Origin of the sequence: Roseibium sediminicola (assembly GCF_023156505.1) — a bacterium.
Classification (GTDB): Bacteria; Pseudomonadota; Alphaproteobacteria; order Rhizobiales; family Stappiaceae; genus Roseibium; species Roseibium sediminicola.
Map to the genome: position 1 here is coordinate 1 of NZ_JALNMJ010000006.1, position 54860 is coordinate 54860.

General features: G+C 61.8%; 60 protein-coding genes (1 of these 60 running past the window's edge). 18 read left to right on the forward strand and 42 right to left on the reverse strand.

The genetic code is table 11. The features are described 5' to 3' along the window. The first annotated feature begins 359 nt into the window (after positions 1-359). Positions 360-1382, forward strand: a complete 1023-nt coding sequence (locus tag M0H32_RS10235) for a methyltransferase (RefSeq protein WP_282449315.1) — start codon at positions 360-362, stop codon at positions 1380-1382. Positions 1383-1385: 3 nt separating this feature from the next. On the opposite strand, the gene M0H32_RS10240 is transcribed toward M0H32_RS10235, so the two are convergent. The 4 genes from M0H32_RS10240 to M0H32_RS10255 form a co-directional block, all read right to left on the reverse strand. Continuing rightward, the gene (locus M0H32_RS10240; RefSeq protein ID WP_248153561.1) at positions 1386-1865 is read right to left on the reverse strand and encodes a MaoC family dehydratase; all 480 of its coding nucleotides are present in this window, start codon (positions 1863-1865) and stop codon (positions 1386-1388) included. Then, positions 1862-2320, reverse strand: coding sequence for a MaoC family dehydratase (locus tag M0H32_RS10245; protein WP_248153563.1), 459 nt, complete (start codon positions 2318-2320; stop codon positions 1862-1864). Before M0H32_RS10245 ends, M0H32_RS10240 begins: the two co-directional genes overlap by 4 nt. A 74-nt stretch (positions 2321-2394) precedes the next feature. Then, entirely contained in the window at positions 2395-2757 is a 363-nt protein-coding gene (locus tag M0H32_RS10250; RefSeq protein WP_248153564.1) for a hypothetical protein, read from the reverse strand. Between the two features lie 122 nt (positions 2758-2879). Continuing rightward, on the reverse strand, positions 2880-3779 hold the full coding sequence (locus tag M0H32_RS10255; protein WP_248153566.1) for an NAD-dependent epimerase/dehydratase family protein: 900 nt from the start codon (positions 3777-3779) through the stop codon (positions 2880-2882). Positions 3780-3964: 185 nt separating this feature from the next. Here M0H32_RS10255 and M0H32_RS10260 point away from each other — a divergent pair, with 185 nt between their 5' ends. After that, a complete protein-coding gene (locus M0H32_RS10260) occupies positions 3965-4864 on the forward strand; it encodes an AraC family transcriptional regulator (RefSeq protein ID WP_248153567.1) in 900 nt (299 codons plus the stop codon). A 228-nt stretch (positions 4865-5092) separates the two neighbouring features. Here M0H32_RS10260 and M0H32_RS10265 read toward each other — a convergent pair whose 3' ends face one another. The 5 genes from M0H32_RS10265 to ychF form a co-directional block, all read right to left on the reverse strand. Beyond that, entirely contained in the window at positions 5093-6868 is a 1776-nt protein-coding gene (locus M0H32_RS10265) for an SLC13 family permease (protein WP_248153568.1), read from the reverse strand. A gap of 95 nt (positions 6869-6963) precedes the next feature. Then, positions 6964-7647, reverse strand: a complete 684-nt coding sequence (locus M0H32_RS10270) for a fumarylacetoacetate hydrolase family protein (RefSeq protein WP_248154037.1) — start codon at positions 7645-7647, stop codon at positions 6964-6966. Between the two features lie 256 nt (positions 7648-7903). Further along, a complete protein-coding gene (gene pcp / locus M0H32_RS10275; protein WP_248153570.1) occupies positions 7904-8572 on the reverse strand; it encodes a pyroglutamyl-peptidase I in 669 nt (222 codons plus the stop codon). Positions 8573-8614: 42 nt separating this feature from the next. Continuing rightward, positions 8615-9883 carry an MFS transporter gene (locus M0H32_RS10280; protein ID WP_248153571.1) on the reverse strand — a complete coding sequence of 423 codons (1269 nt, stop codon included), beginning with the start codon at positions 9881-9883 and terminating at the stop codon, positions 8615-8617. 129 nt (positions 9884-10012) lie between these two features. Further along, positions 10013-11113, reverse strand: a complete 1101-nt coding sequence (gene ychF, locus M0H32_RS10285) for a redox-regulated ATPase YchF (RefSeq protein WP_248153573.1) — start codon at positions 11111-11113, stop codon at positions 10013-10015. Here ychF and M0H32_RS10290 point away from each other — a divergent pair, their 5' ends adjacent. The 3 genes from M0H32_RS10290 to M0H32_RS10300 are packed head-to-tail and all read left to right on the forward strand — an operon-like array spanning position 11114 to position 13616. Next, a complete protein-coding gene (locus M0H32_RS10290; protein WP_248153574.1) occupies positions 11114-11287 on the forward strand; it encodes a hypothetical protein in 174 nt (57 codons plus the stop codon). Between the two features lie 57 nt (positions 11288-11344). Next, positions 11345-13039 carry a DUF4384 domain-containing protein gene (locus tag M0H32_RS10295; RefSeq protein WP_248153575.1) on the forward strand — a complete coding sequence of 565 codons (1695 nt, stop codon included), beginning with the start codon at positions 11345-11347 and terminating at the stop codon, positions 13037-13039. Between the two features lie 10 nt (positions 13040-13049). Then, positions 13050-13616: an OmpA family protein gene (locus tag M0H32_RS10300; protein ID WP_248153577.1), complete on the forward strand. Its 567-nt coding sequence runs from the start codon at positions 13050-13052 to the stop codon at positions 13614-13616. A gap of 276 nt (positions 13617-13892) precedes the next feature. Here the strand turns inward: M0H32_RS10300 and pth are convergent, their stop codons facing one another. Then, a complete protein-coding gene (gene pth / locus M0H32_RS10305; RefSeq protein WP_248153579.1) occupies positions 13893-14651 on the reverse strand; it encodes an aminoacyl-tRNA hydrolase in 759 nt (252 codons plus the stop codon). 123 nt (positions 14652-14774) lie between these two features. Beyond that, entirely contained in the window at positions 14775-15407 is a 633-nt protein-coding gene (locus M0H32_RS10310; RefSeq protein WP_248153580.1) for a 50S ribosomal protein L25/general stress protein Ctc, read from the reverse strand. A gap of 300 nt (positions 15408-15707) precedes the next feature. Here M0H32_RS10310 and M0H32_RS10315 point away from each other — a divergent pair, with 300 nt between their 5' ends. After that, a complete protein-coding gene (locus tag M0H32_RS10315) occupies positions 15708-16049 on the forward strand; it encodes a TfoX/Sxy family protein (RefSeq protein WP_248153582.1) in 342 nt (113 codons plus the stop codon). A gap of 10 nt (positions 16050-16059) precedes the next feature. On the opposite strand, the gene M0H32_RS10320 is transcribed toward M0H32_RS10315, so the two are convergent. Both M0H32_RS10320 and M0H32_RS10325 read right to left on the reverse strand, forming a co-directional pair. Beyond that, on the reverse strand, positions 16060-16746 hold the full coding sequence (locus M0H32_RS10320) for an MOSC domain-containing protein (protein ID WP_248153583.1): 687 nt from the start codon (positions 16744-16746) through the stop codon (positions 16060-16062). Beyond that, positions 16743-17309, reverse strand: a complete 567-nt coding sequence (locus tag M0H32_RS10325; RefSeq protein ID WP_248153585.1) for a MarR family winged helix-turn-helix transcriptional regulator — start codon at positions 17307-17309, stop codon at positions 16743-16745. The genes M0H32_RS10320 and M0H32_RS10325 overlap by 4 nt, the downstream gene beginning before the upstream one ends. 87 nt (positions 17310-17396) lie before the next feature. Here M0H32_RS10325 and M0H32_RS10330 point away from each other — a divergent pair, with 87 nt between their 5' ends. Further along, complete coding sequence (locus tag M0H32_RS10330; protein WP_248153586.1) at positions 17397-18167, forward strand: hypothetical protein; 771 nt, start codon at positions 17397-17399, stop codon at positions 18165-18167. 177 nt (positions 18168-18344) lie between these two features. On the opposite strand, the gene M0H32_RS10335 is transcribed toward M0H32_RS10330, so the two are convergent. The 12 genes from M0H32_RS10335 to lgt all read right to left on the reverse strand — a co-directional run bounded on the left by M0H32_RS10335 (position 18345) and on the right by lgt (position 32498). Further along, on the reverse strand, positions 18345-19637 hold the full coding sequence (locus M0H32_RS10335) for an amidohydrolase family protein (protein ID WP_248153588.1): 1293 nt from the start codon (positions 19635-19637) through the stop codon (positions 18345-18347). 10 nt (positions 19638-19647) lie between these two features. Next, positions 19648-20592, reverse strand: a complete 945-nt coding sequence (locus M0H32_RS10340; protein WP_248153590.1) for an ABC transporter permease — start codon at positions 20590-20592, stop codon at positions 19648-19650. Then, positions 20589-21671, reverse strand: coding sequence for an ABC transporter permease (locus M0H32_RS10345; protein ID WP_248153591.1), 1083 nt, complete (start codon positions 21669-21671; stop codon positions 20589-20591). The genes M0H32_RS10340 and M0H32_RS10345 overlap by 4 nt, the downstream gene beginning before the upstream one ends. Further along, positions 21668-23215, reverse strand: a complete 1548-nt coding sequence (locus M0H32_RS10350) for an ABC transporter ATP-binding protein (RefSeq protein WP_248153593.1) — start codon at positions 23213-23215, stop codon at positions 21668-21670. Before M0H32_RS10350 ends, M0H32_RS10345 begins: the two co-directional genes overlap by 4 nt. A gap of 98 nt (positions 23216-23313) precedes the next feature. Then, positions 23314-24321, reverse strand: a complete 1008-nt coding sequence (locus tag M0H32_RS10355) for a BMP family protein (RefSeq protein WP_248153594.1) — start codon at positions 24319-24321, stop codon at positions 23314-23316. 382 nt (positions 24322-24703) lie between these two features. Next, complete coding sequence (locus tag M0H32_RS10360) at positions 24704-26227, reverse strand: M20 family peptidase (protein ID WP_248153596.1); 1524 nt, start codon at positions 26225-26227, stop codon at positions 24704-24706. A 578-nt stretch (positions 26228-26805) separates the two neighbouring features. Then, entirely contained in the window at positions 26806-27738 is a 933-nt protein-coding gene (locus M0H32_RS10365; protein ID WP_282449316.1) for a ribose-phosphate pyrophosphokinase, read from the reverse strand. Positions 27739-27980: 242 nt separating this feature from the next. Next, the gene (locus M0H32_RS10370; protein WP_248153600.1) at positions 27981-28502 is read right to left on the reverse strand and encodes a hypothetical protein; all 522 of its coding nucleotides are present in this window, start codon (positions 28500-28502) and stop codon (positions 27981-27983) included. 91 nt (positions 28503-28593) lie between these two features. Continuing rightward, positions 28594-29751 carry a M24 family metallopeptidase gene (locus tag M0H32_RS10375; protein ID WP_248153602.1) on the reverse strand — a complete coding sequence of 386 codons (1158 nt, stop codon included), beginning with the start codon at positions 29749-29751 and terminating at the stop codon, positions 28594-28596. Positions 29752-29760: 9 nt separating this feature from the next. Further along, on the reverse strand, positions 29761-30525 hold the full coding sequence (gene pgeF / locus M0H32_RS10380) for a peptidoglycan editing factor PgeF (RefSeq protein WP_248153604.1): 765 nt from the start codon (positions 30523-30525) through the stop codon (positions 29761-29763). A 54-nt stretch (positions 30526-30579) separates the two neighbouring features. Then, positions 30580-31668, reverse strand: coding sequence for a class I SAM-dependent methyltransferase (locus M0H32_RS10385; RefSeq protein WP_248153606.1), 1089 nt, complete (start codon positions 31666-31668; stop codon positions 30580-30582). Then, complete coding sequence (gene lgt / locus M0H32_RS10390) at positions 31665-32498, reverse strand: prolipoprotein diacylglyceryl transferase (protein ID WP_248153608.1); 834 nt, start codon at positions 32496-32498, stop codon at positions 31665-31667. Before lgt ends, M0H32_RS10385 begins: the two co-directional genes overlap by 4 nt. 185 nt (positions 32499-32683) lie before the next feature. Between lgt and M0H32_RS10395 the strand changes: the two genes are divergently transcribed. The 5 genes from M0H32_RS10395 to M0H32_RS10415 all read left to right on the forward strand — a co-directional run bounded on the left by M0H32_RS10395 (position 32684) and on the right by M0H32_RS10415 (position 35839). Next, positions 32684-32950 (forward strand): accessory factor UbiK family protein, encoded by a 267-nt coding sequence (locus M0H32_RS10395; protein WP_248153610.1) that lies wholly within the window; start codon positions 32684-32686, stop codon positions 32948-32950. A 342-nt stretch (positions 32951-33292) separates the two neighbouring features. After that, a complete protein-coding gene (locus tag M0H32_RS10400; RefSeq protein WP_248153613.1) occupies positions 33293-33793 on the forward strand; it encodes a type III secretion system chaperone family protein in 501 nt (166 codons plus the stop codon). Next, positions 33790-34608: a pyrroline-5-carboxylate reductase gene (gene proC, locus M0H32_RS10405; protein ID WP_248153615.1), complete on the forward strand. Its 819-nt coding sequence runs from the start codon at positions 33790-33792 to the stop codon at positions 34606-34608. The genes M0H32_RS10400 and proC overlap by 4 nt, the downstream gene beginning before the upstream one ends. A gap of 94 nt (positions 34609-34702) precedes the next feature. Next, complete coding sequence (locus M0H32_RS10410; RefSeq protein WP_248153617.1) at positions 34703-35395, forward strand: TetR/AcrR family transcriptional regulator; 693 nt, start codon at positions 34703-34705, stop codon at positions 35393-35395. Positions 35396-35497: 102 nt separating this feature from the next. Further along, positions 35498-35839: a tRNA-binding protein gene (locus M0H32_RS10415; RefSeq protein ID WP_248153619.1), complete on the forward strand. Its 342-nt coding sequence runs from the start codon at positions 35498-35500 to the stop codon at positions 35837-35839. Positions 35840-35855: 16 nt separating this feature from the next. On the opposite strand, the gene M0H32_RS10420 is transcribed toward M0H32_RS10415, so the two are convergent. Continuing rightward, positions 35856-36392 carry a winged helix-turn-helix transcriptional regulator gene (locus M0H32_RS10420; RefSeq protein WP_248153621.1) on the reverse strand — a complete coding sequence of 179 codons (537 nt, stop codon included), beginning with the start codon at positions 36390-36392 and terminating at the stop codon, positions 35856-35858. Between the two features lie 40 nt (positions 36393-36432). On the opposite strand from M0H32_RS10420, the gene M0H32_RS10425 reads away from it, so the two are divergent. Beyond that, positions 36433-36804 carry a VOC family protein gene (locus M0H32_RS10425; RefSeq protein ID WP_248153623.1) on the forward strand — a complete coding sequence of 124 codons (372 nt, stop codon included), beginning with the start codon at positions 36433-36435 and terminating at the stop codon, positions 36802-36804. Between the two features lie 74 nt (positions 36805-36878). Continuing rightward, positions 36879-37622 carry a DUF1194 domain-containing protein gene (locus M0H32_RS10430; RefSeq protein ID WP_248153625.1) on the forward strand — a complete coding sequence of 248 codons (744 nt, stop codon included), beginning with the start codon at positions 36879-36881 and terminating at the stop codon, positions 37620-37622. Here M0H32_RS10430 and M0H32_RS10435 read toward each other — a convergent pair. From M0H32_RS10435 to M0H32_RS10445, 3 genes are read right to left on the reverse strand one after another with little or no spacing between them, the layout of a single operon-like run. Next, the gene (locus tag M0H32_RS10435; protein ID WP_425607309.1) at positions 37619-39055 is read right to left on the reverse strand and encodes an ATP-binding protein; all 1437 of its coding nucleotides are present in this window, start codon (positions 39053-39055) and stop codon (positions 37619-37621) included. The genes M0H32_RS10430 and M0H32_RS10435 overlap by 4 nt on opposite strands. Continuing rightward, complete coding sequence (locus tag M0H32_RS10440; protein ID WP_248153627.1) at positions 39046-39744, reverse strand: response regulator; 699 nt, start codon at positions 39742-39744, stop codon at positions 39046-39048. Before M0H32_RS10440 ends, M0H32_RS10435 begins: the two co-directional genes overlap by 10 nt. Positions 39745-39777: 33 nt before the next feature. Further along, the gene (locus M0H32_RS10445) at positions 39778-40335 is read right to left on the reverse strand and encodes a MarR family winged helix-turn-helix transcriptional regulator (protein WP_248153629.1); all 558 of its coding nucleotides are present in this window, start codon (positions 40333-40335) and stop codon (positions 39778-39780) included. Between the two features lie 243 nt (positions 40336-40578). Between M0H32_RS10445 and M0H32_RS10450 the strand changes: the two genes are divergently transcribed. Continuing rightward, complete coding sequence (locus M0H32_RS10450) at positions 40579-41481, forward strand: branched-chain amino acid aminotransferase (RefSeq protein WP_248153631.1); 903 nt, start codon at positions 40579-40581, stop codon at positions 41479-41481. 221 nt (positions 41482-41702) lie between these two features. Here the strand turns inward: M0H32_RS10450 and M0H32_RS10455 are convergent, their stop codons facing one another. After that, complete coding sequence (locus M0H32_RS10455; RefSeq protein ID WP_248153633.1) at positions 41703-42248, reverse strand: TetR/AcrR family transcriptional regulator; 546 nt, start codon at positions 42246-42248, stop codon at positions 41703-41705. 65 nt (positions 42249-42313) lie between these two features. Between M0H32_RS10455 and M0H32_RS10460 the strand changes: the two genes are divergently transcribed. From M0H32_RS10460 to M0H32_RS10470, 3 genes are all read left to right on the forward strand, one after another. Continuing rightward, positions 42314-43387, forward strand: coding sequence for an alcohol dehydrogenase family protein (locus M0H32_RS10460; RefSeq protein WP_248153635.1), 1074 nt, complete (start codon positions 42314-42316; stop codon positions 43385-43387). A 181-nt stretch (positions 43388-43568) separates the two neighbouring features. Further along, positions 43569-43982, forward strand: coding sequence for a hypothetical protein (locus M0H32_RS10465; protein ID WP_248153636.1), 414 nt, complete (start codon positions 43569-43571; stop codon positions 43980-43982). A 3-nt stretch (positions 43983-43985) separates the two neighbouring features. Further along, positions 43986-44639, forward strand: a complete 654-nt coding sequence (locus tag M0H32_RS10470; protein WP_248153638.1) for a hypothetical protein — start codon at positions 43986-43988, stop codon at positions 44637-44639. Positions 44640-44947: 308 nt separating this feature from the next. Here the strand turns inward: M0H32_RS10470 and M0H32_RS10475 are convergent, their stop codons facing one another. The 12 genes from M0H32_RS10475 to uvrC all read right to left on the reverse strand — a co-directional run. Then, positions 44948-46252: a multidrug effflux MFS transporter gene (locus tag M0H32_RS10475; RefSeq protein WP_425607310.1), complete on the reverse strand. Its 1305-nt coding sequence runs from the start codon at positions 46250-46252 to the stop codon at positions 44948-44950. A gap of 114 nt (positions 46253-46366) precedes the next feature. Beyond that, entirely contained in the window at positions 46367-46828 is a 462-nt protein-coding gene (locus M0H32_RS10480; protein WP_248153639.1) for a molybdenum cofactor biosynthesis protein MoaE, read from the reverse strand. A gap of 3 nt (positions 46829-46831) precedes the next feature. Further along, positions 46832-47083 (reverse strand): molybdopterin converting factor subunit 1, encoded by a 252-nt coding sequence (gene moaD, locus M0H32_RS10485; protein ID WP_248153641.1) that lies wholly within the window; start codon positions 47081-47083, stop codon positions 46832-46834. A gap of 37 nt (positions 47084-47120) precedes the next feature. Beyond that, positions 47121-47693 carry a CDP-diacylglycerol--glycerol-3-phosphate 3-phosphatidyltransferase gene (gene pgsA / locus M0H32_RS10490; RefSeq protein WP_248153642.1) on the reverse strand — a complete coding sequence of 191 codons (573 nt, stop codon included), beginning with the start codon at positions 47691-47693 and terminating at the stop codon, positions 47121-47123. A 103-nt stretch (positions 47694-47796) separates the two neighbouring features. Then, positions 47797-48087 carry an HlyU family transcriptional regulator gene (locus tag M0H32_RS10495; RefSeq protein WP_248153643.1) on the reverse strand — a complete coding sequence of 97 codons (291 nt, stop codon included), beginning with the start codon at positions 48085-48087 and terminating at the stop codon, positions 47797-47799. 248 nt (positions 48088-48335) lie between these two features. Next, on the reverse strand, positions 48336-49073 hold the full coding sequence (locus M0H32_RS10500) for a dienelactone hydrolase family protein (protein ID WP_248153645.1): 738 nt from the start codon (positions 49071-49073) through the stop codon (positions 48336-48338). 115 nt (positions 49074-49188) lie between these two features. Further along, a complete protein-coding gene (locus tag M0H32_RS29460) occupies positions 49189-49323 on the reverse strand; it encodes a hypothetical protein (protein ID WP_282449317.1) in 135 nt (44 codons plus the stop codon). A gap of 67 nt (positions 49324-49390) precedes the next feature. Then, entirely contained in the window at positions 49391-49969 is a 579-nt protein-coding gene (locus tag M0H32_RS10505; RefSeq protein WP_248153646.1) for a thymidine kinase, read from the reverse strand. Between the two features lie 97 nt (positions 49970-50066). Beyond that, on the reverse strand, positions 50067-51176 hold the full coding sequence (locus M0H32_RS10510) for an endonuclease/exonuclease/phosphatase family protein (protein WP_248153648.1): 1110 nt from the start codon (positions 51174-51176) through the stop codon (positions 50067-50069). An 80-nt stretch (positions 51177-51256) separates the two neighbouring features. Further along, on the reverse strand, positions 51257-52810 hold the full coding sequence (locus M0H32_RS10515; RefSeq protein ID WP_248153649.1) for a tetratricopeptide repeat-containing sulfotransferase family protein: 1554 nt from the start codon (positions 52808-52810) through the stop codon (positions 51257-51259). Positions 52811-52907: 97 nt separating this feature from the next. Continuing rightward, entirely contained in the window at positions 52908-54470 is a 1563-nt protein-coding gene (locus M0H32_RS10520) for a tetratricopeptide repeat-containing sulfotransferase family protein (protein ID WP_248153650.1), read from the reverse strand. Between the two features lie 53 nt (positions 54471-54523). After that, positions 54524-54860 carry the 3' portion of an excinuclease ABC subunit UvrC gene (gene uvrC, locus M0H32_RS10525; protein ID WP_248153652.1) on the reverse strand. The gene runs 1640 nt beyond the window's last position, so only the last 337 of its 1977 coding nucleotides appear in the window; the start codon falls outside the window, past its right edge; the stop codon is at positions 54524-54526.

The window sequence follows — 54860 nt, forward strand, 5'->3', positions numbered from 1 at the left end:
GGGAGCCTTGCTTCGAACGGACTGCCACGTACCGCGGATCGTACGGTCTCCGGCCCACTTGGGAGGGCAGCAACCGGCCCTCCCAAAACCAATCTACAAAAATTCAAACAGATAAGGATCTGTCGCTCGGTTCTCACACCCGTGGCCGATCCTTCGAGACGGGCCTTCGGCCCTCCTCAGGATGACGTTTTTTGTGAGGAACACCCTTGCCATTGATTTGACTTAAGGGAACGCCACTCAGCCTTTCGCTCATTTGCATTGCGCTGCACAATAGTTATAATTGCTTCTTCCCAAGAACATTTTCCGGCTGTGGAATTTCAGTATCTGTCTGTGTTCAGAATATTTCAGGAGGACAATTTATGACCGAAGCCAAGTCTCTGGAAACGGCTGAGGAAATTTCTGATATTGCATTTGGTTTTATGGGGTCGAAGGCGCTTTTTTCTGCGCTTCATGTCGATCTATTTTCAGTATTGTCTGAGAAGACTTTGTCCCCCGCAGAAGTTTCCGAGAAAAGCGATCTGGATCTCGACCGGGCGACAACGCTGCTGACGGCGTTGACCAGCCTCGGACTGGTGCGAAAGGAAGGCGAGGGTTTCACGAATTCGGCGGCGGCCGAAGCCTTTCTGGTCAAGGGCCGGAAATATGATTTCGGCGACTATCTGCGTTTCCAGATCGACAAGCAGATGTATCCGTTCCTGACCCAGCTGAACGAGGCACTGACAGACACGCTCGACGAGGACCAGGTGGCCTCCTACGAGGACTGGTTCAGCGACCCGAAGGAAGCGCGGCTTTATTCGCGTTCCCAGCATGCCGGCTCACTCGGGCCGGGCAGGGGACTGGCCAAGCTGGTCGACCTTTCGGCGGCCCAAACATTGCTCGATGTCGGCGGCGGCACGGGCGCCTTCTCAATTTCTCTGTGCAAGGCCTATCCGGGCCTGCGCTCGACGATCCTGGATTTTCCGAATGTCGCCCGGGTGGGTGAGGAGTTCATCGCCGAGGAAGAGCTGGAAAGCCGGATCTCCTATCGGCCGGGCAACGCCCTGAAGGATCCCTGGCCGGAAAGTGTCGACGCGGTGTTGATGTCCTATCTCTTTTCCGGGGTGCCGGGAACGTCCCTTCCGGGGCTCGTGCGCAAGGCCTACGAGGTGCTGACGCCCGGCGGCGATTTCATGGTGCACGACTTCATGGTGGACGAAAACCGGGAAGGACCGAAGCTGGCCGCTCTTTGGCAGTTGCAGCATACCGCTTTCAATCCGGAAGCCCGTTCGATCACCAGCTCTTACGTGTCCGGACTGATGGAAGCCGCCGGGTTCACGAAGATCGCGGTCGAGCCCATGATCCCGGGCATGACCATGCTGGTCCACGGTCACAAGCCCGAATAGGTATCAGGACGGCTTTCGCTCCACGAACACCGTGCCCTTGAAGGAGAACACCAGTTTGCCGTCCTGGTTGACGGCGAGCATGTCGGAATGGACGAGACCCCAGTCCGGACGGCTGCGGCTTTCGGTCTTGCCGGTGATCACGCGCCGATAGGTGAGGGTGTCGCCGACATAGACCGGCTTGATCCATTTCAGGTCTTCAAAACCCGGTGAGGGCCCGATCCGGGCCGGTGTCCGTCCCTCTGCCAGAGCCGTCTTTTCAAGCGCCTGGTGGGCGCTCACCCAAAGCTTCATGAAGACCGACGCGGTGTGCCAGCCGGATGCGCAGAGGCGGCCGAAATGGGTCCCGGCCGCGGCCTCTTCGCTCAGATGAAACGGCTGCGGGTCGAATTGTTCGGCAAAGCGGATGATGTCTTCCCGGGCAAAGGTGTGCTCTCCGAGTTCGAGCGTGTCGCCGACAGCAAGGTCTTCGAAAAACGCGCTCATGATCCCGGCTCCCGTTTGGCGAACAGGATCGGGTTCTCCCAGAGCAGCACCTCGGTTCCCTGCTGGTTGGCCGCGGTTACGCGCACCGTGACAATGCCGAGATCGGGTTTGGAGCGCAGTTCCTTTGTCTCCAGGATCTCGGCCCTGGCTGTCAGCGTGTCGCCTGGAAAGACCGGGCGCTTCCACTGCAGCTTGCTGATGCCCGGCGAGCCGCGGCCCGAGGTCTTGTTGAGGAGATTGGTCGCCAGCAGGCGCATCACCAGCGATCCCGTGTGCCAGCCGGAGGCCGCCAGTCCGCCCAGGATCGAGGCCTTGCCGGCGTCTTCGTCCAGGTGAAAAGGTTGCGGGTCGAATTCGGAGGCGAACTCGACGATCTCTTCCCTGGTGACGGTCAAGGCACCGAGGTCATAGACCTGGCCGGGCGAAAAATCTTCGAAATGAATCAGATCGGACATGAAAGGCGGTTTTGGTTCTGGGAAACGGAAACGCGGCGACCCGCGTTTCCCTGGCGATCGGCAACGTGTCCGGATCAATCGTAATAGATCTCGTTATCGTCCATATAGACGTTGCTGGCGGCGCAGATATCGATGCTGATCGGGTCGTCGAGAACTTCACTGTCGTCTTCGCCGAGCCAGCCCACCTGGAAGGTCTGGTCGCAATTGCCGGTGTCTGCGGTAAACGTGGCGCGTGCGTTTTCGCCGGGCTGGAGAATGTCGGACAGCCAATTGTCGGACCAGCCGCTGCCATCATTGGTGTAGAAGCCGACCACGATGTTGTTTTCTGTGTTGTTGTAGATCTGGAAATAGCCTTCCGATCCGGTGCCCTGTGCCAGCGCGGCGGTTCCGGTCGCCAACGCAGCCAGGCCGAATGCTGCCGATTTCAAAATGTTCATCTTCTCTCCCCTGGCAGTGTGCTGCCAAACAATTTTTGAGCGCTCAAAAGCTAGTCGCAGCCGCGGGGGAAGTAAATTTAATTGTTCGGCCGGAGCGCCTGTACAGGTCATTTTGGGCCCCGTCAGACCGAGACATATTTTCGCCAGTTGTGTTCTTCCCGGAAACCCAGCACTTCGCGGATCTTGCGGTTCGAAAAGAGCGCTTCGTGCTCGCCCAGTTCACGGGCAAGCGGGACACTTGGGAAATACCGCTCCAGGATCTCCTTGTTGGGAATGTCCACGGAATTGGTGTCGTTGCCGGCGTTGAAGACCTGATAGCCGAGCCCGTCCTTTTGAAGGCACAGATCGACGATCTGGCCGAGGTCGCGGGCATCGATGTAACAGAAGATGTTGCGGCGGCGCTGTGCCGGATCGCGGAAGAAATCGGGAAACCGGTCATATTCATGCGGCTCAATGACATTGCCGATGCGCAGTGCATAGATGTCAAAGCCGGAGCGGCGCTGGAACGCCCGGGCGGTCTGCTCGTTGACAACCTTCGACAGGCCGTAGCTGTCCATCGGATCGACGTCGTAGTCTTCTTCGACAGGCAGCACCTTCGGATCGACGACACCATCGGCGAAGCAGACACCATAGGTGGTTTCCGAAGAGGCGATGACGATCTTGCGAATGCCGAGTTTCACCGCCGCCTCGATAACGTTGTAGGTGCCGACGGCGTTGACCTCGAAGGTTCTGTTGTCCGGGTGGATCAGGATGCGCGGCACAGCCGCGAAATGCACGACGGCGTCGAAGGCGGGCACACCATTGCCCGGTTCCAGCTCGTCGAAATTGGCGTAGCTGGTCATGACGTTGAACATTTCGCCGGAGGAGGTGATGTCGGCGGTCAGATTGTCGACGCCCGGGTGATCCAGCGGGGTCAGGTCGACATTGACGACACGGTGACCGCGGTCCAGCAGATAGGGCACGACATGTTTGCCGGCCTTGCCGGAGCCGCCGGTGAACAGGATCCGCTTCGGTGCGCTCATAAGAAATCTCCAGGCACTTGAGTTGCGTTCATCATGATCAATTCGGCGCCGGAAACCAGCCCCGGCACGTGTCTTTTCCGGAAAAGGTCCTTGTTCCTGAGGGGCGCGGGGCAGGTCGCGGAAACTCCGCAAGATTTATCAGGTGGCCCGGTGCTAGAACGCTTTCACCTCAGCAGGACGGAGCCATGACACAGCACGAAAAACAAAACGTCTCGCCAAAGGACAGCGGTTATATCCGGCGGTTTACCCGGGTCATTGAATATATCTACGCCCATCTGGACGAAGACCCGGATTTGGCGACGTTGGCGGAGGTCGCTGCCCTGTCGCCCTGGCACTGGCACAGGGTGTGGCAGTCCGCCTATGGCGAATCCATTGTGGCCACCGTGAAGCGGCTCCGGTTGCATCGCGCGGCAGCGGACCTCGCCTATACCGACATGCCGCTTGGCGTTGTTGCCGACCGGGCGGGATACGGCAGCCTGGAAGCCTTTTCGCGCAGTTTCAAACAGTCCTACGGGCAGGCACCGTCCGCCTATCGCAGGGCCAAATCCAACCATCAGGTGCAGCCGGCCCATGGCGGCGCCCCTCTTCCCAACCCCAAAGGAGCCAAGCTCATGCACGACGTTGAAATCAAATCCCTGCCTGCCGAGAAGCTGGCATTCCTGCGCCACAAGGGTCCCTATATGCAGATCGGTCAGGCTTTCGAGAAACTGGTCGGAGTTCTGGTCGGGCGCAACCTGATTGGCCAGGCCCAGTCGACCAAGGCGCTGTTTTTCTCAGACCCGACACGGGTGCCGGAAGACGAGCTGGAATCGGTTGCCGGTGTCGGTGTCGCGGAAGACTTTCCGGTCGAAGCGCCGCTGGAGGCGATGGAAACCAGGGGTGGCGACTATGCCGTTCTCCACTACAAGGGGCCCTATGCCAACATGAAACTCGCCTATGACTGGCTCTATGGCGAATGGCTGACCCAGTCCGGGCGGGAACCGGCGGATGCGCCCTGCATGGAGATCTATCTCAACAACCCGCGCGACACCGCGCCGGCGGATCTCCTGACCGACATCTGCCTGCCGCTCAAGCCGGCCGCGTAAAGGGGAGCATTGAGAGGGGGCGGGGTATTGCGCCTTTAAACCGTCCTCGCACCCCGCCTCCACACCCCGCAACGTCATCCTGAGGAGGACCGTCAGGTCCGTCTCGAAGGATCCGCCGCAATTGATTGAATGCGTGGCCGGATCCTTCGAGACGCGAGCAAGCTCGCTCCTCAGGATGACGCTGCGGGGTGCTGAGGCCTCATTGTTCGCAAACCTTCTGAGCCGCCGCTAAAGCGGCCAGAACACCAGGATCGCCGGGATGGCAACGGCCAGCACCAGCAGTTCCAGGGGCAGGCCGATGCGCCAGTAGTCGCCGAAGCTGTAACCGCCCGGGCCCATGATGATGGTGTTGTTCTTGTGTCCGATCGGCGTCAGGAAGGCGCAGGAGGCGGACACGGCCACGCCCATCAGGAACGGGTCCGGGTTGACCCCGAGGGAATTAGCGATCTGGACGGAGATCGGTGCCGCAATCAGGCAGGTCGCGACGTTGTTGAGAAAGTCGGACAGGGTCATGGTGACGATCATCAAGACGGTGAGCGTTACCCAGGCCGGCGCGCCGGCCGTGAGGGAGGTGATGCCGTCGGCAATCAGCTGGGCGTTGCCGGCCTGCTCGAACGCCTGCCCGAGCGGGATCAGCGATCCGAGCAATACAATCACCTTCCATTCAACCGACTGATAGATCTCCGTGCCGCTGACGAGGCCTGCGGCGGCGTAGAGAACGACACAGGCAGCGAGCGCGACGGGCAGATAGGCAATGCCGGCGACGGCCGCTGCGATGGCGAGCGCAAACCCGGCAATGGCGAGCCAGGCCTTGTTGCGCTGGATCACGCCCGTGCTGCGGCCTTCCAGAGGCAGTACACCCAACCAGGTGCAGGCGCTTTCCAGACGGTCCGGCGTGCCGAGCAGCAACAGCACGTCGCCCGCGCGGATGGTCTCATGGCGGACGCGCTTCTGGATGCGGCGTCCCTGCCGGGAAATACCGAGCAGGGTCACGCCCTGCCCATAGAGCAGCCGCATCTGGAAGGCGGACTGGCCGACAATGCGGGCGCTGTCGGGCGCAATCGCCTCGGTCAGCGACAGGGCATTGCCGCTGAGGCCGCCCTTGTGCCGCTCGGAACCGGCGAACTGCAGCTTGGCGGCGCCCATGAAGGCCTCGATGGCCTTTGGATCGCCCTCGACAAACAGATAGTCGCCGGTCTTGAGCGGTTCACGCCGCGCAAAGCCGCGAATGCGGCGGCCGTTGCGGATCAAGCCGATGATGGCAACATCCTTGTCGTCGGCGACGGGATAGAGATCACCGACGGTCATCGGTTTGTCTTGCGGAATGTCGCCGAGCTTCAGTTCGGCTGAATAGAGGCTTTCGGCAAAGCCGTCCTCTTCCGGCGTCTGACGGAAATGGGCGGGCAGCAGGCGCCAGCCGATCAGGGTGACGAAGGCAATGCCGCACGTGGCGACTACCAGCCCGACCGGCGTGAAGTCGAACATGGTGAAGGGACTGCCCAGGGCATCCGAACGGTATTCCGCGATGACGATGTTCGGCGGCGTGCCGATCAGTGTGATCATGCCGCCCAGGATTGTCGCAAAGGATAGCGGCATCAGCGACAGGCCCGGAGACCGGTTCGCCTTCCTGGCGGCTTCCAGGTCCAGTGGCATCAACAGCGCCAGGGCGGCGACATTGTTGATGATGCCGGAAAGGCCCGCGCCGACAACGGACATCAGGCCGACATGACGGGCAAGGCCGTTCGACGCCGACAGGAGGTGGGCGGCGACAAACTCGACCGCGCCGGAATTCATCAGCCCCCGGGAGACGATCAGCACCAGGGCGATGATGATGACCGCGGAATGGCCGAAGCCCGAGAAGATCTCGCCGGACGGCACCAGCCCCAGGAGAGCACCGAGAATCAGCGCGCCGAAGGCGACAAGGTCGAAGCGGATCCGTCCCCAGACCAGAAGCGCGAAGACTGCGCCGAACAGCAGAAACAGGGCGGTTTGGTCGAAGGTCAAGGATGCATGCTCCGGTGCGAAGGCTGATGGCATCACCTGATCACGGGTGCAGCATAATCTCAAGATCCGCCGTTTGTCAGCGGCTCAGATGCGCCTCATGTCACCTTGACGGTCAGCGTAGGCAAACCCTCGATGGACGCCTCGAGCACATCGCCGCGCACCACCGGGCCAACGCCGGAAGGCGTGCCGGTCAGGATCACGTCCCCGGCTCCGAGTTGGAACAGCTCGGACAGTTTCGAAATGATTTCAGGGATCTTCCAGATCAGCTGGTTGAGATCGCCTTCCTGGCGGGTCTCTCCATTGACGGTAAGCGCGATCCGGCCGGCGCCCAGAAAGCCGCAATCGGCGGCAGGCACAACCGGTCCGACCGGGGCGGAGCGTTCAAAGGCCTTGGCCGCTTCCCAGGGACGGCCGGCTTTCTTGGCTTCGGCCTGCAGGTCGCGACGGGTCATGTCGAGGGCAACCGCATAGCCGTAGACATGCTCCAGCGCGTTGGACGCCTTGATGTTGCTCTTGCCGGATTTCAGCATCACGGCGAGCTCAACCTCGTGGTGCACGTCATGCGTCAGCGGGGGATAGGGGAAGGTTCCCGAAGGGTCGAGATTGTCCGGGTTCTTCTGGAAGAAAAACGGCGCCTCGCGATCAGGGTCGTGCCCCATCTCAACAGCGTGAGCAGCGTAGTTGCGCCCGACGCAATAGACCCTGCGAACCGGAAAACCGTTCCGGCTTTCGTTGACGGGCAGAATGACGGGATAGGGGGCCGGGATGACGGTCGGCATGGTGGCGGCTTTCTCGATTGTCGACGTCCTGCTTTTAGAAGGTTCGGCCATAGACTGTCGAGAGCCATGCGACAGGCCGGCGCGCACTTGCGGCCAATGGATGAGCTCTAGGGTCTGTGGACAATTAGGTTTCGGTCTTCGAGCAGAAGGAAAGTTCGCACTTGTGCTGCCCACCACAAGAACTTTCCGACGCACGCGAAACCGAAATCCGCCATTTGCATTCAAACCAAGACCAAATCCCAATTGTCCACAGACCCTAGACCTGCAGCCGTCCGGAGACGGGCACGTCGCTGTCCTGCGGATGCTCCACAAGCGCGGTGAGTGCCAGGCGCAGGCCCTTGGCGGCTGTCGCAACCGACATGCTGGGGGCGCCGAGATTGTGCTCCAGGGCGGCGACTTCCGGCAGGTGCGGCAGGTGGATCCAGCCTGCCGGGATATTTTGCCCGGTAACAGCCAGATGGTGCAGCATGCCGTAAAAGAGATGATTGCAGCAGAAGGTTCCGGGCGCGTCCGAGATGTCGGCCGGTATGCCGCCGGCGCGCATGGCCGTGACCATGGCCCGCACGGGCAAGGTGCTCTGATAGGCGAGGGGGCCGTCCGGCGCGGTCGGCTCGCCTTGCAGCGAAACACCGGCATTGTCTTTCAGGCCGTAGCGCGTACTGTCGTTGAAATTGAGCGCGAAGCGTTCCACCGAGATGGTCGCCCGGCCGCCGAACTCTCCCAGCATGACGACGGCATCCGCGCCGATCTCTCGCAAAGCGTCCCTGACCGTGTCGATGCAGACGAAAAACGTGTTCGGGATGATCCGGGAAACGATTGTCGCCCCCGCGATGCTCTCACCGTCGAGACGCCGCGCGACCTGTTCGGCCGGATTGACCGGCGTGGTGCCGAAGGCTTCGAAGCCGGTCAAAAGGATCGTTTTCATGCGCTTCCGTCCTCTGAGCACTGCCATGCGGGCCGGGCCAGCTCAGTCATCGTAGCCTTCGGTGCCGGGCATGGTCCAGACCACGACGAACGTCAGGAGCCCGGCCGCGACCAGATAGAAGGCCGGTGCCAGCTGGAGATGCGACTTATCAATGAGGAAGGTCGCGACCAGAGGCGCGGTGCCGCCAAACAGGGCCAGCGGGATGTTGTAGCCGAGGGAATAGCCGGTCACGCGCACGGGACGCGGGAACTGGGAGATCATGGTGGCCATCAGCGGGGCGAAGAAACAGGCGAGAACCGCCGCCAGGCCAAGCTGACCCAGAACGATCATAGCCGGATCCTGGTGATGGATCAGCCAGAAGAGCGGCAGACCGAACAGGGTCACGCCACCTGATCCGATCAGCATCAACGCCTTGCGGCTGGTCTTGTCGGCCAGATACCCGACCACGGGCAGCATCAGCATGAACACCACCATGACGCTGGTGTTGATGGTAAGCGCCCGGCTTTCGGTGAGGTGGACATATTCCACCAGGTAAGAGGTCAGATAGACGAAGGTCAGGTAGAAGCCGACACCGTTCAGGATGTTGCAGACGATGGTGCGGAACAGAGCCGGACGATGGTTCCGGAGAACCTCGCCGACCGGCACGCTCACCGGATCATGCGGTGAGGGCGGCATGTCGGTGTCATCGTCCTTGTTGCCGCTGCGGATCAGGAAACCGGTCAGTCCGACCAGCAGGCCGAAGGCAAAGGGAACGCGCCAGCCCCAGCTGCCGAGATCGTCGGCAGGCAGAAGACTGGTGGCCAGGGCCGCAACGCCGGAGCCGAGCAGAACGCCGAAGACGGCGCCGACCAGGGCCCAGGAGACGACAAAGCAGCGTTTGTCCTTTGGCGAGATCTCGTAAAGATAGACCGAAGACCCGGTGTATTCGCCGCCGACGGAAAGCCCCTGCAACAGCCGGAGCAGGGTGAGGGCAAGCGGCGCCAGAACGCCGATCTGGTCATAGGTCGGCAGGAAGGCGATCAGCGTGGTCGGGATCGCCATCAGCGCTACAGAGATCAGCAGGGCCTTGCTGCGGCCGATCTTGTCGGCGATATGGCCCAGCAACAGGCTGCCGATGGGGCGCATCAGAAAACCGGCGGCAAAGACGCCGAAGGTGCTGATCAGGCTGACGGTCGGGCTGCTGCTCGGGAAGAACTGGTGCGCGATGATCGGGGCAAGATAGCCATAGACCGCGAAATCGTACCATTCGAGCGTGTTGCCGACGGTACCGGCCACGATCTTGCGGATCGTCTTGTTCTCGCCTTTGCCCATGATGCCCCTCTCTCTGCCATCCGTTGCGGCGGCGGATCTTAGAGGCGATGTCTTTAGCTTCCGTTTCCGGAGCGAAATGGCAAGGAGGCAGGCCGCATGAAGATCGCTTTCACACGCGGCCTGGTCTCGTTACGTGTTGAACTTGAACAGCAGCACATCGCCGTCCTTGACGATGTATTCCTTGCCTTCGTCGCGGGCCTTGCCGGCTTCCTTGGCCGCGCTTTCACCGCCGAGGCCGACATAATCGTCATAGGCAATCGTCTGCGCGCGGATGAAGCCGCGTTCGAAATCCGAGTGGATCACGCCGGCCGCGCCCGGGGCCTTGGTGCCTTCGGTGATAGTCCAGGCACGGGTTTCCTTCGGGCCCGCCGTGAAATAGGTGATCAGGCCGAGCAGGTCGTAGCCGGCGCGGATCATGCGGTCGAGGCCCGGCTCTTCCAGGCCGATGGTTTCCAGGAACTCGTCCTGTTCTTCCTTGTCGAGCTGGGAGATTTCCGCCTCGATGGCGGCGGAGATGACGACGGCGACAGCGCCTTCTTCCTTGGCCTTTGCAGCGACTTTTTCAGACAGCGCGTTGCCTTCGGCTGCCGAAGCTTCGTCGACATTGCAGACATAAAGCACCGGCTTGGCGGTCAGGAGGTTCAGGCCCTTCAGGATGCGGGCTTCTTCCGCGTCGGAGGTTTCCAGGGTGCGCGCCGGCTTGCCGTCCTGAAGCAGGGCGAGCGCGGCTTCCATGATGGGCAGCACCGCCTTGGCTTCCTTGTCGCCACCGGTCGCCTTTTTCTTCAGGGGCGCGATGCGGCGCTCCAGGCTTTCCATGTCGGCGACCATCAGTTCGGTCTCGACGGTTTCGGCATCGGCAATCGGGTTGATGGCACCGTCGACATGGGTGATGTCGTCATCCTCGAAGCAGCGCAGCACATGGGCGATGGCGTCGACTTCGCGGATGTTGGCCAGGAACTGGTTGCCGAGGCCTTCGCCCTTCGAAGCGCCGCGCACCAGGCCGGCAATGTCGACGAAGGTGATGCGGGTCGGAATGACTTCCTTGGAGCCGGCCACGTTGCGGATGGCGTAGAGGCGCGCATCCGGCACGGCCACTTCGCCGGTGTTCGGCTCGATGGTGCAGAACGGATAGTTGGCAGCCTGGGCGGCTGCGGTCTTGGTAAGCGCGTTGAAGAGCGTGGACTTGCCGACATTCGGCAGTCCGACAATGCCGCACTGGAAACCCATTTGAGTTCGCTTTCGGTTGGTCTGAAACTGTTGCCGCGCTACATGCCCGAGGCCGGTGTCAAGGTCAAGGCTTTGCAAGGGGTGGCGGGGCGTTGTGGCAGCACCTTGTCAGGACACAGCAGAAGAATTGCCGTTCATGGCGATTCGATTGGCCTGATCGCTTTTCTCCTCTAGGGGATCGGCTATACTCGCCTCGGTGTTCGGGGCGATTGATTTGGGAATTGATAAAAGATGGGTTTCCCACTCTGGCGCTCTGGGGCCGCTCGGCCAATATCTGCGCGACTTGCCGGGACGCTGACCGCTTTTGCCTTGCTGTGCCTGGCGTCGTCCGGTGACCGTGCCTTCGCGCAGTCCTTCGATCCGCAAGCGCTGACCGGACTTCATGGCGATGCCGCCATCGATCCGGCGTTGCTGCAGGGTGTCGGCCGGGCGGAAGTGTCCCGGGCCTATATTCCAGATGCCATCGACCTGTCGCCATCGATGCCGCCGCCCTTGCTGCAGATCCACGGCAGCTGTGTCTCCTATGCCATCGGCTATGCCATCCGCGGTTATTACGCGGCGCTTGAGAACAACGTGGCGCCGGGCAGCCGCGCCTTCACGCCGAGCCCGGCCTTTCTGCATTCCCAGATCCGCGACAAGGACGCGGCCTGCGAAAACGCGGGCAGCCATGCCTATTACGCCCTCTCCTATTTCAAGGGGCGGGGCGCGCCGGATCTCGATGCGATCCCGGACAGCGCCATGTGCAGCGAGCGGGTCGAGCGGCCGGCGTCTCCGCCGGACCGGTTCAAGATCCGCGATTTCGAGTTCATCTATGCGGCTGCCCGCGACAAGCGGCCGGTCAGCAATCGGGATCTGGACGCGATCAAGCAGCAGCTGGCCGCAGGGCATCCGGTCGCAGCCGGATACCGGATGGTGAAGGTCGCGCCGTCCTCGCGCATGCCCGAGGGCGTTACCCTGCAATATCTGAAGGCCGGGGAAATCTATCAGGGGTCGCTCGCCCGCAACGACGGCTGGGACACCGGCCATCAGATGGTGCTTGTCGGCTATGACGAACGCCGCCAGGCCTTTCTGGTCCAGAACTCCTGGGGTCCATACTGGTCCGGCGACGGTTTCGGCTGGATCAGCTACGACGCGACGCGCGCCGACCTGCGCAATGCTTCGGTGATGCGCACGGCCAAAGCGCCGCCGCGGCCGGTTCCAGGGATCACGCGCCTGGACCACGGCAACCAGATCGCCCTGAAAGGCGACAGCTGCAGCAGCCTTTATGTGACGGAAGAACCGCCGAACGGCATGCCTTTGCTGGGCGGTTTTGTCAGCACGCAGTCATCGCTTGCAAAATTGCGCGACGAATTCCCGCCTGAACAGGTTCAGAAAATCGCCGTCCGGCCCTGGCCGGTCTGCGAGGTGCTCAAGACTTTGGCGCGCCCCTTAACCGAACCGTCCAGGCCCAGTATCCGGCTGCTCGGCGGCAGCGCGGATCTCGCCTATGGCGACTCGCTGGCATTCGAGGTGACGGCACCCGACTTCGCCTCGTTCCTTTATATCGTCTATCTGCAGGCCGACGGCACAGTGGTCAATCTGCTGCCACGGCGCGGTCCTGTCCGACGCCAAGTGCCTTTCGGCGAGAGCTTCCGTTTTGGCGATGGCCGAGGCGGGCGCCAGACATTCACCGTCTCTCCGCCCGCCGGGGCCGAGGCCATCGTGGTGATCGCGGCGCACAGTCCGATCGCCCAGCTGGAGGAGCTGGAAAACACGGGCAACGGCCAGTTCACCATGCCGGTCAGTGCCGACGGCGGCACGGGGGTCGCCAATGACCGCTATTTTCTGACGGCGCTCAGGGCCGGTCTCGCCGAGCGGCCGGAAGAGACCCGCCTGCCGCGCGAAATCTCAGCCGCCGTGCTGCATCTGACCATCCGGGCCGATTGAGGGAGCCGACATGTCGCATTTGAAACAGATCGTCTCCGCCGCACTTTTCCTGGCGATGATCGCTGTTCTGCCGTCGGGCGTTTCCGCCCAGACCGTGAGCCGCGAGGACATCATCCAGGCGCTGTTGCCCAAGGCGAGCGGCGACAAGGTGCGCTCGTTCCGCAAGCAGGAAGCGCATCCCTTGCGCGGCATCAGCATCGAAGGCCAGTTGCCGCCGGAAGCCGACCTGCCGCGCATCAATCTGACGGTCAATTTCGAGTTCGACAGCGCGTCGCTGACCAATGACGGCATTCTCACCTTGCAGGCGCTCGGCGACGCGCTTCAGGATCCGCGTCTCCGGAACATGAGTTTCCAGATCGCCGGCCACACGGATCTGCGTGGCACGGCTGCCTATAATCTGGATCTCTCCAACCGCCGGGCCTTCATGGTGGCCGAGTTTCTGTCCGCCTTCTACAGCATCCCGCGCGACCGGCTGGTGCCGGTCGGCTATGGCGAAAGCCGTCCCGTCGATCCGGCCAATCCGGAAAGCGGGCGGAACCGGCGCGTGGAGATCATCAACGTCCAGCCCCTGTCCTGAGAGTCTGGCCCATAAATGAAGTCGAAATGGCATTGGAAATGGCGAAACACCGATAGGAAGGGTGCGCGGAGCGGGCTTATTGCCCGGTCAAGCGCGCTGACGACACGGGGTGAAGCCATTTCCATGTCCTTCGGATTTGACCGAATTGGTCTTCCCCTGCGTCGCGAAAGGCTTGAAAATGAACCACATTTCCTGCGCTTTTGCTCCTTGATGAAGACCAATTCGCCTCAAACCATTTCAGCTTCATTTATGGGCCAGACTCTGAGCAACAGCTGTTCAGTCCTTGCCGCCGAGCAGTTTTTTCAGCATGTCGGCCATCGGACCTGACTTGGGCAGGGTGACCGGTTTGGCCTGTCGGGCCTGGCGAATATGGCTCTGGCCCTTCGGTTTTTTGGCCACCGGAGACTGCGCCGGTCCAGCGTTGCTTTTTGCGGTATCAGCCTTGGGCTTGCGCTGCGCCTTTTCAGGTTCCAGTGCCAGGGTCAGTTTGTTGGCGAACTGGCTGTCCTTGCCTTCGGCGAGCAGGTCCGCCTGGTCGGCGACCTCGGTCAGCAACGGTTCCAGCCAGTCATGGTCTGCCTTGGCGAAGTCGCCGAGCACATAATTGGACACCAGTTTCTTGTCGCCTGGATGGCCGATGCCGAGGCGCAGACGCCGGTAATCGGCGCCGATATGGGCCGTGATCGAGCGCAGGCCGTTGTGGCCGCCGTGGCCGCCGCCCTTCTTCATGCGGAACTTGGCCGGCGGGAGGTCGAGCTCATCATAGAGGACGACGATGTCGTCCGGTTCCAGCTTGAAAAAGCGCATTGCCTCGCCGACGGCGCGGCCGGATTCGTTCATGTAGGTGCTGGGTTTTAGCAGCAGGACCTTTTCCGTGCCGAGACGGCCCTCGGAGACCTGGCCTTGAAAGCGCGCGCGCCAGGGCTGAAAACCGGAATGGCGACGGTGGATCTCGTCAACGGCCATAAAGCCGATATTGTGCCGGTTGCCGGCATATTTCGCGCCCGGGTTGCCGAGGCCGACGATCAGTTTCATGACGTACCCTGATGCCTGGATCCTGAAACGAAAAAGCAGCCTGAAACGGCTGCCTTGAAGTGTCTCCCCCGAGGGGAGAGGAGGCGGAGACCGCCTCCTGAATTTTTATAGCAGCAGAGAAGCTTATTCGCTTTCGGCTTCTTCGCCACTTTCTGCAGCATCTTCTTCGCCTTCGTCGGTCTCTTGAACACCGGCCGGTGCAGCGATCGTTGCGATGGTGAAGTCGCGATCGGTGATGGTCGGTTCACAGCCCTTCGGCAGCTTGACTGCGGAAATGTGCAGGCTGTCGCCCGGCTGGGCTTCAGCCAGATCGATTTCGAGGGCTTCCGGAATGCTGTCGGCCGGGACGTTCATTTCAACCGTGTGACGCACAATGTTCAGAACGCCGCCCTTCTTCAGGCCCGGGCAGGTCTCTTCGTTCAGGAAGTGAACCGGAATTTCGACCGTCAGGGTCGCGCCCTTGGCGACGCGCAGGAAGTCGACATGCAGGACATCGTCACGCACCGGGTGCAGCTGGAAGTCCTTGGCAATGACGCGGTGCTTTTCGCCGTCCACGTCGATCGTGCCGATGTGGGTCAGAAAGCCGCCCTTGTGCAGGGTCAGGGTGGTTTCTTTCACCGGAATGGTGATCGGCAGGGCAGGTTTCTTGTCGCCGTAGATCACGGCGGGGAGAAGGCCTTCGCGACGCAGTGCCCGTGCGGCCCCCTTGCCCACCCGGTCCCGTGCCGACGCCTTCAGCTCATAGCTGGCAGCCATGGCAAAACTCCTTCGAGTGTATAGATATCGGACCGGCGAACACCGTGGCAGAAGCTTCAAGTTGTCCGGGATCGGTCCATAAGCGCCTCCTCCAGGGGTGCAGGCGCGAGCGGGGATATACAGAAACCGCAAGGATTGTGCAAGTCCGCAAGGGGCAAACGCCGCGAAAAATCGCTGTGGATCCCCTTCCGTTCCGAATGAAGAATGGGATTTGAGTGGCTAAAGTGAACCTTTTGGTTGACGGATGCCCGTTCCAGAGCAAGGTTTACCGGATCTGTCATATCAGGGGAAGAGGCCGCGATGGCGCTCGACGAGGATCTGAACGACCGCTTGCGCAGCCATCTCGGCAACCGGTCCGGTCTGACCGAAAAGCGGATGATGGGCGGCATGTGTTTTCTGCTCAACGGCCACTTGATCGGCGGCGCCGACCGCACCAAAGAGGGCGAGCGGCGCTTCATCTTCCGGGTGGGCAAGGACAATCACGAGACGGCAACCGGCTTGCCCGGCGCTGTTGCAATGGTCCAGGGCGGGCGCGTGATGAGGGGCCTGTTTTTTGTCAGCGACGATGACGCGTCCGACGAGGTGCTCGACACCTGGCTGGACCTTGCGGTCAGCCACGCGCTCACCTTGACGCCGAAATGAGGATCTGACCTCAGCCCTTCAGGCGGGCGGATGTGTCCTCCCTGAACTCCGGATCGACCTTCCTGGCAAAGGCGCCGCGCCAGGACGCGGTGAGTTCTTCCAGTTGCGACAGGGCTTTGGCGACGGACGACTCGAGCCGGGGATTGAAGCGCGCCAGGATCACCTGGCGCAGGTTCCAGTCCGGGCAGGGACGATCGATCAGTGAGAGCGTGTCACCGGCTTCGATTGTGCCTTCTTCCAGAACGCGGAAATACCAGCCTGTCCTGCCGGTTTTCTGGAAAGACGCTGCCTGGGCCGGATTACCCGTGTGCATGTTCAGTTTCCAGCAGGGCTGGCGGCCCTGCGAGATCTGCAGTCGGGCGGTGCCGGCGCTGAACACATCGCCAATGCACAGGTCTTCCTCGGTGAAGCCTTCGGAGGAGATGTTCTCGCCGAAACCGCCGGGCCGGTAGATCTTGCTGAGTTCCGGAAAGGCTTCGCGCCAATGGGCGTGATGCTCGGACGGATAGTGATGGAGCGCCATTTCCGGCCCTCCATGAACGGCCGTGTCCGCCTGCCTGTCGCCCTTCAGACCGGTGCGGTTGACCTCGACCGGTCCTTCCACGCGGGTCTTGCCGATGGCGGACGGTGCCTTGTCCTCCCAGCGCTGTGCGGGTGTCCCGGTGTAAAGATCAAGAATGCGGGCTGATGCGCTCATGGGTGGGTTTCCAGTTCGGGAGAATGTTCGTGGCAGAGCTGGGAAGCTTCATGCGGTTTGAGGGATACGCCAAGCAGACGGCAATGGCCACCGGTGGCGGTTGGTTCGTGATGACGGCAGGTGCCGCACAAGCCAAAAGACCGGCCTCCTCGGTGATGCAACAGCGCCAGGACGAGGCTTTTCAGGGAGGCTGCGAGACTGGCCGCGACATCCGCCGGCAAGGTTTCCACAACCGTCTCCAAGCCTGACGCGTCTTTCAGAAGGGCCAGCCCATCCTTGGTGACGTCATAGCGGATGCTGCGTTTGTCGGCCTCGGAGCGGGCCTCCGTGATGAGGTCCTTGCGGGCCAGCGCCTTCAGGGTCTGGGACGCGGTGCCGCGCGTTGTCACCAGATAATCGGCGACATGGGAGGGAGCGCGGGAAAACCGGTTGGCGCGGGCGAGATAGGTCAGCGCCGCGAATTGCGACGGGTTCAGCGGTCCGTTCCATTCCTCGGCGGCAGTCAGCCGCGTCAGCCGGTCGATCAGGTCGTGGATTGTCTGGCTGTCGGTGGAGTTGTTCATGGTCGATATGTAGCGAGTCGAAATTAAACTTGCAATAGTTTCGACTCGCTACTATTAAGGTGAGCGTCTCAAACAGGGAGAACACCCATGCTTAAATCAATCCTTGGAAGTCTTATCGTCACCGCCCTGCCCATCACGGCCCTGCCTGGCGCCGCCCTGGCGGATGGTGGTCATGCCCTGCATCAGGAAGGGGCTGTCGTCTCGGCCGAAAACCCGGAAATCGATCCGAATTTCGATATTCTCGCTGCACACGTGCATCGCGAGGGGCGGGTGGTGACCTTCCACATGACCTTGAACGGCACGGCCGGAGAAACCGTGCCGGCGCCAAACGGAGCCCTGGCCGGCGCGCCGGTTCAGTCCTATGTCTGGCCAACGTCGCTCGCCCCGGAAACGGTCGGTTTTGAAGGTGGAAAGGGTATCCTGGCGCTGGTCGCGACCAGCCATCCGGATTTCGACGACACGCCTCTGTTCGATGAAGACGGAGACGGGGATGTCGACAATGACGGTGCGAAATGGCACTCGCACTGGGTGGTGCTGACACCGAATGAAGCCTGCGGACCGGGGGCTCTCTCGGTCCAGGACATTCCGGACGGTGCGACACCGGAAATGCCTGCCACCTGGCCCGGCCTGCCGATCTATCTCGACAGCCCGGGCTTCTCACCGGTCCTTGAGGCCGAGGAGATCACCATCAATGTCGGGTTTGCCGATGACAGCGCGGTCGATGGCTTGAAATATGACGGCGTAACCTCGGCGCTGCGCGTGAACCAGAACGTTCATGCGCCGCTGCTCTGTGTCGTGGATGTCTTCGACGTGGCGTCGGCAGATCTCAGTCTGCCGGGTGAGATCGCCGGGAACTGAGGGTAAGCGAGCGCATGGATTAGCGCTTTCCCCAATCCGTCATCCCGGACGCAGCGAAGCGGAGATCCGGGACCGGAGAGCCACCGGTGCTTGATTTTCGAACGAAAGCTATCGGCTCCCCGGTCCCGGCTCGCGCTGTCGCTTGGCCGGAATGACGAGAAGAAAGGTGACCCGCTCTCAGCCCTCGTGCGGTGCGTAGGCTGCCGGGTCGACGGTCGCCGGGCGGCCCGGCAAAGTCAGGGTCGTCTCGCGAGGCGGGGTGGTGGCGATCACCTTGCCACTCTTTACGACGGCCAGACGGGTCGCCTTCAGTCGGATCGCCTCGATGGCATTTTCGGCCTGCAGAAGAACGAAGTCCGCCTTGCATCCCTTTTCCAGACCGTAGCCTTCGAGCCCCATGGCCTTGGCCGGATGGGCAGTCACGCAGTCGAAGCAGTAGCGGATCGCCTCGCGGCTGGTCATCTGGGCGACATGCAGCCCCATGGAGGCGACTTCGAGCATGTCGCCGGAGCCCATGGAGTACCAGGGGTCCATCACGCAATCATGGCCGAAGGCGACATTGACGCCGTAGGAGCGCAATTCCGGCACCCGGGTCTGGCCGCGCCGTTTCGGATAGCTGTCGTGCCGGCCCTGCAGGGTGATGTTGATCAGGGGATTGGCGATCGCGTGGATCTCCGCTTCGGCGATCAGGGGCAGCAGCTTGGAGACGTAATAATTGTCCATGGAATGCATGGAGGTCAGATGCGATCCGGCCACCCGGCCCTGAAGCCCGAGCCGCTGGGTCTCAAAGGCAAGCGTCTCGATGTGGCGGGACATCGGGTCGTCGGTCTCGTCGCAATGCATGTCGACCATCAATCCGCGCTCGGCGGCAATTTCGCAGAGTCGCGCAACCGAGCGGGCGCCGTCGTCCATGGTGCGCTCGAAATGGGGAATGCCGCCGACAATGTCGACGCCCATGTCGAGAGCCGTCAGAAGGTTCTTTTCCGCGTTGGCTGAGCGGAACAGCCCGTCCTGTGGGAAGGCGACCAGCTGCAGGTCGATATAGTCCTTCACCTTGTCGCGCACTTCCAAAAGGCCTTTGACGCCGGTGAGCCGGTCGTCGCAGACATCGACGTGGGAGCGGATCGCCAGCAGACCTTGAGACACCGCAAGGTCGCAGTATTTCAGTGCCCGTTCGACAACGGCATCAACCGTCAGAATTTCCTTCAGTTCTCCCCAAAGGGCAATGCCTTCCAGGAGGGTACCACTGCGGTTCATGCGCGGCAGGCCGAGGGAGAGCGTCGCGTCCATGTGGAAGTGGCTGTCGACAAAGGGCGGCGAGACCAGCCTGCCGCCGGCGTCCAACACCTGGCCGGCCTCTGCCGCGATGCCGGCTTCCACGGCGGCGATCCGGCCGTCCTTGCAGGCAATGTCGAGGCCGTGCCGGCCGTCGGGCAGAGAGGCGTTCTTGACGAGAAGATCGAAGCTCATGACAGGAAACTCAACGTTGGCCGCGGAAATAGGGAACCAGCAGCGCCCTTGGATAATCCGCCTTGCGGGCCACCACAATCAGCGCGGCGATGGAGAGCAGATAGGGCATCATCAGGAAGACCTGGCCTGGAATGAAACTGCCGACCTCGGTCTGGAGGCGCACCTGGAAAGCATCGAACGCACCGAAGAGCAGCGCGCCGATCAGGGCCTTGCCCGGCCGCCAGGAGGCAAACACGGTCAGGGCAATGCAGATCCAGCCGCGGCCGTTGACCATGCCGAAGAAGAAGGCGTCGAAGGCCGACATGGTCAGGAAGGCGCCGCCAAGCGCCATGATCGCGGAGCCGGCGACGACCGTGCCTATGCGGATGGCATAGACCGAGAGACCCTGGGATTCGACGGCAGCCGGATTGTCACCAACGGCCCGGATCGCGAGGCCGAGCGGCGTGCGGTAGAGCACGTAAGCGGTGGCGAGCACCAGGGCGAGCGCCAGGAATGTCAGCGCCGTTTGCTGGAACAGGGCCGGGCCGATAAAGGGAAGGTCGCTCAGTAGGGGAATGTCGAGCGGCTTGAAAGCCTCGATGCGTGGCGGCGAGGAGACGTCGGGCAGGGCGGTCCGGTAGATGAAATAGCTGAGCGAGGTGGCGAACAGCGTCACGCCGATGCCGGAGACATGCTGGGAAAGCCCCAGCGGCACGGTCAGGATCGCATGGATCAACCCGAAGAAAGCCCCTGCCATGGCGGCGACCAGGACGCCGCCCCAGAGGCCCGCGCCCAGCCAGACGGCCATCCAGCCGGCCATGGCACCGGCCGTAAAGATGCCCTCGATGCCGAGATTGAGCACGCCGGCGCGTTCGCAGACGAGGGCGCCGATCACGCCGAAGATCAGCGGTGTGGCGATCCGGAGCGCGGCTGCCCAGAAATTCGCCGAGATGAGAATGTCGAGGATCTCGGTCATTCGGCGGCCTCCTTCGCGGCCGGACCGCCGACAAAACGGACCTTGAACCTCAAGAACAGGCCGGACACCAGCACTGAGATGAGGGCCATGGCGACGATCAGGTCGGCGAGATAGTTGGAAACACCGGTGGCGCGGGACATGGAATCGGCACCTACAAAGATGCTGGCGATGAACAGCGCCGCCAGAACGACGCCGACCGGCGACAGCCCGGCGAGCATGGCAACGACAATGCCGGAATAACCGAAGCCAGGTGAGAGATCGGCGGTGAGATAGCCTTTCAGCCCGGCAACCTCGCCGACACCGGCAAGGCCGGCAAGCGCGCCGGACAGTAGGCCGACGCGGATGAAGGTGGCGGTGACCGGAATGCCGGCATGGCGCGCGGCCGCCGCGTTTTCACCCACAGCCCGGATCTCGAAGCCCCAGACGGTGCGTTTCAAGAGGAACCAGACGCCGAGCGCGGCCACCAGGGCGACGATCAGCCCCCAGTGAATGCGCATGCGCGCCATCAGTTTCGGCAGGGCGGCTTCGTCGAGGATCGGCTCGGATTGCGGCCAGCCCATGCCCATCGGGTCCTGCATCGGACCTTCCAGCATCATCTGCACGAAGAGCAGGATGACGAAGTTGAGCAGCAGCGTGGTGACGACCTCATCGACCCCAAGGCGGGTCTTCAGAAGCGTCGGGCCAAGCATGACCAGGCCGCCCGCCAGCGCCCCCGCCAGAACCACCAGGGGGATCAGCACATAGGCGGGGCCGGAGACGAGGCCGGTACCGACGGCGACCGCAGCGAGCGCCCCGGCATAAAGCTGGCCTTCAGCTCCGATGTTCCAGAGCTTCGCCTTGAAGGCGACGGCGGCGGCGAGGCCGGTGAGGATCAGCGGAGTGGCCCGCGTCAGCATTTCGGTGAAAGCAAACAGTGAGCCGAACGCCCCCTTGGCCATCAGGCCATAGGCTTCGAACACGGAAAGCCCGGCAAAGGCCATCGGAATGGCGGCGAGCATCAGGGCGGCCAGCGCGGCGGCGACAGAGACCGCCAGCATGCGGGACACGGGCACGGGGCCTCTCGGCTCAAACCGGATCATGCCGCTTCCTCCCCGCCATGTCCGGCCATTCGAAGGCCAAGCGTGCCACGGTCGAGGCTCTCGGTCGGCTCGGCGGCCGAGAGATGGCCGCGATGGATCACGGCGATGCGGTCGGAGAGGCGCATGAGTTCGTCGAGGTCCTCGGAAATCAGGATGACGCCGGCGCCGCGTGCGCGGGCCGCCAGCAGGCGCTGATGCACATCATAAGTGGCGCCGACGTCCAGCCCGCGCGAGGGCTGGGCGGCCAGCACGACCTTCGGCTCGGCTTCGAGCGTGCGCGCCAGCACGATCTTCTGGATGTTGCCGCCCGACAGCAGCCTCGCCGGGCTGTCCTCGCTCTGGCAGCGGATGTCATAGGCCTTGATCAACTGCCGGGCCTTTTCGCGCATGGCGGCGAAGCGCAACAGGCCGAAGCGCTGGTTTTCCGGCTTGCGGATGGTTTCGATGGCCAGATTCTCGGTCACATTCATGGCGCCGACAATGCCGTCGTGGTGGCGGTCCTCCGGAATGCGGGCGAGGCCGTTGTCGATCATGGTCCGGGCGCTGGTGTGCCGCAAAGCGGTGCCTTCCAGCTCCGCCGTGCCGGATGTCGGGGCCCCGAGGCCGGAAATGACCCGGGCAAGCGTTGTCTGGCCGTTGCCGGAAACCCCGGCAATGCCGAGAATTTCGCCGGATTTCAGATCGAGATCGACAGAATGCAGCGCGTCCCGGCCATCGCCCGCGCTGACATTCTTCAGGACGAACAGGGACGCGCCGGGTGATCCGGGCGTGCGCACGGTTTCGACGATCTCGTGACCGACCATCAGTTCGGCGAGCTTGCGCTGGTCGCACTCGGCGGTGGCAAGATCGGCGACCTTGCGGCCGCCGCGCAGCACCGCGACCCGGTGCGAGGAGGCGATCACCTCGGCCAGCTTGTGCGAAATGAAGATGATGCCGAGACCATCCCCGGCGAGCTTCTTGAGCGTTTCGAAAAGCGTTTCGGATTCCTGTGGCGTCAGGACGGCGGTCGGCTCGTCCAGGACAAGCACGCGGGCGTCCCGATAGAGTGCCTTCAGGATTTCCACGCGCTGTTTTTCACCGACGGAGAGCTGCGAAATGCGGGTGTCGAGGGACACGGTCAGGCCGGAGCGGGCCATCAGTTCTTCCAGTTTCCGGCGTGCCGGCGCGCGGGATGAGGCCAGTGCCGCGAGGCGTTCCGTCCCAAGCAGGATGTTGTCGAGGGCGCTGAGGTTTTCGGCCAGCGTGAAATGCTGATGCACCATGCCGATGCCGGCTTCGAGCGCGGCATGAGGTGAGCCGGGCTCGAGCTCAACCAGTGCGTCACCTCCGCCATTGACCAGCACCCGGCCCTCATCGGCGACGTAGTGGCCGAAGAGGATGTTCATCAAGGTGGTCTTGCCGGCGCCGTTTTCGCCCAAAAGGGCCAGGATTTCGCCCCGGCTGAGATCAAGCGACACGTCGCCATTGGCGGTCAATGCGCCAAAGCGCTTGGTGATGCCGTCAAGCCGGAGGACGATGTCGGCCTCCTCAGCGGGTCCCGTCATGCGGAGCTCCGGAAATCAGTTCTTAAAGGAACCGCGCCTATTCGCGGCAAGAAGGAGCCGTCGGCCGGAGGATTGTTCCCGGCCGACGGAAAACACCATCACATGGTGGATTTCGGTTCGCTGTCGTTGACGTTGACGCGGAACAGGCCGTCGAGGATTTCCTGCTCCTTTTCCTTGGCCGCCGCCACGGCATCTGCCGGGGCCAGGCTCTCATCGACGATGAAGCTGCCGCCGCCATAGGACATGAAGCTGTAGGGGCCGTAGTCGGCCGGTTCGAAGCTGCCGTCGACCACCGCGCCGATCGCCTTGTCGATGGTCGGCTCCATGTGCCACAGGGCGGAAGACAGGATCGTACCCGGATAGTCGCCGGCGGTGTCGATGACGTTGCCGATGGCCAGGATGCCCTTTTCCTTGGCGGCGTCCGACACGCCGAAGCGTTCGGCGTAGAGAATGTCCGCGCCCTTGTCGATCATCGCAAAGGCGGATTCCTTGGCCTTGGGCGGGTCGTACCAGGAGTTGATGAAGGTCACGAGGAACTTCACGTCCGGATTGACGGAGGTGGCGCCGTCCATGAAGGCATTCATCAGGCGGTTGACTTCCGGAATGGCGTAACCGCCGACCATGCCGATCACGTTCGACTTGGTGGTGGCGCCGGCGATCATGCCCGAGAGATAGCTTGGCTCATGGATCCAGTTGTCGAAGACGGCGAAATTCGGCTTGGCGGGGCCGAAGGAGGATCCCATCAGGAAGGCAGTATCCGGATATTCGGCCGCCACCTTGCGGGCGGCGCGTTCCACGGCGAAAGCTTCGCCGACCACCAGATCCATACCCTGTTCGGCATATTCGCGCATGACGCGCTCATAGTCGGTGTTGGCGACGTTTTCGGAGAAGGTATAGGTGATCTCGCCACGCTCCTGGGCGGCTTTCAGCGCCTTGTCGATGCGGCTGACCCATTGCTGTTCGACCGGCACGGTGTAGATCGCGGCGACCTTGATCGGATCGGCGGCATCGGCCGGGAAGTGACCGAGGCCGGCAGTGACTGTGACGGCCAGGGCGGCCGAAAGCAGGGTTCTGCGAACCCTGGAAAACGGTTTTGAGCTGAGCATCTGAAATCCCCTGAAAGACTTTTTGCCTGAAAATTTGATCACAGATTATGCGTGCCCACAAGCTGTGCAGGGGCGTGCAGGGCTGATTTTTTGATCAAACGGGAAAATTTTTAGGCGGTTCGGGATGTTGGATAGGTTTGTCTCCCAGCGCTGTGTCCGCTGAGGGGGCGCACCCTCCTCCGTGTCATCTCCGCGAAAGCGGAGGCCCAGGAAGCTTCATGGTTGCTTTTTCTCAAACACCATTAGCCCAGGAGTCCTGGGGCCTGGCTTTCCGCTGCGCTGCGTCCGGGATGACAAATGTGGGGGCATCCCGTGCAAAACAAAAAACGCCGGCCGAGCCGGCGCTTTCTGATGTCGAAAGGCTCGTTGGTCCCGAACTGCCTTACAGATCGTCCAGGTTGTTCATCATCTGGTAGAAGAAGCCGATGGTCTTGCCGTACTCATCGACCCTGATGCGCTCGTTGACACCGTGGAAGCCTTCAAATTCTTTTGTGTTTTCGAGCTGGATGCCGGTGATGGTGAAGACATCGGGAGCAAAGGGACGGGCCTGGAAGTGTTTGGAATCCGAGCCGCCGATCACGAAGAACGGCGCTACGACAAGGTCGTTGCCCCAGATCTGACGGATGGTCTTTTCCAGTGCCTTGTAGCCCGGCCCCTCAGGGTCGGCCATGGCGGTCGCGGGCGTCGAGGCGGAGATATCCTTGATGGTGATACGATCATCGTCGATGGCTTTTTTGACATGGTCGATGATCACCTCCGGCGTGTCGCCGGGCATGGGGCGGAAATTCACCACAGCAGTGGCTGACGGCGGCAACACGTTGTCCTTGATGCCGGCATTGAACATGGTCACGGCTATTGTCGTGTGCATCATGGCGCGGGTCACCTGATTGCCGGCCATGATCTCGACGAACTGTTTTTCGAGATCGGTCATCTCACCATCCTTACCGAAGGCAACCGCGGCGTAGAGCGGTTGATAGGCTTCGTCCAGTTCGGGGCCCAGGTAACGGTACTGGTGGCGCAGGGCCGGATGGATACGATAGGGAAACTGCGCGGCTTCCAGCTTCGTGACAGCCTTGGCGAGGATGCCGATGTTCGTTTCCTCGGGAGGCTGTGAGGAATGGCCACCGACGCCATGCATGGCCAGTTCCAGACTGACATACCCTTTCTGCGCAATGCCGATCAGCGCCGTGTTGTCGGGCAGGCCGGGGAAAAGGCCGGGGACCAGCGGTGCGGACTCGTCCATCACGAAGGCAAAACGCTCGATCCCGCGTTTTTCCAGGGTCTCCGCGATAAATCTCGCCCCTTCCGGTCCACCCACTTCCTCATCCTGTCCGAAGACGAAATAAAGGGTCCGTTCCGGCTGCCAGCCTTCCTTGATCTTCATTTCGGCGGCTTCAAGAATGCCATGGATCTGGTTTTTGTCGTCGAGAACACCGCGACCCCAGATATAGCCATCGGCTACCGCACCGGAAAACGGCTCCTGGTCCCATTGGTCCCGCGAGTCCTCCGGCACGGGCACGACATCCTGGTGCGCGTAGAAGAGCGCGGGCGGCAGATCCGGGTTCTTGCCTTCCCATGTGTAGAGCAGGCTGTAGGGCCGCGGATCGCCGAGGATTTCCCGCTTCAGGGTCTTGTGGACTTCCGGATAGGCCTCGGCCAGAAATGCGTGATAGCCGTCAAACGCCTTGCTATCGAAATCGTCGCGATCCTGGTTCGAGATTGTCGGGAACTGGATGGCACGCGACAGACGCTCGACCGCGCCATCGAGGTCAACGTCAATGGTAACCTGCTCGACGCCCTTCATCTGCATCGAAGAAAAGTCGGGGACGCTTTCTGCCCAGACTGAGGTGCAGAAAGCAACGGAAACAAGAAGAGGAATGCCAGTGGCAAGGATAAGCCGTTTCACAGAAAGTCTCCTGTAAGTGTCTGGAAATATGATTAAATTGGTTCGAAGGTCGTTCCCGCGCAACAAGGCATACTGCGCCAGGCGTCAAAAGGTGCTCTTTGCGGCTTCTCCGTGATCAAACCATATTATTCAGATTGTCCGCAATCAGTTGTTGCACCACGAAAGGTTGTTGCGACTTCCTCCGTGTCATCTCTTGCGAAAGCGGAGGCCCAGGAAGCTTCATAGTTGCTTTTCTCAAACAACTTTGGCCCAGGAGTCCTGGGGCCCGGCTCTGCGCTCCGCCGCGGCCGGATGACAAATGTGGGGGCATCCCGTGCAAAACAAAGGCGCGGGACCAGTCCGGCGCTTCACCTTGTGGGAAGAGTGCACTTCCTATCCCTCGTCATCCCGGCCAAGCGGAGCGCGAACCGGGACCGGGGAGCCCTTGGGCTTAGTCTTTCAAGCATTTGGTACCGATAGGCGTCAGCTCCCCGGTCCCGGGTCTTCGCTGCGCTGCGCCCGGGATGACGAAATTGAAGGGCTGAAGAAAAAAAAGCGCCGGACGGGCCGGCGCTTTCCGATTTCCGTATCCGTCAGTCTCAGTTGAAGAGGCTGGAGACCGATTTTTCCAGGGCGGTGCGGTTGATCGCTTCGCCGATCAGCGGGGCGATCGAGATGGCCCGGATGTTGGCGGCTGCGTCGATCGCGGCGGTCGGCTCGATGGAATTGGTGATCACCAGTTCCTTCAGCTTGGACGAGGTCACGCGAGCGACCGCGCCGCCGGACAGGACACCGTGGGTGATATAGGCGGTCACCGACTTGGCGCCCTTGGCAAGCAGGGCCTCGGCAGCGTTGCAGAGCGTGCCGCCACTGTCGACGATGTCGTCGACCAGGATGCAGTCATAGCCGTTGACATCACCGATGATGTTCATGACTTCCGACTCTCCAGGCTTGTCGCGGCGTTTGTCGACGATGGAGAGCGGGGCCTCGATGCGCTTGGCCAGCGCGCGGGCACGCACCACGCCGCCGACATCCGGCGACACCACCATGACATTATCGGTGACGTAACGCTCCTTGATGTCGCGGGTCATGACCGGCGCGGCAAAGAGGTTGTCCGTCGGAATGTCGAAGAAGCCCTGGATCTGGCCGGCATGGAGATCCATGGTCAGGACGCGGTCGGCGCCGGCTTCCGTGATCAGGTTGCAGACCAGCTTGGCCGAAATCGGCGTGCGGCCGGAAGCACGGCGGTCCTGCCTGGCATAGCCGAAATAGGGCAGAACGGCGGTGATCCGGCGGGCGGAGGAGCGGCGCAGCGCATCGATGATGATGAGCAGCTCCATCAGGTGGTCATTCGCAGGATAGCTGGTCGATTGTACGACGAAGACGTCTTCGCCGCGCACGTTTTCCTGGATTTCTACGAAGATTTCCTGGTCGGCAAACCGCCGGACCTGGCATTTGGCCAGAGGGGCATCCAGATATTTGGAAATTTCCTCAGCCAGGGCTCGGTTGGAATTGCCCGCGACGATCTTCATGAGCCGCATGTCCTTCTGGTGCGACACCGGGCTTGCGGGAAGGGTGCGGTCCCTCACAAGCACGCGGAAAGGGCTAAGTCGTAAGTCGAGTGCCGGGAGCCGCGAGTCCATTTGAAGAACCCTTGGCAGGCGGCGGCGTTGTAACAACCAAGCAACGGAACGACAACAGCCGTTCGCACTGAACGGCCGCTTTTTTTGAATTTTTGTGACGCGGCGTGGCGATTACCTGGCTAACCAAGTCATTATCGGTTGAGCCAGGCTTTTATTTCCACCATGGAGCGATTTGCGATGCGCGACAGGGTGCCGGAGCCGACTGCCTGCCAGGGGTCGCCGGACGCGCCGCCCGTGTCCTCGGTGCCGGAGATTCGCTTCAGGCGGCGGCCGCTGCCGTCGACAATGTCAAAAACATAAAAGACGGTGCCGTTGGACGGTTGGCCGGTTGCGGACAGGTAGCCGTTGACCCGGTAGGTCGCGGCCGCGCCGACACGGCGGACCAGCGTGATGCCTTGCTTGCGGGCTTCCGCGCCGATGAACTCCGACAATTCGTCGGCGATATTGCCCGGCGCGCCGGTAAAGGGCTCGAACGCCAGCGTGATGCCCTCATCGGCGGGCACCTGGCCGGAAATCGAGGGCGCAGGCGTCGTGGTCGCAATCGTGCTGGGAGGCTGCGGTGTGGCCTGGCAGGCAACGAGCCCCGCGGCGAGGACGAGACCGGCCAGAAGGCGCGGAAAAAGGGACAGGGTCGAACGGGACGGGTTTTGCATGAAGAGGCCTGGCTCTCGTGGTCAGTTTCATCGTGACTGCGGCCCCTGACTAACGGACTCAAACAGGCCGGGCCGCAAAGTTGCAAAAGGTTTAGCCTGACTTGACCGGCAGGTCGAGGGGCAGCGTGGATAAGCTCTCCGGCGCGCCGGTGCCGGTCAGATAGGTCTGGCCGAGCGTCATGGCTGTGCCGGTAATGGAATCCATCAGGATCATGTGCATGAAGATGACCATGTTCGGCTTCACCTCGGCCGGATTGGCCTTGAAAGCCATGGGCGTGTCCATCCAGCTCGGGGTGAACCTTGCGCCGAGCGAATAGCCGCAGGCATTCAGCCGGTGGGGCATCATGCCGTGATGGTCCATGCGTTCCGCATGGGCGTCGAAGACATCGCCAAAGGTGCGGCCCGGCACCAGCTGGGTCTCGACGGCGGCCAACGCCTCGCGGGCGGCGGTGTACATTTCGTGGTGGCGGTCTGTCGGTGTGCCGATCACGACAGTGCGCATCAGCGCGGCATGGTAATGGCGGTAGGTGCCTGCCCATTCCAGGGTGATCTGGTCCTGGTCGGACAGTGTGCGCCGTCCGGCCTTGTAGCGGCAGAGCAGCGCGTCGCGGTCGGAACCGATGATGAATTCGTTGCCCGGGTAATCGCCACCGCCCTCAAAAATCGTGCCTTGCATGGCGGCGAGGATCCGGCCCTCGTCCGCGCCCGGACGGATCTCGTCGAGGGCTGCGTAATAGGCCTTGTCGCCAAGTTCGGCCGCCTTGCGCACATAGGCGATTTCCTCTTCGCTCTTGACGGCGCGCAGCTCGGGGATCAGCGGCGAGGCATCGCGGATGTCGGCGAAGCTGGAGAGCTGTTCGTTGATCTGCAGCGCGATCTTGCCGGTCATGCCATGGGTGTCATATTCGATGCCCAGCCGGCTGCCGAGCAGGTCCATGTCGAACAGCATGTCCTTCAGCTGGCCGACCGGGCTGGCGGCGCCGCGGTCGATCCAGATGCGGATGTCCTCGATGTTGGAGGTGTGCTTGGCCTGGCGCTCGTCCGCCGAGCGGGTCAGGAGCACCTTGCGGCCGTCTGCGGTCACCACCAGGCACTGGAAGAAGCAGAAGCCGAACGTGTCGTAGCCGGTCAGCCAGTACATGCTTTCCTGCGCGAACAGCAGCATGGCGTCGAGCTTTTCCGTTTCCATGACCGCTTTGAGCTTGTCGAAACGGCTTGCGAATTCTGCCTCGGAGAAATGAAGAGCCATGCTGTGTCCTCAAAGAATCGCGATTGCGCTGATCTGGCGTCCGTAATCCGGCTCCCGGCGATGGGTGGTGCGGCGGTACGAAAAAAACCGGTCTTCGTCGGCATAGGTGCACAGGCCCATATCCGCGACGGTTTTCAGTCCGAGTGTTTCCAGCCGGCTTGTGATGAAGGCGGGCAGGTCGAACATGTGGTGGCCGGGTTTTTCGGAAAGAACGAAAAAGCGGACACTGGCGGGATCATCGTCGACGAACCGGTCGCGGAATTCCGGGCCGACCTCGTAGGCCTTCTGGGAAATCGTCGGACCGAGCACGGCGGTGATGTTGGCTTTCCGCGCTCCCAGCGCCTCCATCGCCGCAACCGTATTCTGCAAGACGCCCGTGACGGCACCTTTCCAGCCGGAATGGGCCGCGCCGACAACGCCGGCCTCCGGGTCGGCGAAAAGCACCGGGCCGCAATCGGCGGTCGCGACCCCGAGCACGAGGCCGCGCGCCGCCGTGACCAGGGCATCCGCCTTGCGGTCCGCGCCGTCCGTAAAGGGGCCGTCCAGGGTAATAACGTCCGGAGAGTGGATCTGATAGGGCGAGACGAGCCGGGCCGCATCGACACCGAAGCTGTCGGCGACGCGCTTTCGGTTTTCCAGTACGTTTTCGCGGTTGTCATCCGAGCCGAGGCCGATGTTGAGACCGGCATAAATTCCCTCGGAAACGCCGCCCTGGCGCGTGAAGAACCCGTGGGCCAGACCCTCTAGGAGCAAATCGTCGGCTTCAAGTTTCATAAAGGCTCCTGCGCGGGCGGGATCGTCAAGCTGCGGCGCCCGATCCTTGGGGCTTCAGCGCGCGCTGTCAAACGGTGGAAACGATAATCCAGAACTTGTCACGGCCAGAACCTTGAAGAGGTCGCCCATCTGGGCCGGCGCGGCGAGCCGCTCGACGGCGTCGCGGATGGTTTCCTGGTCCTGATGGGACTTGCCCGCGCCAAGGCTGCCGGCGCGTTCCAGAAGGCCGGAGCGCAGCAGGAAATCGCCCTGGGTCAGCGGCGGCAGGACGGTGGCCCCGCCCTTGACGGCTGCCGCCGCCAAGGCCTCGAAATTCACGTGTGCCGTCAGATCGGCTTCACCCGGATGGGCGAGCACGTCGTCATGGGCATGTTTGTATAGCGCCTGCAGCGTGTCGCCCGGGGCGGTCTTCAAGTAACCGTAGTCGATGAAGAGGGCGGCGCCGCCATGGTCGGCGATACGCCGGCCGATCTCCTCGGCGACGGCATTGGCCGCAGGCTGGGTTTCGAAGATTGTCCCCTCAGGTGCGGTCGCCAATGCGGCGGGAACCGCACTGTCCGGGAGCCGGGCCGTGCCGATGCCGAAGGTCAGCTCTCCCGCACCCGTCAGCCCGACCTGCCGTTCGCGCCAACCATCCTGCGTGCGAATGAACTGGTGGATCGGCAGGGCATCGAAAAACTCGTTGGCGACCAGGATCAGGGGACCTTGCGGAACATCCTGGATCCGGTCCCGGAAGTCCGGCTGCAGCGGCGCCCGGTTGAGTGTTTCGGACTGAATCTGTCTGAGGCGGGGACTGGTCTCGACCATGTTGAGCCGCGCGGCTTCGACAAATGCGGGGCGCAGGCAAGCCATGCGCAGGAGATCGGCCATCAGCGTGCCGCGTCCCGGGCCGAGTTCGACCAGTTCGAAACGGGACGGAGACCCTAACGCCTGCCAGGCCGACAGGCAGGCGGCCCCGACCAGTTCGCCAAACATTTGGCTGATTTCCGGCGCGGTGACGAAGTCCCCTTCGCCGCCGAAGGGCTCGCGCGTGGTGTAATAGCCATGGTCCGGATCGCCAAGGCACACCGACATATACTGCGCCACCGTCAGCGGGCCTTCGGCGGCAATCCTAGCCCTGATCTTGTCCTGCAGTGCACTCACGCGGCGGCGTTCCCGGATGGCTTGCGCGCGGCCCAGATCATGGCGGCGAGCCCGGCGAGGATCATCGGCAGGGACAGGAGGATGCCCATGGTGAGAAAGCCGCTTAAATAGCCGATATGTGCGTCGGGAACCCGGTAGAGCTCGGAAATGGAGCGGGCGATGCCGTAGCCGAAGGCGAAGGCGCCCGCCAGAAAGCCGGGTTTTTGGAGCAGTTTGAACCGGTGACTGAGCAGGCGCAGCACCAGAAACAGCACGATGCCTTCCAGCGCGGCTTCATAGAGCTGGCTTGGATGGCGCGGTTCAGGTCCACCGGTCGGAAACACCACTGCCCAGGGCACATCACTGGGCCGGCCCCAGAGCTCGGAATTGATGAAATTGGCGAGCCGGCCGAAGAAAAGGCCGATCGGGGCGGCGCAGCCGGCCAGGTCGAACAGCGTCCAGAGCGGGATGCCGCGTTTCCAGGAAAACAGGATCATGGCGATCACAGTGCCGGCAAAGCCTCCGTGGAAGGACATGCCACCGGTCCAGACGGCCAGGATTTCTCCCGGATTGGAGAAGTATTTCGCGGGATCATAGGCGATCACATATCCGAGCCGCCCGCCGAGAATGATGCCGAGGGTTCCCCAAAGGACGAAATCGTCGATGTCGAGCGGCGATGGCCGCTGCATGGATCCCCAAAGCCGGTCGTTTTGCACCAGAGCGCGCATGTAGCGCCAGGCCAGGAGGATGCCGACAATATAGGCCAGCGCGTACCAGCGCAGGGCAAAGGGGCCGATTTCGACGATCACCGGGTCGATGGCGGGAAAGGGCAGAACGATCAGTGGCGGCACGGCAAGTCCTCGTTTCGGACCGGAGGGGGATCACGAGGCAACGCTTGGCGGATCTTGTTGGCGCCGTCAAGGCACCGCGGGACAGGCAAGGCGCGCGCGGGTGCGGCGGAATTGGTTCTTGAAGTTGTCACCGTTCCCCCATACCTGTCAGTCATTCACTTCTGTTCCCGATCAAGGAGGGTCCGATGACCCAAGGCCCGAACCGTCTTCTCGATGACTTTGCCAAGCTGATGACCGATGCCGCCGGCGTCGCCCAGGGCGCCCGCCGCGAGGTGGAAACGGCCTTCCGGGCCCAGGCCGAACGGTTCCTGTCCGAGATGGATGTCGTCTCGCGCGAGGAGCATGAAGCAGTGAAAGAGATGGCCGTGCGCGCGCTCGACAAGGTGGAAGAGCTCGAATCGCGGCTCGCTGCGCTTGAAAAAGGTGAAAACGCCGCTGCCGGAGACGCTTGAGACGCCCTGTTGACGCCGTCGTGAGCAATTTCTGTTAATTGTTGATGACAGAAATGCGACGGATAAACGTGGCGGTTTTGCAGTGATTTTGAGCAGAGTGGCTAATTTTCTTGCTGAGTCGTCCACAAGTTTCGGCTTTTAGGAGGGGATTGGTATGTATCCCTTAAATCAATCCTGCTCCTATACTCGAAGTTAACAGGGATTCGTCGGAGCAAGACGGAACCGGTTCGCGAAAGGGCCATTCAGGTGCGTATTGCTCCTCCGGCATGGGACATTTCCCGGCGGCCCGCCCGGTTATCCTGATCGGGTATTCGGCCCCGGCTCGAAAGGGGAGAAGGCATCATGAGCCTCATCGAGATCGAATTCGAGCGACCTGGCAATCCCGTCGACACCATAGAAACTGTCGCCGCCTTGAACGACTGGGCCTTTGAGCGGTCGGACGAGGACGAGATCACCATCTCCCTGCAGGGCAGCTGGTGCGACTACCACGTGTCCTTCTCCTGGATGGAAGACGTCGAGGCGCTGCATCTGGCCTGTGCCTTCGACCTGAAAGTGACCGAACTGCGCAAGACGGAAATCCTGCGTCTGCTGGCACTGGTCAACGAACAGCTCTGGAGCGGTCATTTCGACCTGTGGAGCAAGGAAAACGTGGTCATGTTCCGCCAGTCCCTGCTTTTGGCAGGCGGGGCGGAAGCTTCCTCGGCGCAAATCGAGGCCATGCTGACAAATGCTCTTGAAAACTGCGAACGTTTCTATCAAGCCTTCCAATTCGTCGTCTGGGCCGGACACTCGGCCGCCGAGGCGCTGAGTACGGCCTTGTTCGAAACCGCAGGAGAAGCATGAATTTTTCCAAGGAGCGGCCTTTCCTTCTTGTCGGAGCCGGCAAGATGGGAGGGGCCATGCTATCCGGCTGGATGGCGGAAGGGGTCGATCCTGCCGCCATCGTGGTCTCCGATCCGCGTCTGTCCGATGAGATGGACGCCCTTTTGAAACAATACGGCATTCGCCATGTGACGGCGGTGCCCGAGGATCTCGCACCGGCGATCGTGCTGGTGGCTGTCAAGCCCCAGCTGATGGATATGGTTTTGCCGGGTCTGAAATCGGCCGTCCGAGCGGACACGCTGGTCCTGTCGGTGGCTGCGGGCACGCCGGTTGCCAAGTTTCATGAGAATTTCGGCAAGGTACCGGTTTGCCGCTGCATGCCGAACACGCCGGCCATGGTCAAGCGCGGCATCACCGCGGTCTATCCGACTGCCGAAGTCACCGGGGCGCAGAAACAGGACGTTGCCAAGCTTCTGTCGGCCGTCGGCAAGGTGGTCTGGCTCGACAGCGAGGACCAGATCGATCTGGTTACCGGTGTCAGTGGATCCGGGCCGGCCTATGTGTTCTTCCTCGCCGAAGCGCTCAGCGAAGCGGGCAAGGCGGCCGGTTTGCCGGAAGAACTTGCCCACGAGCTGGCCGTTGCAACGGTGTGCGGCGCAGGTGAACTGATGCACCAGTCGGGCGAACACCCGGCCATTCTCCGCCAGAATGTCACCAGCCCGAACGGCACCACCGCAGCCGCGCTCGAGGTGCTGATGCATGCGGAAGGCTTGCAGCCGGTAATGACTGAAGCGGTTGCCGCCGCGGTCAAGCGGGCGCGCGAACTCGCCGAATAAGCGACGTCAATGCAACCTGCGGCGGAAGGTCCCCCTTTTCGCCGCGGGTCCGGGTGCCTATCTTGAGGTCAGTCAACCTGTTGGAGGGCCCGTGATGGCGACCGCAAAGACCAAACAGAAGATTCTCGAGACCTTTCTGGATCTGCTCGCCGAGCACCCTTACGAGGACGTGTCCCTGCCGCTGATTGCGGAGCGGGCGAAGGTGAAGCTGTCCGACATGCGCAGTGCCTACAGCTCGAAACTGAAGCTGGTGGCGGCCTTTCTCGAACAGATCGACACGACTGTATTGGACGAGCGCGACGAAGAGATGGGCGACCAGCCGCCGCGCGATCGCCTGTTCGACATCCTGATGAGCCGCATCGACGCGCTGGCCGCGCGGAAGGACGCGGTGCGAGCGCTGCATCAGGCGGCCGGATCGGACCCGGCCCTTGCGCTCGATCTGAACAGCCTGGAAGTGCGCTCCCAGAAATGGATGCTGATTGCCGCCGGGATCGATGTGTCCGGCGTCAAGGCAACGATTGTTGCCCAGGGCCTTGCCATTGCCTTCGGCCGGGTTGTCGGCACCTGGCTCGACGAGGACGACGAAGGCATGCCGCGCACCATGGCCAAGCTCGACAAGGAGCTGGACAAGGGTTCTGATTTCATGAAGCGCCTCAAAGGCGTAGAAGGAATCGCCAAAGGTGTGCGCTCGTTCCTGAAAAAGGCCACCAGTGGCCGCAAGCGCTGGAAAGAGCGGGACCGGGAGACGGAAGCCGGTTATGACGAGGAAGCGCCCGCGGGTGCGTGATTGCCACACCTGAGCGTTGAAACTCTTCCTGAAAACCGACCAGTCTTGCGAAGCGATGGTTGAGCGGCCAAGTTCGCCACGAACAACAAAGGGGTTTCATTCGTGAGCGACCAGATCAGTTTTGACGATTTTCTGAAAGTGGATGTGCGCGTCGGCCGTGTCGTGGAGGCCGAAGACTTTCCCGAGGCACGCAAGCCGGCCTACAAGATGAAGATCGATTTCGGGCCGGAGATCGGCATCAAGAAAACCTCAGCGCAGATCACAAAGCACTACACGCCCGACACGCTGGTTGGGAAGCTGGTGATGGCCGTTGTCAATTTTCCGCCGCGCCAGATCGGACCCGTCATGTCCGAAGTGCTGACACTCGGCGTGCCGGATGAGGACGGCGAAGTGGTGCTGCTGACACCGGACAAGACCGTGCCCATCGGCGGTCGACTTTACTAAGCGGCGTTTGCCCTTCTCAGAAGAAGAGGCCGACCGCCCGGGTGATGTCCTGTCCCGTGTTCACCGCATGATAGGTCGGGAAGGGCGCGCGACCCGAGACATCGATGTCGCGCCTGAGCCAGTCCCGATCTTCCAGAAGACCCAGTGATTTGGACAGGGCCCGATCGGTGATCGAGCCCAGTCCGGTCTTGATCTCCGAAAACCGCTTCGGGGATTCGGTGACCGCCAGGATCGGCACTGTCCAACTCCGTTTGACAATTGTGAAACCGTCGTCATCGGGTGCAGCCTCCAGAACCCGATAAGCCATCGCGGCGGCTTCCACGCCCTTGGCGGTCAGCCGGAATTCCGGCCGGAGGGGATGGCCGTGCCCCGGGTTCTTTTCCAGCAATCCCAGTTGAATGAGATGAGCGAGGCTCGCGGCAAAGGCGCTACGGGTGGCGCTGGTCTTGGCGATCAGAGGTGCTTGGCGGCCCGGTACACCGGAATGCAGGAGCGCCAGAATTTTCAGGCACCAGGCTTTGGATGTGAGGTTGACAAGCAGCGCGATATCCATAAATTATAGTTACTATACTTTAGCTACATGAGGAAGTGTGATGGCTGTCGTTTCTTTGGATAATACAATCACTTTGGCTCTTTCCGTGCGGGACAGGCATGCCAGCGCAAAATGGTATGAAGACAACCTCGGGTTCAAGCTGCTCTATCATTTCGACGACGCCGGCTGGAGCGAATTGCGGACCAAGACCGAGGGGGTGACCCTGGGGTTGGGAGAGCAGGCGGAGCCGTCGCCTGGCAACACGGTGCCCGTGTTCGGCGTGGCGGACATCGCGGCTGCCCGGGCGGCACTGGAAAATGTCCATGTGAAATTTGACGGGGAGACCGAAACCATCGAAGGCATGGTCAGCACCGCGACCTTCTACGACCCGGATGGAAATGCCCTGATGCTGGCGCAGGACCTGTCAAAATAGACAGTCAGTTCGACAAAGCGTGATTTTGTTTTGTCTGGCGAGCGGCGATACTTTTATCGGTGAGGAGCACGCCGATGAAACATGCAATGCCGGTCGACGTCCGGAGAAACGGAAATCCTGTCAGAAGGCCACTTGCCGGACGCCTGTTGGTGGTGGTGATGATGGTTCTTCTGACCGCGCTTCCCGCCCGCGCCTGTTCACTGGCCCTCGTGATAGCCGTCGATGTTTCGGCGAGCATCACCCAGTCTGAATACGAGTTTCAGCAAAGAGGCATTGCCGGAGCGCTCCGCGATCCCTCGGTGATCGAGGCAATTGAAACCGTCGGCGGCATCTGGCTGCACAGTTTCGAATGGAGCGGCCGCTACCAGCAAAAGACTTTGCTGGATTGGCGGTTCCTGTCCGACGCGGCAGAGATCCATGCGGTGGCCGACGAAATTCTGAAAAACACCCGGGACAGCCGGGAATTTCTGACAGCGCTCGGCCCGGCTCTGGTCCATGCGCGCGGCGTGCTCAAGGCGGCGCCTCAGAATTGCGCCCGGCAGGTGATCGACGTGTCGGCTGACGGCATCAACAACGAGGGCGAAGAGCCGCGCTTCATCTACGCCGCCCTGGATTTCTCCGATGTCACCGTCAATGCGCTGGTGATCCGCAAGGAGGACCAGACGCTGACCTACTTTGCCAACAAGGTGATCCATGGGCCGGGTGCCTTCATCCAGGCGACCAACCGCTATGAGGACTATACCGAAGCGATGATCCGCAAGTTATTGCGTGAGATCCTCGGTCTTGGCTATGCCGGCTCGCTCAGGGAACCACTCTAGGCCGGGATCCGGATGCGGGCTCTGAGACCACCAAGCGGGCTGTCTTCCAGGTAGAGATCGCCGCCATGGCCCCGGGCAATGTCGCGGGCAATGGCAAGACCAAGGCCGCTGCCGGACTCGTCCATGTTGCGAGCGAGATCCAGCCGGTGGAAGGCCTGGAAGGCGATCTCGCGCTGGTCTTCGGGGATGCCAGGACCGTCATCGTCGACCGTGATCACCAGCCAGCCTTTTTCGAGGCGGCCGGCCACCTCGACCCGATTGCCGTATTTGCAGCCATTGGTGGCCAGATTGGACAGGCAGCGTTTCATCGACAGCCGCTTCAGTTCGAGGTCCGGCGGCCCCTCATATTGGGCTTTGAGATCATGGCCCGAAATTTCGGCTTCTTCCTCAAGCTCTTCAAAGAGCAAGGCCATATCCGTCTGCTGGATGTCCTCGTCGACATCGCCGCTGGCAAAGGCGAGATAGTCCTCCAGCATGTTGCTCATCTCGTCGACATCCTTGCGCATGGCTTCGCATTCCGGCGAGCCTCCGAGAAAGGTGAGCTGCAGCCTGAGGCGGGTCAGGATGGTCCTGAGGTCATGGCTGACACCGGCAAGCATGGTGGTGCGCTGCTCGATCTGGCGCTCGATGCGCCGGCGCATGTCGATGAAGGCGAGGCTCGCACGGCGGACCTCGCGGGCGCCGCTGGCGCGGAAATGCTCCTCAGGGCGGCCTTTGCCGAAGGCTTCGGCAGCATCGGCGAGGCGGATGATCGGCCGGATCTGATTGCGCAGGAACAAGAGCGCGATGATCACCAGCACCAGGGACGTGGAGAACATCCAGACCAGGAAGATATGCGAATTGGAGGCATAAGTCTGGCTGCGTCTTGTGAAGATCCGCAGGATGGAATCTTCCAGCTGGATGCGGATTTCGACGAAACGGGACCGGCCCACCGTGTCGATCCAGAACGGCTTGCCGATCTTCTGGCTGATGGCCTTGCTCAATTCCTGGTCAATGACGTCGAAAAACGGCTTGGGCGCTGGCTGCGGCAGCGGTTCGAGCGGCGTGATCGTGATGGACATGCCGAGCGCCCGGGAGGCCAGCTCCTCGGCATGGCTGTATTCCGGGTCGTGCGGATAGTTTTCCAGGACATAGACCACGGCGGCGATTTCACGCACGACGGCTTCCGACATGCGCTGCGACACCAGCTGGTAGTGACGCTCCATGAACACGAACACCAGCACCGACTGCAAGATGACGATCGGGGTGACGATGATCAGGAAAGTTCGGGTGAAGAGGCCTTTCGGCATGACCCGGTACATGAACCGGGACACGACCTTGTAGATGCTTAGGAAAGGTCGAAGGGGCATGATGAACAGCTTCCACCGCTCCGCGAGCGCGAGCCGGTCCAGAAAGGCTTCGACACGTGCCAGGCGGGGGAAGATCAGTCGCATGCGAGCCTGTAGCCGATGCCGCGCACGGTCTGCAGATAGATCGGATTGCCGGGATCGGTCTCGATCTTGCGCCGGAGCCGGTTGATCTGGACATCCACGGTGCGTTCGCCAAGGCCGCTGTCGTCGCCGACGATCTTGTGGCGCGGAACGGTGGCACCCGGCTGTTCGGCGAAGATCGACAGGATCTGTTTTTCCCGGTCCGTGAGCCGGACCATGCTGTCGCCGTTCTTGAGTTCGCCCCGGCTGGAGTTGAAGGAGAACGGACCGAAGCGGATTTCCTCGCTGGCGACTACGGGCTGGTGATTGCCCCGGCGCAATATGGCGGCGATGCGCAGCATCAATTCCCGCGGTTCGAACGGTTTCGACAGGTAATCGTCGACACCGGCCTCAAGACCGGCAATCCGGTCCGGGGCCTCGGAGCGGGCGGTGAGCATCAGGATCGGCACTTCGGAGTCCTTGCGGAGCGCGGCGGCCAGCTGCAGGCCGGTTTCGCCCGGCATCATCACGTCGAGAATGATCAGGTCGAATTCCAGGCCGGCGAGGCATCTGCGGGCGTCGGCCGCATTGGCGGCCGTGGTGACCCGGTAGCCGTTGTCCTTCAGGAGCCTGGACAGGAGATCCCTGATCCGCTTGTCGTCGTCCACCAGGAGAATGTGGTTGGCGTTGTCGTCAGGCACCTGGTCGTTCATGCGTCACTATCGTCCTTGTCGGGCCACGCTGCCTCAGTCCTTCAGGTCGAAGGAACTGCGGACCAGCTGCAGGATCTCCGGCCGCATCTCCGGATCAATCATTTGCAGCAGGAACTTGCGGATAATCTCGTCACTGCCATCAGGCAACCCAATTAGGGCGCGTTCAAGGCGTTTTTGCTGCAGTTTGGCCAAATCCTCGGCCAGCGCATGACCGCGTTCCGTGGTGTAGAGCAGACGCTGGCGCCGGTCATGATGACCTTCGCGCTGTTCGATGATGCCGGCATCCACCAGCTGCTTCAGCACCCGGCCGAGGCTCTGCTTCGTGATACGCAGGATCCCGAGGAGGTCCGTGACCATGATCCCGGGATTTCGCTCCACGAAATGCAGCACCCGGTGATGCGCCCGGCCGAATTCATATTCGGCCAGAACGTCGTCCGGATCGCCGGTGAAGTCGCGATAGGCAAAAAACAGGAGCTCAATCAGATCGTAGGGCAGGAGGTGTTCCAGGTCCGTCACCGATCGCCCCGCTCCGGTCGTGCCTTCATCCCGGGTCAGGGGAGAAAGGGCTGATTTGAAATTTACGTCAGTCATATTGACTTAATTCTGGTCGATTGTTACTTCTAGCCGGTCGCGCACGAAATGATCGGTCTTTTAGGTGCATTTTCACGCATCAGATGATAAACGAATCCGATCATGATCGTCGCGGCTATCAGGATACCGATAGTTGGCGTGCTGTGCAAAAAATACAGCGGTGAAAACGGCGCAAGTCTTTGGCGTCATTTGCCTCTGTTGATCTGAAAACAACAAGCGCTCAAGGAGCGCGGGAGATGAAAAATGGCTGGAACGCCTTTTGACCAGCTCAGTGGTGATATCTGGTACGACGGCACGTTCGTGCCCTGGTCGGAAGCGAAACTGCATGTCCTGAGCCATGGACTGCATTACGGCAGCAGCGTGTTCGAAGGCGAACGGGCCTATGGCGGCCGCATTTTCAAGTCCGAGGAGCACACGGAACGCCTGCTGGCGTCCGGACGCATGCTCGGATTCGAGATCCCCTGGACGGCGGAACAGATCAACGCGGCCAAGGAAGAAACCCTGGCGCGTATGAACCTGACCGATGCCTATATTCGCCCCGTGGCGTGGCGCGGCAGTGAGATGATGGGCATCTCGGCGCAGAAAAACACCATTCACCTGGCGATCGCTGCCTGGGAATGGCCGAGCTATTTCAAGCCGGAAGAGCGGCTGAAGGGCATTCGCCTGGATCTTGCGGAGTATCGCCGTCCGGATCCGCAGACGGCGCCCTACAAAGCCAAGGCTGCCGGCCTCTACATGATCTGCACCATTTCCAAACATGCCGCAGAATCCAAGGGCTATACCGACGCCCTGATGCTAGACTGGCGCGGCCAGGTGGCCGAAGCCACCGGCGCGAACGTGTTTTTCATCAAGGACGGCAAGATCCATACACCGACCCCGGACTGTTTCCTGGACGGCATCACCCGCCGTACGGTGATCGGTCTTGCCCGCGACCGCGGTATCGAGGTGGTCGAGCGGGTGATCCTGCCGGAAGAGCTGGGCGGGTTCGAGCAGTGCTTCGTCACGGGCACGGCGGCGGAAGTGACCCCGGTCTCGGAGATCGCCGGCAACACCTTCGAGGTCGGCGACATCATCAAGACGCTGATGGAAGATTATGACGCTGCCGTTCGCCCGAACGCACCGGCGTTGCAGGCGGCTGCGGGCTAAGCGGGCCGTCATTGTTGCGAAAAGGCGGGCTTCGGCCCGTCTTTTTGTTTCCAGAAACACTCTCCAAATTCGTCATCCCGGCCAAGCGCAGCGCGCGCCGGGACCGGCGAGCCAATGTCATTTGCCATCGAGCACGTTTCCGTCGACACGCCTCGGCTCTCCGGTCCCGGGTCTTCGCTGCGCTGCGCCCGGGATGACGAAATCGGGGTTGGTGAGCAGTATCAGGCCGCGGAACTGGCTGGTGCCTGTGCCTCTTGCCGCAGCGCCTGGCCAAGCCTGCCCGCGGACGTGACTGCCTTGGCACCATGCAGCGGCCAGGTCTGGGTGAGGCCTTCCAGGATGAGCATCAGTTCCACCTCCCTGCCAGGCAGGGCGGCTGCCTTGACAGCCAGCCGCGCCACTTCACCCTTGTGCACCTGAAGCAGCTCAATCAACCGCGTGTCCCGAGGGGCGGAGGCGACAGCGGCGTGGAACAGGCAGCTGCGGGTGGTTTCCGTGTGCATCCAGTCCCCGACCCGTTCAAAAATCTTGGTGAGCGCCGCATCCGGATCGGCCGGCAGGCCTGCGAACACCTTGTCAAGGTAGCGCCGATGGCGGTGTTCCAGCGCCGCATAGACCATCTCTTCCCGGGAGGGTGCATACTTGTAAAGGGTGCGCAGGCTGACACCGGCCGCTTCGCGCAGGTCGCCGACGCTTGGAGAAGCGAAGCCGTTTTGCGCAAAGGCCCGCTCCAGCCCGGCCGCTATTTTGGTCTTTGTGTCCGCCATGGTTGACTATGTAGAATGATCGTTCTACATGAGCAAGTAGAAAGATCATTCTACATGAGGCCAAAATGACACTTCCCGAAAGGATGAGCGGCATGGTTCTGACCGGCCATGGCGGGTTGGACAAGCTGGAATGGCGGGACGACCTGCCGGTTCCGCGGCCTGGCCCTGGCGAGGTTGTGATCAAGGTTGGGGCGGCGGCGGTGAACAACACCGATGTGAACACCCGTACGGGCTGGTATTCCAAGAGCGTGCGCGGCGACACGGCCTCCGGAGCCGCCGGTTATGAAGGCGATGCGGCAATGATCGGCAGCTGGTCAGGCACGCCGCTCGGGTTTCCCCGGATCCAGGGCGCGGATTGCTGCGGCGAAATCGTAGCCGTCGGTGAGGGTGTTGCGGGCACGCGGATTGGCGAGCGGGTCCTTGTGCGCACGATGCAATCGAGAACAACCGATAGCGGCGGCTTCGAGGTGTGGACTTTCGGTTCCGAGTGCGACGGCGGTTTCGCCGAATACACCAAGATCACCTCCCAGGATGCGATTGCTGTGAATTCTTCCCTGAGCGATGTCGAGCTCGCGACGTTCCCGTGCGCGTTTTCAACGGCCGAAGGCATGATCCAGCGGGCCGTTGTCGGCGCCGAGCGCGTTCTGATCACCGGTGCGTCGGGCGGTGTCGGCTCCGCCGCCATCCAGCTGGCCAGGCGGCGCGGGGCCCATGTGACCGCGGTGACCAGTGCCTCCAAGGCGGCGGACCTGAAAGCTCTTGGCGCCGATGAAACGCTGGACCGGGACGCAGCGTACCCCGAGCGGAGCTTCGATGTGGTGCTCGACCTGGTCGGCGGGGCGCGTTGGGGCGATCTCATCGACGCCCTGGTCGACCGTGGCCGCTATGTGACCTCGGGTGCGATTGCCGGGCCGATCGTCGAGCTCGACCTGCGCACCCTCTATCTGCGCGATCTGACGCTTTATGGCAGCACCTATCAGCCGGACAGCATCTTCACGGATCTTGTCGGCTACATCGAGGCGGGCGAGATCCGGCCCGTTGTGTCGGCGACCTATGCGCTGGAAGAGCTGCGCCAGGCCCAGGAAGCATTTCTGGAAAAGGCCTTTGTCGGTAAGATCGGGATCAGGGTCGGAGGTTGACGAAAGGCGGAGAAGGGCAAGGTGGCGACGATGCTTTACCGCCTGCTCGCTGGGCTCGAAGAAGGCCGGGGCGGAGTAAGTCCCATAGGTTATGTGGCTTGCTTCTTGACAACTTCAGGTATTGACGGCGCGCCGTCCCGAAGCGCAAACTGTTAACCATTCCAGCGACGGGAGAATGGTTATGCAGAAGACCATTGAGGAATTTGAAGGCGTCGAAGTCGACGCGGACGAATATGCCTATCTCGCACCTGTGATTGAGACCACCCGGGCGCTGCTCGTCCAGGCAAGGAAGGAAGGCGGGGTAACGGTCGGCCGGCCCTCGAAACGGCTGTTCGGTCTCGAGAACAGCATCAAGTCGCTGACATTTCCCACGCCCATGGATCCGGGGGGCGGGACCGTCACATTCACCGCCGAGAAGCTCAGCCAAACCCTAAATGCCTTGCTGGTTCAGGCCGGGTCGAAGTGTTTACACGGCAGGCCGTCCTCGACGATCGTGCATCACGTCAGCCCCTATGGAAGCTATTTCAAATGCGGTCATAGCAACCCGGCTCACTATTGGGACGAGGACGGTGAGAAACTCGATGAGCGGCCCTGAGCCATGGTAAACTCGGCCCTTATCTTCTGTGCCAGCATCCTGGGTATTTTCGCTCATTTTGTCCCCTATTCGGCCTATATCTTTATCGGCTTCTCCGTGCTGCTTGTCTTCGGCATAGGGATCACGGCCGCAGCCCAGATGATGACCAAGCACAATCCGGTTACCGCCACGTGGATGTTTGTCGTGTGGCGCATTGTACCGTTGACGTTCATCTTTCTGGGGGCGTTTGGTTCAACGCTGCTGTCGCTGCACATCCTCGATATCGTGCCGTTTGATTTTTCCAGCGATCCGAACCTAGCGGAAACCGTGAAAGCCGAAAAAGCGACGGTCAAATCGCTGACGACAACGGCAATCACCACGCTGCTCGCGGCCCTGGTTCTGGATGCCGCCCGCGATCCCGAAAGCTTTTTCTGGCCGGCCGAACTGCAGAAGAAGGCTTTGAAGTCCGCTTTTCACGAAAGCCCGGTGTTCAACATTCCAGCCGACCAGCTCGACAAGGAGGTTCGCCACGCCATAGAAGACCTTGGCGCTGCCTATATTGAGCCGACAACGTTCGACAACGCGGTCGCCGGCTGGAGCTTGAAGGCTCGCCTGCATCGTGCCCGGGTGATCCGCAAGGCTCTCGACACCTTCAAGAAGCACGGCATCGAAGTTTAGGGTCTGTGGACAATTAGGTTTCGGTCTTGGCGCTTGTCGGATTTCAGTCTTCGAGCAGAAGGAAAGTTCGCAGCGGTGCTGCCCACCACAAGAACTTTTCGACGCACGCGAAACCGAAAACCGCTGCGTCCCCCCAGATATCGGGAATGGGGGATTTGATGCAAATGGCTCATTTCGGCGTCGCAAAGGCTTGAAAGGGCTGGCCCTTCCTGCGCCTTTGCTTCTTGAACTCGAGCCATTTGCATTCAAACCAAGACCAAATCCCAATTGTCCACAGACCCTAAGAGAGATTGCTCCGGCGTGCCGGTTCAACCGTGCGGCGGTTGGTCATGGAGCGCGTGGAACATGCGGCCGCGCTCGGCATAGAGAATGCAGCCTATTGCGCAGAGGCCATAGACGGAAAAGGCCAGTCCAAGCGGCTGGGTGGTTCCGTCGAAAAGCTGCCCCATGACGTAGCCGAGAATGGCGCCGCCGAGCGTCGAGATGGTGCCGATGACCGATGAGGCAGTGCCGGCTATGGCGCCGAGCGGCTCCATGGCCATGGCATTGAAATTCGCGCCCAGGAAGCCGAAGCTGGTCATGATCGCTGTGGTCAGCACCAGGAACAGCCAGAAATTCTCAAGCCCCAGGGACGGCAGCAGCCAGACGACGAAGCCGAGCGCGGTATAGATCACCGCGGCGCCATGAGACAGGCGGCGCATGCCGATGGCCTCGACCAGCTGGGCATTGGTGAAGGACGCGACCGCCATGGTGATGGCAATGGCGGCAAAGACGATTGGAAACAGTGTGCCCAGGCCGAAAATGTCCACGAAGATCTGCTGCGACATGGCCAGGAACGAGAACAGGCCGCCGAAGATGAAAGCGGTGCCGACCATGTAGCCAAGGCTGACCCGTGTGGTCAGCGCGGTCAAATAGGCGCTGGTGATGGTCTTCAGCACCATCGGCCGGCGTTTTTCATGTGCCAGCGTTTCCGGCATCCGGAGCGCCGACCAGACCATCATGGCAAAGCCGGACAGGAGCAACAGCGCGAAGATCCAATGCCAGCCTGCGATCAGCAGCACGGCCTGGCCGACGGAGGGAGCCACCACGGGCACGGCCATGAACACCATCATCACCAGCGACATCACCTTGCCCATGCGCCGGCCGGTGTAGCAGTCGCGGACGACGGACAGGGCCGACACACGGGCGGCGGCGCAGCCGATGCCCTGCAGCACGCGGGCAATCAGCAGAGTGTCCAGATCCATGGCGAAAATCGCGGCGACGCTGGCCAGGCTGTAAAGCGCCAGGCCGCCGACAAGAATGTGCCGGCGTCCGAAGGCGTCGGTGACCGGGCCGAAGAACAGCTGGGCGCCGCCAAAGCCGACCAGATAGGACAGCAGGATCAGCTGACGGTTGTTTTCCTCGATGATGTTGAGCGCGTCGCCGATGGCGGGCAGGGCGGGCAGCATCACGTCGATGGCCATGGCGTTGAGCGCCATGATCATCGCGATGATGGTCACGAACTCGGCAAAGGGGATGCCGGGCTCCCTCAGGACTTCGCTGGACGCGCCGGAACGGGCGGGCTCTGCCGCCGGCTCGCTGATGGCATCGGAGGGTTCACTGTCGTGTTTCACGGGGTCGGGACCAATTTAACGGCGCGGTCCGAAGAGGCGGCCGCACAAGAGAGAGTAGAGAAAGGCAAGCGGCTTCGAAGCCGGAAAGACTGTCAGTTTAGGTGTTTGTGCGGTTCAGGTCCAGCGCGCGGCATCCTTGTCGTCGCCGTCCTTGGCCTCTACCCAGCTGGTTTTGCCGGTCTCGGCAAAATGCTCCTTCTTCCAGAAGGGCGCCTTCGTCTTGAGGTAATCCATCAGGAAATCGGCGGCCTCGAAAGCGGCGCGGCGATGAGACGAGGCGGCCACCACAAGCACGATATTGTCACCGGGCGGGATCTTGCCGTACCGGTGGATCACCGTGAGGCCTGTGAGCGGCCAACGGGCGGTGGCGTCTTGCGCGATCCTGGTCAGTTCGGCCTCGGCCATGCCCGGGTAATGCTCCAGCTCAAGCGCCTCCAGCGTGCCGGCCTCGTCGCGGCAGAGGCCGGTGAAGCTGACCAGGGCGCCGACATCCTTGCGGCCGCCGGTCAGACGCTCGGCTTCGGCCTTGGCATCGAAATCTTCTGCCTGGACGCGGACAAGGGGCGTTACGGTCATTCTTCAGCCGCCTGTCATTGGCGGGAAGAAGGCGACTTCGCTTGCATCGCCCAGGATCGCGTCCGGCTCCACATGCATCTGGTCGAGTGCGACCCGGATGGCGTCCTCTTCCTCGAAGGCGGCCGCGTGATTGTCGTCGAGGGATTTCAGGTGGCTGATCAGATCGGCAACCGTGGCGACGGATGCCGGCACGTCGATGGTTTCTTCTTCGACGCCGACCCGCTCACGGACCCAGGCAAAATAGCGGATGTTCATCGGACCTCCAGGTGGTGGGCAATCGGCAGCAGGCGACCTATTCGGTGATCAGGTGGCCGATGCCCGCGCGGAAATAGTCGTAGCCCGTATATAGGGTCAGGATGGCGGCGAGCCAAAGCGAGACCAGGCCGATATCCGTCGTATAGGCGAAAACCGTATCGCCCGCGGGCCCGGCCAGCAGGAAGGCAATGGCCACCAGCTGCACCGTGGTCTTCCACTTGGCCAGCTGGGTCACAGGCACGGAAACTTGCAGCTCGGCCAGGAATTCGCGCAGGCCGGAGACAAGAATTTCGCGGCACAGGATGATGATGGCGGCGATCATCGACCAGCCGCCGATGGTGCCGTCACCAGCCAGCATCAGCAGGCTGACGGAGACAAGCAGCTTGTCGGCGATCGGATCGAGCATGCGCCCCAGGGCCGATTGCTGCTGCCACGCCCGGGCGAGATAGCCGTCGAAAAAGTCCGTGATCGCCGCGACAACAAACAGGCCAAGTGCGATCCAGCGCGGCGTTGTGCCTTCGAAATAAAAGCAGAATGCCACAGCCGGGACCGCCAGAATGCGCCCATAGGTAAGAAGATTGGGCAGGCTCAGAACAATATTGCGTTTCATGTCGGCTTTCGAAGTGCTGGCAGCGCGGCCAGGCCGGTCCGATGGACAGGCCGGAGATGCGTGTGCCGGAACCGGTCCCCAAGGGTCGGGAACCGGCCGGACCTCAATCGAATAGGCTCTCGCCCATCTGGTCAATCATCATTTTGGCTTTGCGGATCATCTCGTTGGCGGCCGCCTGCTCGTCCGGCAGCGTGTCCGCACGGATGAAGGTGTGCACCTTGGTGGTCTCGCCGACCTGTTTCTCGATCCGGCCGGAGACCTGCCATTGGCCATTGTTCGGCTGCGGCTCCGCGACGATCAGGAAACCGTCATAATCGGCCGTAACGGCCTTCGATTTGCCTTTTGTGCCGTCCCCGGAGGAGGAAAACAGCGATTTGAACATCTTGCCGAGCATCTGAGGCCTCTATCCCGTGTCTTTGCCCTCTTTTACGAGGGCAGGCGGGGGGCATCAAGGGGGCAAGATAACAGAAGGGCGACGTGGCAGAAGCCAGATTAGGGGTATGTCTCTCCCATCGAAGTGTTTTCTTCAGGAAACCGCTTCCTCATGGAATGATGGAGCGCGCCCTCCCGGACCAGAAAGTCTTTAAAGGAAAAGCGCCCGCGATCGGAGCGATCACGGGCGCTTTTCAGTGCAATCAAGCTTCAGCCGGCGAACCGCTCGGCCAGAAAGTCCGAGAAGGCGTCCCAGCTGGCAGTATCGGCCCGCTCCTGGTACCGGTTCGACCCGAACACGGTGAAGGCATGCGGCGCCTTGGAATAGACCTCGATGGAATAGGTGTTGCCGGCCGTTTCAAGCTCGGTCGCGAGCGTGGCGACATCTTCCATCGTGATGGACGTGTCAGCGCCACCATGGAGCACCAGCAGCGGCGGTTCGTCGCCATCCCAGGACTGGCCTTCCGGTGTGGAGAGCCCGCCGTGGAAGGTGGCGTAGCCGCTTGACTGACCACCCATGTCGCTGCGGGCCATTTCCAGCGTCACCGCGCCACCGAAACAGTATCCCATCACGACCATTTGCCCTTCGCCGGACCGGTCGGTTGCCTGGGAGATGCCGGCCTGCAACAGCGCGCGCATGCGCTCGCGGTCCTGGTAGAGCGCGCCGGTCGCCGCCCGCCTGTGATCCACCGTCTCTGTCGGCGTGTCGTTTCCGAACATGTCGAGTGCGAAAGCGTTGTAGCCCATCTCGGCAAGCATGTCCGCGCGCTTGCGCTCGTAGTCGGTCATGCCATCCCAGTCGTGAACGATCAGGACGAGACCCTTCGCATCGCTTGCCTCGGCGAAGTAGCCAGTGAACTGTTCACCGTCCACCTCATAGGGGACGTCCTCGGCGAGAGCAGGCGTCGCGAAAAGCATCGAAGCCGCCAGTACAGTTTTCAAATGCATAGATGTTCCCTTAACAGTTGAAGGTCTCCGCACCACGCTGCCGCGCGGGCGGCACGATTGCAGGGAATATGGGGCGACGTCTGACGGGGGCAACCGGAGCAGGCGCGGGGGCGCTTTAGTCCGACGGGGACCGGGCACCGTCTTCTTCGAGGAGGTTGTTCAGGTTGCGCTCGGCCGCGGTGTCGCCTTGTTCGGCCGCGCTGCGAAAAAGCGCGGTGGCCTTGCGGAAACTGGCCGCGGCATGGGGCATGTCCCTGGAAACGCCCGGCCTTCCAGATAGAGATAACCGAGAACGGTCCGCCTGAGGCGGCTGACAATCACCCCAGTTCCCGGCGGCTCCAGTGGTTGCGGCAAAGCGAGACATATTTGTCGTTGCCACCGATCTCGACCTGGTTGCCTTCCTCGACAATGTTGCCGTCGGCGTCGAGGCGGGCGACCATGGTGGCCTTGCGGCCACACCAGCAGATCGTCTTGACTTCCTTGAGGTTGTCGGCGAGCGCCAGCAGGGCGGCACTGCCCGGAAAGAGCTTGCCCTGGAAGTCCGTCCTGAGGCCATAGCACATCACCGGGATGCGCAGCTCGTCGGCGACCCTGGCCAACTGCCAGGCCTGGTCCTCGGTCAGGAACTGGGCTTCGTCGACCAGCACCGCGTCGACCTTGCCGGCCTCACGGGCCTTGTTGATGTGGTCATAGACGTTGTCCTCGGATGTAAACACGTCCGCCTCCGCGCCCAGTCCGATCCTGGAGGCGATCCGGCCCTTGCCGGCGCGGTCGTCAAAGGCGGCGATCATCAGGAGCGTGGTCATGCCGCGCTCCTGGTAATTGTAGGCGGCCTGCAGCAGCAAAGTGGATTTGCCGGCATTCATGGTCGAGTAGTTGAAATAGAGCTTGGCCATCGGGATCGTCGCGGGAATCGGTCTGTTCGGTCCCCGCAGTCTTCAAAAAACCGGGCGGCAGCTCAAACACTTTCCGGTTGAAGCCACAGGCAATGACTCAATTTTCGGCTGAAGTGGTCTGACCCAGCTCCACAATCAGCGGCAGGTGATCTGAACCTATATCGGGACCCAGCGAGACGTCGACGACCTGCATGTCCTTCGAGACCGCGAACTGGTCGACCGGCGCGCCCAGGATCCAGTGCAGGCGAAAGTCGAAGAAGAACCGTGTGGTCTGCGGCCAGCCATCCGGATAGGCGGTCTTCAACCCGTTCCGCTCCAGGGTCTCCTGAAAGCGCGCCGACCAGGGGGCGCTGTTCCAGTCGCCGATGGCCAGTATATTATCGCCATTCTCGGCTTTGAGCGTGTCGAGGACGGTATCGACCTCGTCGAAATAGCTGCGCTTGTTCAGCCAGCGGGATTCCGTGCGCGGACTGTCGGGATGGATTACCACCAGGTGAAGCGGGGCCTTGCCGGTGTCGAGCGTCAGCGACATCAGTTCCCGGTCAGCGTCGTAATAGACATTGGCGCCTGCCGGCAGCTCTCCGCGGATGACCTGTTCTTCCGACTTCAGGATCGGAAAGCGGGAATAGACGGCCAGGCCGCCGAGATCGCCGACCTTGAGATATTCGGGAAAGCCGTTTTTACCCGCGCTGCCGACCTCGAGCCCGAAGCGCTCCCAGCGCCGTTCCTGCAGCCACCACAACACTTCCTGGAGGACAACGATATCCGGTTTTTCCTGCTCCAGAAACGCCTGCAGAACCTTGTCGCCCAGGAACAGATGTTCGAGATTGATGGAGACGATCTTGATCGGCTTGTCACCCGCCGCGAGCGGTCCAAGCGGCTTGGTGTTGGCCAGTGTGCGGGCTCCGGTCAGGCCGGCGAGCGTCAAAAAAGCAATGACCGCTATTGCCCAGATTAGGCGGTAGATCAGTTGCAGGCGGTGGTGGACCACAAAACCGAGCGCGCCGCCCAGACATCCGGCGATCCCCGCGGCCAGAAACTGCCGCAGGAAGAAGCTCATGTTGTCGGCCAGCCAAAAATCCGGCGCAAAGAAGGTCGACAGGCCCATTGCCGAAACGCCGATCGCGCCGAAGCTGCCGCACCATCCTATCAGCGAGAGGAGCGAGGCGAACAGCGAACGCGGCTTGGGTTTAGTCCTGAACAGCATGACGACCTTTCCGGAAACCTGACGAAGGAATCATTGCACTGTGCATAGCACACGCGGCCGGCAAGGTATCGGTTTGAGGCTTATGCGTCGCCAAGGGCGGTCAGCAACGGTTGTATATGGGCTTCATACTGCCGCCAGCGATCGATCGACGTGCTGTAGACCGGTTGGCGCACCTGCTGCCGGCTGAAGGTGAACACCTGCGTGTCCTCGCCCGGCGGCGTCAGGCATGTCTCCGACCAGGTGAGACCCGCATGGTCGATCAGCGCCCGGCTTTCTGTCTCCTGATCCCTGATCAGGGCTTCGTAGGACTGCTGGCGCAACGAGACAGGCAGCACGGCAGTCCAGTGATCCATCAGCGCCTGATACTGGCGGTAATAGTGGCCGAGGGACGCCTGGTTGGCGTTGTAGCTGTGATAGGCGGGAAGCGGGGTCATGTAGGCCGAGACACAGGTGTCGGCTGGATTGCGTGTGACGTGAATGAAGGTGGCCTTCGGAAACAGCAGCGCGAGCAGCCACAGGTTCTCGAAATTGTGCGGCATCTTGTCGATCACGCGTCTCGCCTTTTTGTCGAGGCTTTCCAGGAGGCCGAGATATTTGCGACCGATCCGCTGTGCGTCCCGCTTGTCGAGACGGAGCACGCCGTCGAAGAATGCGGGCTCGTGCAGCTTGCCCTTCGCCATCTCGCGAAGGCTGTCGGGAATGAATTGCAGTTCGCCGGCTCCGGCCGCGTTTGGGTGGCGGGCAATGATCTGTTCTACCAGGGTGGTGCCTGAACGCGGCATGCCGACCACAAAGACCGGTTTGTCGCTTGTGAGAGCAAAGTCCTTGCGCGCTTCGAAAAAGGCCGGCGTGAAGACGGTTTTGCAAGTTTCGACGAACCACGTCTGCCGCTTGGCATTGTAGCTGCCGTAAAGGCCCTGGCGGTAGCCGTCGAAATAGCGGAAGGCTTTCGCCGTTTCGCCGCGGCCATCCAGGATCTTGCCGGCGGCCATAGCAAGTTTGGTGATTTCGGGGGAGGCGGCTCCGGACGGGAGACCGCTTAGGATGCGTTCGATAGGGGCAAGCGCGTTTTCCTGCAGGTCCTTGCTGCGCGACTGGGCCGCGGAGATCAGCGTGGCCGGATCGTCCGGCGTTTCCTCGAAGGCCGCTGCCAGGTGGCGTTCCGCGGCTTCGCCGTTGCCGAGCGTTGTTTCCAGTTCATAAAGTCCCAGATGTGCGCGCGCAGAACGAGGCTCAATCTTGAGCGCCTGCTCAAATGCCTGACGGGCCATGACGGGACGGCGGAGATCGGAATAGACCTCGCCGAGGGTGCGTTGGGCATATTCCGATTTCGGTGCGAGCGAAGCGGCCTTGCGTGCGGGAACAAGGGCGTCTTCGCTTTGGCGGTTGATGTTGAGCGCGCTGGCGAGGGTGGCCAGCACCCTTGCATCCTTTTTGGCCGACTTGGCCGCTGCAGACAGATGAAGGACGGCGCGCTCCGACTGGTTGGCCGAAAGGAACACGAGGCCGAGTCCGTATTGAACCTGCCCGTTGGACGGATCCCGGTCGGCAAGGTTCTGGAGAAGGGGCAGGGCGTCGTTGAGCTGTCCGGCGGCGATCAGGGAAAAGGCGTGGTCGATTTGGGTGGGCTGCATCTTGGTCCGGTCTGTTGGTCTGCCCCGGCGTCGATTTCATGACGCAGAGGTAGTTTGCTTTTAACAAGCCAACCGGACAATGCAAACCGAACGGACTTCAGTCTTCTGATCCTGCTTGTGACAATCCCTTCAGCAAAGGCTGGATCTGGTCGCGATATTTTTCGAAGCGGTTGACGGCCCCTTTATAGATCGGCTTGCGCACCTGGGTCATGCTGAAGGTGAACACCTGCCCCTCGTTGCGCTCGTGCTGGCTGCAGGCCTCGTCCCAGACAAGGCCGGCGTGGCCGATGAGTGCCGGGCGTTCGGAATCGGGCTCTGCAACGAGTGTTTCATAGGACTGATGACGCAGGGCGACCGGCAACACCTTGTCCCAGTGCCGCATCAACCCGGCATAAAGGCCGTAATAATGGGCAAGCGTTTCCTGTGACCGGTTGTAGGTATGCCTGCCGGGCAGCGGGGTCATGTAGATCGAGACGCAGGTATCCGCCGGATTGCGGGTGACATGGATAAAGGTGGCGTTCGGAAACAAGAGCGCGAGCAGCCAGAGATGCTCAAAATTCTGCGGCAGCTTGTCGACCACGCGGGCATTTTTCTTGCCGTAGCTCTCCAGGAGCGCCAGGTATTTGCGGCCAATCTTGTGCGCCTCTTTCTTGTCCAGACCCCGGGTCGCCTTGAAGAAGGCGTCGCCCCTGTCCTGGCCGCACAATGCCGAGACCTGGTCTTCGAAAAAGGACAGCTCCCCGGCGCCGGCCACTTTCGGATGCGCCGACAGGATGGATTCCACCAGGCTGGTGCCCGAGCGCGGCATACCGAAGACGAAGACGGGCCGGTCGCTCGAAAGGGCAAAGTCCTTGCGCTCCTCGAAAAAGTCCCTGTTGAAGACCTTTTCGAAGGAGGTGAAAAAGGCCTGTTCCCGGTCGGCGTCATAGGGACCGTACATGTCCTGCCTGTGCAGGTCCAAATAGTGAAAGGCCTTGGCGTAATCCCCGGCATCGTCGCAGATCTTGCCAGCTGTAAAGGCGAGCCGGGCGCGGTCCGCGCCCGAGACGGGACGCCGCGGATCGCTGAGGATGATATCGATCCGTTCGAGAGCCTCCAGCTTGAGGCCGGGGTCTGAAACGTCCCGGGCATTGATGAGGACGGACGGATCGTCCGGCGTGAGCTCGTAAGCGCTGCGATAGTGCTGTTCGGCGCCGTCCATGTCGCCGAGCGAGATTTTCAGCCTGGAAAGGGCCAAATGCGAGACGGCCGATGCCGGGTTGAGCTTGATGGCGGCTTCAAGCGCATGTTCGGCCATCACCGGGCGGCGCAGCCGGGCATAGGCTTCGCCAAGGATCCGGTGGGCGAACTCCGATTTCGGGTCCAGTGTCGTTGCCTTGCGCGCGTGCGGCAGGGCGTCTTCCGGACGCGAACCGGCGATATAGGCGTCCGCAAGCGTAGAAAAGATCTGAGCTTCCTTCTTGGCCACCTTGGCGGCGGCCTGGAGGTGATCGACGGCCTTGTCCGGAAAGCCGATCGACAGGAAGGCCACGCCGAGCCAGTAATTGATCTGCGGGTCTTTCGGGTTGGCGGCCTGGAGCTCGGACAGGATTTCGAGCGCCATGCCGAAATCGCCTGTTTCAATGCAGTGCAGCGCTTCACCGAGCGAATTTTGAAACATGACGGCTCCGCTTTACGGGTTGTGGGGCCCAGGATCCGGCACCCGGAAAAAGATCATTCATGAAAATGGTCATAGACCAGTTTGGCAATGGCTTCGGAAATGCCCGGAACGGCGGCAAGATCGTCGACCCCTGCCTTTGACACCGCCTTGGCGGTGCCAAAATGGGTCAGTAGCGCCTTCTTGCGGGTCGGGCCGATGCCGGCGATTTCGTCCAGTGGGTTGCGGACAATGTCCTTCTTGCGGCGTGCCCGGTGGCTGCCGATGGCAAAGCGGTGAGCCTCGTCGCGCAGGCGCTGGACGAAATAGAGCACCGGGTCGCGTTCCGGCAGCATGAAGGACTGGCGGCCGGGGATGAAAAACTTCTCGCGGCCCGCGTCCCGGTCCGGTCCC

Excerpts from the sequence above, each read along its gene's own strand:
- M0H32_RS10375 (WP_248153602.1), bottom strand. The coding sequence starts at position 29,751 with ATGGCTCTTCATTTCTCCGAGGCAGAATTCGCAAGCCGTTTCGACAAG.
- M0H32_RS10345 (WP_248153591.1), bottom strand. The coding sequence starts at position 21,671 with ATGATCCGGTTTGAGCCGAGAGGCCCCGTGCCCGTGTCCCGCATGCTG.
- M0H32_RS10470 (WP_248153638.1), top strand. The coding sequence starts at position 43,986 with ATGGTAAACTCGGCCCTTATCTTCTGTGCCAGCATCCTGGGTATTTTC.
- M0H32_RS10425 (WP_248153623.1), top strand. The coding sequence starts at position 36,433 with ATGGCTGTCGTTTCTTTGGATAATACAATCACTTTGGCTCTTTCCGTG.
- M0H32_RS10445 (WP_248153629.1), bottom strand. The coding sequence starts at position 40,335 with ATGACTGACGTAAATTTCAAATCAGCCCTTTCTCCCCTGACCCGGGAT.
- M0H32_RS10395 (WP_248153610.1), top strand. The coding sequence starts at position 32,684 with ATGACCCAAGGCCCGAACCGTCTTCTCGATGACTTTGCCAAGCTGATG.
- M0H32_RS10505 (WP_248153646.1), bottom strand. The coding sequence starts at position 49,969 with ATGGCCAAGCTCTATTTCAACTACTCGACCATGAATGCCGGCAAATCC.
- M0H32_RS10460 (WP_248153635.1), top strand. The coding sequence starts at position 42,314 with ATGACACTTCCCGAAAGGATGAGCGGCATGGTTCTGACCGGCCATGGC.
- M0H32_RS10335 (WP_248153588.1), bottom strand. The coding sequence starts at position 19,637 with ATGAGCTTCGATCTTCTCGTCAAGAACGCCTCTCTGCCCGACGGCCGG.
- M0H32_RS10270 (WP_248154037.1), bottom strand. The coding sequence starts at position 7,647 with ATGCCGACCGTCATCCCGGCCCCCTATCCCGTCATTCTGCCCGTCAAC.
- M0H32_RS10455 (WP_248153633.1), bottom strand. The coding sequence starts at position 42,248 with ATGGCGGACACAAAGACCAAAATAGCGGCCGGGCTGGAGCGGGCCTTT.
- M0H32_RS10235 (WP_282449315.1), top strand. The coding sequence starts at position 360 with ATGACCGAAGCCAAGTCTCTGGAAACGGCTGAGGAAATTTCTGATATT.
- M0H32_RS10430 (WP_248153625.1), top strand. The coding sequence starts at position 36,879 with ATGAAACATGCAATGCCGGTCGACGTCCGGAGAAACGGAAATCCTGTC.
- pgeF (WP_248153604.1), bottom strand. The coding sequence starts at position 30,525 with ATGAAACTTGAAGCCGACGATTTGCTCCTAGAGGGTCTGGCCCACGGG.
- M0H32_RS10365 (WP_282449316.1), bottom strand. The coding sequence starts at position 27,738 with ATGAAGATCGTCGCGGGCAATTCCAACCGAGCCCTGGCTGAGGAAATT.
- moaD (WP_248153641.1), bottom strand. The coding sequence starts at position 47,083 with ATGAACATCCGCTATTTTGCCTGGGTCCGTGAGCGGGTCGGCGTCGAA.
- M0H32_RS10515 (WP_248153649.1), bottom strand. The coding sequence starts at position 52,810 with ATGCAGCCCACCCAAATCGACCACGCCTTTTCCCTGATCGCCGCCGGA.
- M0H32_RS10410 (WP_248153617.1), top strand. The coding sequence starts at position 34,703 with ATGGCGACCGCAAAGACCAAACAGAAGATTCTCGAGACCTTTCTGGAT.
- M0H32_RS10280 (WP_248153571.1), bottom strand. The coding sequence starts at position 9,883 with ATGGGCAAAGGCGAGAACAAGACGATCCGCAAGATCGTGGCCGGTACC.
- M0H32_RS10520 (WP_248153650.1), bottom strand. The coding sequence starts at position 54,470 with ATGTTTCAAAATTCGCTCGGTGAAGCGCTGCACTGCATTGAAACAGGC.
- M0H32_RS10250 (WP_248153564.1), bottom strand. The coding sequence starts at position 2,757 with ATGAACATTTTGAAATCGGCAGCATTCGGCCTGGCTGCGTTGGCGACC.
- M0H32_RS10450 (WP_248153631.1), top strand. The coding sequence starts at position 40,579 with ATGGCTGGAACGCCTTTTGACCAGCTCAGTGGTGATATCTGGTACGAC.
- M0H32_RS10480 (WP_248153639.1), bottom strand. The coding sequence starts at position 46,828 with ATGACCGTAACGCCCCTTGTCCGCGTCCAGGCAGAAGATTTCGATGCC.
- M0H32_RS10495 (WP_248153643.1), bottom strand. The coding sequence starts at position 48,087 with ATGCTCGGCAAGATGTTCAAATCGCTGTTTTCCTCCTCCGGGGACGGC.
- M0H32_RS10435 (WP_425607309.1), bottom strand. The coding sequence starts at position 39,055 with ATGCGACTGATCTTCCCCCGCCTGGCACGTGTCGAAGCCTTTCTGGAC.
- M0H32_RS10255 (WP_248153566.1), bottom strand. The coding sequence starts at position 3,779 with ATGAGCGCACCGAAGCGGATCCTGTTCACCGGCGGCTCCGGCAAGGCC.
- M0H32_RS10510 (WP_248153648.1), bottom strand. The coding sequence starts at position 51,176 with ATGCTGTTCAGGACTAAACCCAAGCCGCGTTCGCTGTTCGCCTCGCTC.
- M0H32_RS10310 (WP_248153580.1), bottom strand. The coding sequence starts at position 15,407 with ATGGCTGCCAGCTATGAGCTGAAGGCGTCGGCACGGGACCGGGTGGGC.
- M0H32_RS10350 (WP_248153593.1), bottom strand. The coding sequence starts at position 23,215 with ATGACGGGACCCGCTGAGGAGGCCGACATCGTCCTCCGGCTTGACGGC.
- pth (WP_248153579.1), bottom strand. The coding sequence starts at position 14,651 with ATGAAACTGATCGTCGGCCTCGGCAACCCGGGCGCGAAATATGCCGGC.
- M0H32_RS10295 (WP_248153575.1), top strand. The coding sequence starts at position 11,345 with ATGGGTTTCCCACTCTGGCGCTCTGGGGCCGCTCGGCCAATATCTGCG.
- M0H32_RS10260 (WP_248153567.1), top strand. The coding sequence starts at position 3,965 with ATGACACAGCACGAAAAACAAAACGTCTCGCCAAAGGACAGCGGTTAT.
- M0H32_RS10300 (WP_248153577.1), top strand. The coding sequence starts at position 13,050 with ATGTCGCATTTGAAACAGATCGTCTCCGCCGCACTTTTCCTGGCGATG.
- M0H32_RS10465 (WP_248153636.1), top strand. The coding sequence starts at position 43,569 with ATGCAGAAGACCATTGAGGAATTTGAAGGCGTCGAAGTCGACGCGGAC.
- M0H32_RS10440 (WP_248153627.1), bottom strand. The coding sequence starts at position 39,744 with ATGAACGACCAGGTGCCTGACGACAACGCCAACCACATTCTCCTGGTG.
- M0H32_RS10500 (WP_248153645.1), bottom strand. The coding sequence starts at position 49,073 with ATGCATTTGAAAACTGTACTGGCGGCTTCGATGCTTTTCGCGACGCCT.
- pcp (WP_248153570.1), bottom strand. The coding sequence starts at position 8,572 with ATGAAAACGATCCTTTTGACCGGCTTCGAAGCCTTCGGCACCACGCCG.
- M0H32_RS10400 (WP_248153613.1), top strand. The coding sequence starts at position 33,293 with ATGAGCCTCATCGAGATCGAATTCGAGCGACCTGGCAATCCCGTCGAC.
- M0H32_RS10240 (WP_248153561.1), bottom strand. The coding sequence starts at position 1,865 with ATGAGCGCGTTTTTCGAAGACCTTGCTGTCGGCGACACGCTCGAACTC.
- M0H32_RS29460 (WP_282449317.1), bottom strand. The coding sequence starts at position 49,323 with ATGCCCCATGCCGCGGCCAGTTTCCGCAAGGCCACCGCGCTTTTTCGC.
- M0H32_RS10320 (WP_248153583.1), bottom strand. The coding sequence starts at position 16,746 with ATGAGCGCATCAGCCCGCATTCTTGATCTTTACACCGGGACACCCGCA.
- proC (WP_248153615.1), top strand. The coding sequence starts at position 33,790 with ATGAATTTTTCCAAGGAGCGGCCTTTCCTTCTTGTCGGAGCCGGCAAG.
- M0H32_RS10315 (WP_248153582.1), top strand. The coding sequence starts at position 15,708 with ATGGCGCTCGACGAGGATCTGAACGACCGCTTGCGCAGCCATCTCGGC.
- ychF (WP_248153573.1), bottom strand. The coding sequence starts at position 11,113 with ATGGGTTTCCAGTGCGGCATTGTCGGACTGCCGAATGTCGGCAAGTCC.
- pgsA (WP_248153642.1), bottom strand. The coding sequence starts at position 47,693 with ATGAAACGCAATATTGTTCTGAGCCTGCCCAATCTTCTTACCTATGGG.
- M0H32_RS10355 (WP_248153594.1), bottom strand. The coding sequence starts at position 24,321 with ATGCTCAGCTCAAAACCGTTTTCCAGGGTTCGCAGAACCCTGCTTTCG.
- M0H32_RS10325 (WP_248153585.1), bottom strand. The coding sequence starts at position 17,309 with ATGAACAACTCCACCGACAGCCAGACAATCCACGACCTGATCGACCGG.
- M0H32_RS10330 (WP_248153586.1), top strand. The coding sequence starts at position 17,397 with ATGCTTAAATCAATCCTTGGAAGTCTTATCGTCACCGCCCTGCCCATC.
- M0H32_RS10370 (WP_248153600.1), bottom strand. The coding sequence starts at position 28,502 with ATGCAAAACCCGTCCCGTTCGACCCTGTCCCTTTTTCCGCGCCTTCTG.
- M0H32_RS10420 (WP_248153621.1), bottom strand. The coding sequence starts at position 36,392 with ATGGATATCGCGCTGCTTGTCAACCTCACATCCAAAGCCTGGTGCCTG.
- M0H32_RS10245 (WP_248153563.1), bottom strand. The coding sequence starts at position 2,320 with ATGTCCGATCTGATTCATTTCGAAGATTTTTCGCCCGGCCAGGTCTAT.
- M0H32_RS10340 (WP_248153590.1), bottom strand. The coding sequence starts at position 20,592 with ATGACCGAGATCCTCGACATTCTCATCTCGGCGAATTTCTGGGCAGCC.